Genomic DNA, 57671 nt, shown 5'->3' on the forward strand with positions numbered 1-57671 from the left:
ATAATACTGTGATTTTTCACACTGTTTTGCTTTTCATCATCTTATCTGCGACAGGCAGCTTTTGTCATTATTTTGTGATAAAGGTGGAGTTTTACTCTGTGGTGATTGCATTTTGTTAAAATAATGTTTATTTTCTATTTTGTCATACTTCATGAATATCGCCTTGGGGTAATAGAATAAAATCTACAATTATCACTGTGTTGCATTAATTTTGTAAATTCATTGTACACAGGGGTAATGAGTAATATTAATGTTTTAATCAATTTATTATAAAAAACAGATAACAATTATTATGCAGGCAGAGGTTTTTAGTAGGTTAATGACCTTTGTTAACGTGATAAGTAAATTATTCGAGTTAGTAGATTAAAAACGATTTTATTTACTGTTTATAACTTGGAGTAAAGAATGAGGAAAAAACCATCAAAGTTAGGCCAGTTGATTTCGAGTATCGTTTTATTCTCTTTTCCTGCCGCACAGGGCATTGCTGCAACGGTTCCGGCAGGCGTTACGCTCGCTGAAAAACAAGAAGTCACCGTTAACAATGGTGTTGAAGTCACTTCGTTAGACCCTCATAAAGTTGAAGGTGGTCCAGAAACGATCATTATCCGCAATTTGCTGGAAGGGCTGGTTACCACCGGGCCAAATGGTGAAATTGTGCCCGGTGTGGCAGAAAGGTGGGAAAATGAAGGTTATAAAGTTTGGACATTCTATTTACGTCACAATGCCAAATGGCGCGATGGTAAGCCTGTTACTGCGCAGGATTTTGCCTATAGTTGGCGTCGTCTCGCTGATCCAGCTACGGGATCGCCTTATACCAGTTACTTGCAATATGCTTATATTCAGCATGCTGGCGATATACTGAAAGGAATAAAATCACCGGAACAATTGGGGGTTAAAGCGCTGGATGATCACCGCCTCCAGATCACCCTTAGTCAGCCAGTGCCTTATTTGGTCGATATGCTGAGTCATACAGCAATGAAACCTGTCAGGCAAGATGTGGTGGAGAAATGGGGAAATAAATGGACATTACCCGAAAATTATATTGGCAATGGCGCTTATAGATTGGAAGATTGGGTCGTCAATGAGCGAATTGTTTTAACGCGTAATCCTCAGTACTGGAATGATAAAGAATCCATCATTGGAAAAGGCACTTTTCTGCCCGTTGTCTCAGGCGTTAGTGGTGTTAATCGTTATCGTAGCGGGGAAATTGATATCACTGACAATGCCATTCCCCCGGATCTATACCAAAAAATAAAACGGGATATTCCTGACCAATTACGAATTTCACCTTACCTGTGCACGTTTTACTACGAAATTAACAACCATAAGCCACTGTTTAAAGATAAACGGGTGCGTGAAGCGATAAAACTGAGCCTTGACCGGGATATCATCACGGAAAGAATTATGGGGCAGGGGCAGATACCGGCATATGGATTTACGCCGACTTATATTGACGGGGGTTTGACCATTAACCCTGAATGGGCAAATTGGACACAGGATCAGCGTAATCAACGGGCAAGGGAATTGTTGAAAGAAGCGGGTTTTGATGCCAGCCATCCTCTCAAATTTACCTTGTTGTACAACACCTCCGAACAAAATAAACAACAGGCCATTGCTGCGGCTTCGATGTGGCAGAAAAATATTGGTGCCAGAGTCACCTTACAAAATCAGGAATGGAAAACCTCTCTCCAGAACCGCCATCAAGGAAATTATGATGTTGCGCGGGCAACATGGTGTGGCGATTATAACGAGCCTTCTGCTTTCTTGAATGTGTTGCAGTCAATGAGCAGTAACAATACCGGTTTCTATCAGAGCGCAGCCTTTGATCACTTTCTTAAGCAGGCTCTGATGGCTAAAGATGATGCAGCACGTAAGGCATTTTATCAGCAATCGGAGGCCCAACTGGATAAAGATTCGGGTCTGATACCTGTTTATTACCGGGTCAGCGTGCGTCTTATTCGCCCGACGGTTGGCGGAATGACAGGAAAAGATCCGCTGGATTACGTTGACTTAAAGAATCTGTATATAAAAAAAGTGAATAACTGATCACCGTCACAAAATATTGTCTTACCGTAAACAAAACAGTGATTTTTGGATACGGATAATAACCATCCTAATGTGTGAATATGACTTTAATGGGTTAAATGATATCAATTGGAGTAAGGATAAGATGATAAACACAACAAAGAAAAAACTGGCTACCGGTATTACGGTAGCATTAGGCATGATGATGGGGTGGCAGGCTTTTGCCGCGCAAGTGCCTGCTGGCGTACAACTGGCAGATGCAGCGAAACAAGTGTTGGTCCGCAATAATGCCTCTGAACCGCAATCATTGGACCCGCATAAAATCGAAGGCGTACCGGAATCTAATATCGCTCGTGAGCTGTTTGAAACGCTGGTGATTAATGACCCTGACGGTAACATTATTCCGGGAGTGGCAGAGAGTTGGGAGAATAAGGATTTTAACGTCTGGACATTCCATTTGCGTAAAGACGCAAAATGGTCCAATGGTGACCCTGTCACTGCGCAGGATTTTGTTTACAGTTGGCGTCGAGTGACAGATCCAAATACCGCATCTCCTTATGCCAGTTTTCTTCAATATGCCCATCTGCTTAATGTTGACGATATCATCAGAGGTAAACAAAAACCGGAAACATTGGGAGTTAAGGCATTAGATGATCATACGTTACAATTAACCCTCAGTGAACCAGTCCCTTATTTGGTCAGGTTATTCGTTCACCCGACGACATCACCCGTCCATCGTGCAACGGTAGAAAAATATGGCGAGAGATGGACGCAACCACAGAATTTTGTCGGTAATGGCGCTTATAAACTGAAAAGTTGGGTGATCAATGAACGTCTGGTTTTCGAACGTAGCCCGACCTATTGGGATAATAAAAACACCATTATTAACCAAGTGACTTTCCTGCCTATTTCATCTGAGGTCACGGATGTCAATCGCTATCGCGCTGGCGAAATTGAGATGTCCTATACCAACTTACCCGTCGAACTCTTCCAAAAACTGAAAAAAGAAATTCCCGATCAGTTACGTGTAAATCCGTATTTATGTACTTATTATTATGAAATAAACAACCAGAAACCCCCATTTAATGATCCCCGTGTACGTACCGCACTGAAGTTAGGCATGGATCGCGATATCATAACTTACAAGGTTAAAAATCAGGGAGACTCATCAGCTTATGGTTATACTCCACCCTATATCGCTGATTTTAAAGATGTAAAACCTGATTGGTATGTCAAGCTGAATCAGCAGCAGCGCAATGAAGAAGCGAAAAAGTTATTGGCAGAAGCTGGGTTTACCAAAGATCATCCATTGAAAATTAAGCTATTGTACAACACGTCTGATCTGCATAAAAAGCTAGCCATTGCCGCTGCTTCCCTTTGGAAAAAGAATATCGGTGTTGACGTTTCCCTCGAAAATCAGGAGTGGAAAACGTTCCTTGATTCCCGCCATCAAGGCAATTATGACGTTGCCCGTGCCGGATGGTGTGCTGATTATAACGAAGCTTCTACCTTCTTGAATCCCATGTTATCCAACAGCAGTAATAATACAGCTCACTATAAGAGCAAAGAATTTGATGCTTTGATGAAACAATCCCTGCAAGTGAAAACGGATGAAGAACGCGCTGAAATTTATGCCAAAGCCAATGCGCAATTGGATAAAGACTCAGCAATAGTTCCTCTCTTTTATTATGCGAGTACCCGTTTAGTAAAACCTTATGTAGGGGGCTATACCGGCAAAGATCCATTGGAAAATCTCCATACCAAAGATCTATACATTATAAAACACTAGGAATGTGTGGGTGATCCGATGGGTCACCCGCTTGTCAGATAATTAAAAGCCACGGTTTGGCTAAACAGTAGGAACGGGCAATGCTAAAATTTATTTTACGCCGCTGCTTAGAGGCGATCCCGACACTCTTTATCCTGATTACGATTTCGTTTTTTATGATGCGGCTTGCGCCGGGTAGCCCATTTACCGGGGAAAGGAAGCTACCGCCGGAAGTGATGGCAAATATTGAAGCGAAATATCACCTGAATGATCCTATCTATAAACAATATTTCAATTACTTAATCCAACTCTCCAAAGGGGACTTTGGTCCTTCATTCAAATACAAAGACTACAGCGTCAATGATTTGGTTGCAGAAGCGCTGCCGGTGTCGGCTAAATTGGGATTTGCCGCTTTTATCATGGCGGTAATATTTGGTGTCAGTGCCGGAGTGATTGCCGCATTGAACCAGAACACGAAATGGGATTACACGGTGATGGGGTTTGCCATGACCGGGGTTGTCATCCCCAGTTTCGTGGTCGCCCCCTTATTAGTGTTGATATTTGCCATTACACTAAAATGGTTGCCGGGAGGAGGCTGGAATGGCGGGGCACCTAAATACATGCTTTTGCCAATGGTGGCACTTTCCCTCTCTTATATCGCCAGTATCTCCCGTATCACCCGTGGTTCCATGATAGAAATCTTGCATTCCAACTTTATTCGTACCGCACGGGCCAAGGGTTTGCCATTGCGAGCGATTATTTTCCGTCATGCGTTAAAACCCGCCTTATTACCGGTTATCTCTTATATGGGGCCGGCTTTCGTCGGCATTATTACGGGTTCAATGGTGATCGAAACGATTTTCGGTTTACCGGGTTTGGGGCAATTGTTTGTGAATGGCGCATTAAACCGGGATTACTCACTGGTACTGAGCCTGACGATCCTAGTGGGCAGCTTGACCATTATGTTTAATGCTATCGTTGATGTGCTGTATGCCGTCATTGATCCGAAAATTCGTTATTAAGACTTGGAGCACGCAATGTTACTGAATAAAAAAAATAGCGAAGCTCTGGAAAATTTTTCTGAGCAACTGGAAATTGAAGGCCGCAGTTTGTGGCAAGATGCACGCCGCCGTTTTATCCATAACAAGGCAGCGATTACAAGCTTATGTATTCTTTTCCTGATCACACTATTTGTTATCTTAGCGCCGATGCTGTCCCAATTTACTTACGATGATACCGACTGGAATATGATGACAATGCCGCCGGATTTTGAATCCAAACACTATTTCGGCACCGATTCATCTGGGCGTGACCTGCTGGTACGTGTTGCGATTGGTGGGCGTATTTCATTAATGGTCGGGATTGCCGCAGCCTTGATTGCCGTGCTGTTTGGCACGTTGTACGGTGCGATGTCAGGCTATCTTGGCGGCAAAGCGGACATGTTCATGATGCGTTTGCTGGAAATCCTTAACTCTTTCCCATTCATGTTCTTCGTTATCCTTCTGGTGACGTTCTTCGGTCAAAATATCCTGTTGATTTTCGTTGCGATAGGCATGGTGTCATGGCTGGACATGGCACGTATTGTCCGTGGCCAGACATTGAGTTTAAAACGCAAGGAGTTTATTGAAGCCGCGTTGGTTTGTGGTGTTTCCACCCGCCATATTGTGTTGCGCCATATCGTGCCAAATGTATTGGGCGTTGTGGTGGTTTATGCCTCGTTACTTGTACCGAGTATGATCCTGTTTGAATCCTTCTTGAGCTTCCTTGGTCTGGGGACTCAGGAACCCCTGAGTAGTTGGGGCGCCTTGTTAAGTGATGGCGCCAACTCAATGGAAGTGGCGGCGTGGTTACTGTTATTTCCGGCAGGCTTTCTGGTAATGACCCTGTTTTGTTTTAATTTTATTGGTGACGGCCTGCGAGATGCCCTCGACCCGAAAGACCGTTAAGGAGAGCCTATGAACAACGTAGAAACTTCAAAAAATGTTGAATCACTCTTATCGGTAAAAGACCTGAATGTGGTGTTCAGCACGCCTGACGGCAATGTGACTGCCGTGAATAAATTGAATTTTGACTTACAAGCCGGAGAGACACTGGGGATAGTGGGAGAATCTGGTTCAGGTAAATCGCAGACAGCGTTTGCGTTAATGGGATTATTAGCCAGTAATGGTTCTGTCAGCGGTTCTGCCACGTTTAACGGACGAGAAATCCTCAACCTGCGAGAGAAAGAGTTAAACCGGATGCGGGCAGAAGAAATCTCGATGATATTTCAAGATCCCATGACGTCCCTTAACCCTTATATGCGAGTGGGTGATCAATTAACGGAAGTGTTGATGCTGCATAAGCGTATCAGCAAAAGCGAAGCTTTTGAAGGCTCCATCCGCATGCTGGATGCGGTTAAGATGCCAGAGGCGCGTAAGCGCATGAAGATGTACCCACACGAATTCTCTGGTGGTATGCGTCAACGGGTGATGATTGCCATGGCGCTGTTGTGCCAGCCGAGGTTATTGATTGCCGATGAACCGACAACGGCCTTGGACGTCACTGTTCAGGCACAGATCATGATGTTACTTAATGAGCTAAAAAAAGAGTTTAACACCGCTATTATCATGATTACCCATGACTTGGGGGTGGTTGCGGGTATTTGTGACAAAGTATTAGTGATGTATGCGGGAAGGACGATGGAATATGGTACAGCGCGAGACGTATTTTATCATCCTACTCACCCATACTCGATTGGATTATTGAATGCGGTTCCTCGTCTGGATGGTGAGGCGGAAGCATTGGAAACGATTCAAGGCAATCCTCCCAACTTATTGCGTTTGCCCAAGGGATGCCCATTCCAGCCACGTTGTCAATTTGCCACTGAGCATTGTGTTCGTGAGGAACCCCAGTTGGAAAAATTTGGGCTTGGGCGTTTGCGCGCCTGCTTTAGACGTCAGGAGGAATTGGTATGAACACGATGGCTGAAAAGCGTGTCTTATTGGAAGTTGACGATCTCAAAGTCTATTTTGATATTAAAGATGGAAAACAGTGGTTCTGGCAACCGGCAAAGACCTTAAAAGCGGTTGATGGCGTGACCTTAAGGCTCTATGAAGGTGAAACACTGGGCGTTGTGGGAGAATCTGGCTGTGGGAAGTCAACGCTTGCCAGGGCCGTGATTGGATTGGTGAAAGCGTCTGGCGGTACAGTGACCTGGCTTGGCCAAAACCTGTTGGAGATCAATGACAAACAATGGCGGGATATTCGCAATGATATCCAGATGATTTTCCAAGATCCTTTGGCATCACTGAATCCGCGTATGACCATTGGCGATATTATCGCAGAGCCATTGAAAACTTATCATCCCAAAATGAAAGATGGGGAAATAAAAGAAAAAGTCAAAAAGATGATGATGAAGGTAGGGTTATTACCGAACTTGATCAACCGTTATCCTCATGAATTCTCTGGAGGTCAGTGCCAGCGTATCGGTATTGCCCGCGCCTTGATCCTCGAACCTAAATTAGTTATTTGTGATGAACCTGTTTCAGCACTGGATGTTTCTATTCAGGCACAAGTTGTTAATTTATTGCAAAAATTACAGCGGGAAATGGGGCTTTCCCTGATATTTATTGCGCATGATTTGTCGATAGTAAAACATATATCAGACCGCGTATTGGTCATGTATTTAGGCAATGCGGTAGAACTGGGTACTTACGACGAGGTCTATCATAATCCGTTGCATCCCTATACCAGAGCACTCATGTCGGCGGTGCCGATCCCTGATCCAGACAAAGAGCGCAACAAGCATATTGAATTGTTGGAAGGAGAACTGCCTTCACCGATTGATCCCCCGTCTGGATGTGTATTCCGTACGCGCTGCCCGATGGCGGATGCCGAATGTGCCAAGACCCGGCCACTGCTTGAGGGGAGTTTTAAACATGCGGTGTCTTGTCTTAAGGTTGATCCACTCTAATCAATCAGTGACAGGTGGATAATGTGACGCTGTCACGAATTTAAATTCAATGCCCTCACAATGAGGGCATTTTTAGCGTTCAGGGAGATATAAGAGATATTCCAGACGGAACCGGATGGTTATTTTTTCCACAGAATTCGGCAAATAGGGTGAGATTTTTCCCGGCAGATCAAAATACGGGCAAAGATATCATCAATTTCGGCATCGTCTGATTCTGCTAAACCAATAATAACTTCCGAAAAAAAGTCTGGGTCTAAATCAAAATCTACATGTTCAAGCCAGACGCCTGAAGGTTCCCACAATTCAGCGCCGCCCCGTTCTTCAAATTGTAAGTTAAATAATAAGCTATCAGCCGGATCGAGATGAGAGAGTGCTTGTTCTAAAAAGATATCGTAAGCCTTTTCAAGCGCTTCATCTTCAGTCATTCGGTTGTTTAAGTCCAATTGCATAGGATGTGTCGGTTGATTTTCCATGGTAGCAATATCCAAAATTAATCACTAGGTGAAATTAAAACATGTTCTGTATTGAATGAATACTTTTATTACGGGTCAATTTGCATTCTGCCTTTTTTCTGCCATGAATTATAAAAGCGGGCTGAAAAAATAACAGACGCGTTCAAGGATACGGTGCCACACAGGCCGTTTTTCCCATTGATTATTTGCCAGCAATGTTGAACGCATAATATAGTCTTGTTGAACCAGAGTTAAATCTTGGCCGAAGTGTTCATCATCAATCACAACCGTAATTTCAAAATTCAGCCACAAGCTGCGCATATCCAAATTGACAGAACCGACCATACTCAGTTGCCCATCAACCAAAACACTTTTGGCGTGTAACAAGCCATCTTCAAATTGATAAATCTTTACCCCCGCTTCCAGCAATTCTGTAAAAAATGCACGGCTGGCCCAGCGAACAAGAAATGAGTTGTTTTGACTTGGCACGATGATACTGACATCCACACCGCGCATCGCCGCAGTGCAGATCGCGTGCATTAGATCATCACTGGGAACAAAATAGGGGGTGGTAAGAATAAGCTGGTTGCGGGCAGCAAAAATAGCGGTCATTAAGGACTGTTGGATCAATTCATCCGGGAACCCCGGCCCGGAAGCGATAACCTGAGCGGTATGGCCACTGGCTTGCTCGAAGGGAATGATAACACTGTCAGGCGGAGGAGGAAGGTGACGTTGCCCGGTTTCCATTTCCCAGTCAAAGGCGTAAATAATCCCCAGTGTTGTCGTCACCGGGCCTTCCATTCTGACCATGATGTCGACCCATTGACCGATACCGGCGTCTTGTTTAAAAAAACGCGGGTCAACCATATTCATGCTGCCGGTGTATGAAATATGGTTATCGATCAGAATAATTTTTCTATGCTGGCGTAAATCCATGCGCCGCAAGAATAAACGGAAGATGTTGACTTTTAATGATTCGACAAATTCAATTCCTGCTTTTCGCATAATATCAGGATAAGGGCTGCGGAAAAATTGCCAGCTTCCGGCCGAATCCACCATGATGCGACATTTAACACCGCGTTTGGCAGCACACATCAGGGCATCCGTGACCTGATCAACCAACCCACCGGATTGCCAGATATAAAACACCATTTCGATATTGTACTTGGCGTTTTCAATATCATGAACAATCGCTTTCAGCGAGTTGTCATAAGATGTCATTAATTGCATTTTATTGCCTCTGACACCTTTGATCTTTTGCCGCCGTTCACACAATTGAAACAGTGGGGTAGCCACTTCACTATTTTCATCGGCAAAAATTTGCGGGGATTTTTTTAACTCTGCTAACCATTTGGTTACTGATGAGCGCATTTGTCTGGCTTGTTCACCCCGGCGTTTACCCAGATGCAATTCACCGAATGACAAATAAGCAGCGATACCGACTAAGGGAAAAATATAAATGATGAGTAACCAAGTCATTGCTGATGTCACAGGACGGCGTTTCATCAAAACTCGAATGGTGATACCGGCAATAATCAGCCAGTAAAAAAAAATCGCCAGCCAGCTCAGTACAGAGTAGAAAGTTGTCATACGTGGCAATCAATCCTGTTTATTTAAGTATTTTATGCAGTCATTACCGCAAGTTTCTAGAAATTTGGGTAAATTATCAACTAAATATTATTAATTGAATAGAGAACAAGTTTAGCAAGGTTGCAAGCCGGATGGGCAATGGGTTGACATCGCGAATCGTGGCGATTAAGAATAATGTTATTCATTCAATGAGAAAGTCAGCTTGGAATATCTAATGAAACACAGCCGAAGAGAAGTAGGGCGCTGGAGAATGCTCCATCAAAGTGTCCGCCGCCGCCGTTGGTTTGAAGGACAGTCACGGCGTAACCTGCGCATCTATGCTCTGCGTAAGGCCGATGCTTATCAGCGCCGTAGCTCGATTCTATTCGCCCAGCATGCAGAATGGAGTTAACTTGATGTTCGGCATGATATGTCTCTGGCAGGTTGCAGTACAGCCAATAAAGCAGCAACTTGAAAGATGAAAAGAGAGATGTTTTCGAATCTTTATTGAATATGATAGTCATTTGCATTTAAACTAATATCTATCTGAAAACTGACTATCATGCTGTTAAGCAAGAATTCTCTTATGCGTTGGATACATTGGCCGATATTATTTTCCGTTTGTTTACATGTTTCTATTGCTACGGCGCTCCTCCATGCCATTAAACCTGAAAAACAGGTGCAAGCCGTACCTATGTCTGTTGCCATGATCCAGTTGGCGGCTGAAGAGGCACCAGTCTCTAAACCTGCCATGTCTGAATCACTTCCTGAACCTGAACCAGAGCCAGAACCTATTGCGGAAGTTGCTCTGCCTAAACCTGAAAAGAAAAAAATTGTTAAAAAAGAACGTAAGCCAAAAGAGAAAAGAGCAGAAAAAGTTTCAGAACAACCGCTGAAATCTATTTCTGATCAGGAACCTCAGATGGCAAAGAACTTGGATGATCAAAAATCAGTGCAGCCTGTCATTAGTGAAAAAGGCAGCGTAAGAAATGGCCCTAAAGCACTGAACAGGCCAGAACCCACCTACCCATCCAGAGCACTGCAATTGGGAACAGAAGGGACGGTAAAGGTGAAATTTGATATTGATGAAAATGGCCGTGTTAAGAATATTGAAATTGTCTCGGCAACACCCAGAAATATCTTTGAGCGTGAAGTGAGAAATGCCATGAGAAAATGGCGTTATGAAAAGATCCCCGCCACGGGACATATTACAACTATTGAGTTTCGGACGACGGGGATTTCACAGTCCTAACGGACTACAATATAAAACGCCTGATGAAATGTATCATCAGGCGTTAGTTATGACTAATCCATTTTCTTGTGTGGTGATCGCTATTGTAGTAGAAACCAAAGTCCGATAACCGGACTTTGGATTTTTGAGCTGACCAATTTTGGGGAGCTAAGACCTTCTTTTTTATCTTGTACTTTTATATCAACGATGAGTTCAATGCCAACAGGTTAGTTACCAACGTACAAATCAATGGTTATGTGCGGTATTGAGTACGTTTTCTGTTTGTGCATGAATGTGTGCATTTTCTGATTAATTAAAGTAATTTTTCATATAATTTTTTGTTTAAAATAAATATGTTAAGTTTCACTGCTCTCCAACTTAAAATGTCTTTTACCTTCAGGCAAAGGACGGGAAGCATTATTTTCATTCACGGCAACATAGGTGAAAACAGCCTCTGTTGCACGGTAACGCTGGCCGACTGGCTCAGACGCGACTTTTTTCACCCAAACTTCAATATGGATAGTGATCGATGAATTTCCCGTTTTGAGACAACGGGCATAACAGCATACGACGTCACCCACCGCAACCGGTTTCAGGAAACTGATGCCATTCACGCTAACAGTGACTACGCGCCCCAGAGCAATCTCTTTTGCTAAAATTGCGCCGCCAATATCCATTTGAGACATCAGCCAGCCACCGAAAATATCCCCATTAGCATTAGTATCAGCAGGCATGGCCAGTGTACGGAGAACCAATTCTCCGTTTGGTAAGCATTGTTGTTGTGTCATTAGAAAACTTGCTTTATTTGGTGAATACAACAATACCTGCCGCTGCATCGGCAGGTATCCATATGAAGGTCATGATATTATTATTGTTCGCGAGGCAGATGACGGTAGATATATACCACACTCAATACAGTAAAGACCAGAGTCAATGCCGTTAACCCGAACACTTTAAAGTTTACCCAAACATCCTGAGGTAGCCAGAAAGCGACATAAATATTCGCCAATGCGCAGGCAATAAAGAAGATTGCCCAAGCCATGTTCAGTTTGTTCCAGACGAAACCAGGTAACGTTAATTCTTTGCCTAGCATCCGTTGAATCAGTGGTTTTTTCATCACCCATTGGCTGATAAGGAGAACCAGAGCAAAAATGGCATAAATTACCGTGACTTTCCATTTAATGAATAAATCACTGTGGAAGGCTAGCGTCAGAGTGCCGAAAACAGCAACCATGACAAAGGTAATTAAGGAGGATTTCTCAACTTTACGATAAATGAGGTAAGTAATGACAACAGCTAACCCGGTTGCTGCAATCAAAGCGCCAGACGCATAGAAAATGTCATACATTTTGTAGACGATAAAGAAAATGACCAGCGGCAAAAAGTCTAAAAGTTGTTTCATAAGTTGAACCCATTGTGAAGTCAATGATGGCATGTTTCTGAATTTGTGCCAGAGTGTATCAGATCTTAATGAAATGGTTTATTTATCAGGTAAAAACATTTTCACAAAAGGATATAAAAGCCATGTTGTGGGAAAGATTACATCGCTGGATGCCGGGCTTGGGCAATATCTGTCATTATCGTCGAGATTATTTTAGCCATGATATGCGGGCGGGGCTTTCAGTTGCCGCGGTCGCACTGCCTGTTGCGATTGCTTATGCTGAGTTAATGGGAATTAGCGCCATTATTGGCTTATATGCTTGTATTTTACCCATGTTCGCGTATGCGCTGTTCGGCACTTCCCGGCAGTTGATTGTTGGGCCAGATGCCGCAACCTGTGCTGTGATTGCTGCGGTTGTGACACCGCTGGCATTGGGAAATGAGCATGTTCGTTGGCAGCTTGCCATCATTATGACCCTGATGACCGGAGTTTGGTGCGTCTTGGCCAGCCATTTTCGACTGGGCGCTTTTGCTGATTTTTTATCCCGCCCCATTTTAAAAGGCTTTATTAATGGTGTTGCGATTACCATCATGGCGGATCAGCTGGCTAAAGTGTTTGGGCTGTCTGGTTTGCCAGCGGAATTGATTGAACGATTGATTGCACTTCCCCATAAATTATTGGGATCTCACTGGCCGACTGTGGGGATGTCAGTGATAACATTATTGGTGCTGCTCAGCGGACATCTCCTCCGCCCAAGTTGGCCTGCGCCACTGGTGGCAATGATCGTATCGACATATATCAGTTGGCAATTTGAACTCAGCCAATATGGTATCCAGATAGTGGGGAGTATGGGGAGCGGTTTGCCCATTGTTCCAATGCCAGAATTCGAATTTGGTATCATCCGTGATTTGGTTGTTCCTTCCATTAACTTAGCGGTGATCAGCTTCGTCAGCTTTATGATGACCGCCCGTAGTTTTGCCAGTAAAAATGGCTATCAGGTTGATGCAGATTTAGAACTCAGGGCGCTGGGGATCGCCAATATTGCTGCATCATTATCACAAGGTTTTGCGGTCAGTGCTGCCGGTAGCCGTACCGCAGTCAATGATGCACTTGGTGGTAAAACGCAAATGGTGTCCGTAATTGCGGCTTGCACCATTTTGCTGGTATTGCTGTTTATGACAGAATTGCTGGTTTATATCCCGCTGTCATCACTGGGTATTGTCTTAATCTTTTCCGCATGGTCTTTATTGAGTTTAAAGAACATTTGGGCTTATCGAAAACGTAACAGCCAGGCTTTTATACTGTCAATTTTCACGTTAGTTGCCGTCTTGCTGGTGGGCGTGATCGATGGTATCGGTTTTGCCGTTTTGTTGGGGCTATTGCAATTTTTGCGGGTGGTTTTCCGGCCTTCGGATCAATTGTTGGGTGTGAATGATCAAGGTATGGTGCGTTCCATCCATCAACATAATGATATCAAACCTGCGGATGGCATTATGATGTACCGCTTTAACTCTCCGCTTACTTATTTTAATGCCGGGTATTTCAAAAAGCGGGTCTTACAGCATGTGAACAATGCTGCCATTAGCCCTGTATGGTTAGTCGTCGATGCGACAGTCAGTTTTACTTACGATGATGTCAGTGTTTTTGCCGTGCTGGATGAGTTAATCACAGAATTAAAAAAGAGAGGCGTGACATTAGTCTTGGCGGGGCGCAGAACAGAGCTGAATCGCTGGATTAAACAAAACAAACTGAGTCGCAGTGATGAAGATCTGATCGTTGTGCCGGATCTCTATTTTGCCATTCGTTTAATTCAAAGTAAGCAGCAAGTTGAGGAAAAACAGGAAGGGTAATCGCAGTTCATCTCGCCACATTTGCAGCGAGGTGAACGATTGGCTGATGATTGCTTAAGTGTTTACTGCATCCCGTTTGTGGTTTTATTTTGTGGTCTGGCCAACATATACAAGCGGAATAGATAAATCAGCAATAAGGATGACAGCAGGTTATCCAGCACGGACAGCAAAATAACCGGCATTTTTGCCAGCACAAGAACCAGTATGAGCTTGGCGGCCAGCCATAACAGCATCGCTGGGATCAACAAACGCATATTATTGAATGCCAATTTCCAACTACTCTGCATGGCGGCGAAAATGCTTTTGCCTTTTTCAAACAAAAAAATAGGAGCCAGTGCAAACGCAATAGAAAAGAGTATTCCTGGCAAGACCATTAAGGCGTAACCAATCTGAACCAACAGGGTACAGAGAGACATTAACAAAAACATTTTAGGCAGGAGTGTTACGGATGAGGTGCAGGCATGAATCGCATTTGTCTGCTGGCCGCCAGAGATGGCATTGATGAGTGCCAATATACTGGCCGCCAACAAGCTATTGCCAAATACGTTGATAAAGAAAATCCCAAACACTGAGTGTATTAACATTGACATCTCATCTGGCGTTAATTGCATCACAAAACGTTGGATCTCGGTATTGCCCGACTCTCTGACGATATTTTGCATCTCGGCCAATAAATTGAGTTGTTCATCATTCGGCATGAATACATGCCCTAGCAGGGTTGTTACCAACGCGGCCAAAACAGAGAGGATGACAATATTCAACAGTTGATGCTTTAAAAAGCTGATGCTGTCACGATACAGGGTATTTGCCGTGATGGGCATGAAAGTGGCTCCTATCAAATAAAACAACACAAATAACACAACAATAGTATGCAATTGTACCTTGTCCGACGGATTGTTGGATACCTAAGATTTACGCCCGTACCTGATCCTGTCTCTTGAAGCCGGCAGGAGGAAAAATTTCTTACTGAAAGCCCTGAGGGGGAATTTTATAAAAATGAATAATTCATTAATTTTGTGTTAATAAATTGCTGGGGGATGTAAATATTAAATAAAGGCTCTTAGTATAGGGCTTCTATTATTATTTATTGTTAGTCACTCAAAAGCTGATATCACGATATAAATCATGGATGGCAGTAAAATTAATACGCAGCGAATTTTGACTTGGATCAATTTAAAATATCCAGCAAATGAAATAATAAAACAGTAAATACCTTACTTTGCCAAAAATCTTTAAAAGATGTGATCTGTCTTAGATCACAACAGTAAACAAACGGGTATATTTCGGATTATTTTAAAACCACACAAATGGGATGGATAATGAAAAAAATTTCTGCGCTTGTATTGGCTGCTGCGACGTTAGCTCCGTCATTGACTTTTGCTCATGAAGCCGGTGATTTCCTGTTGCGGGCTGGTACAGCAACGGTAAGACCCCATGCCGGTTCTGATAATGTAATGGAATTGGGATCTTTTGATGTCAATAATAATACCCAACTGGGTTTAACTTTTGGTTACATGATCACCGACAATATTGGTGTTGAGTTATTGGCGGCGACCCCATTCCAACATAAAGTCAGTTTACCGGGTGCGGGTGAAGTCGCTGAAGTTAAACAGTTACCACCAACGCTAATGGCACAATATTATTTTGGCACGACAGAAAATAATTTACGTCCTTATGTTGGAATTGGTGTTAACTACACGACATTCTTTAGTGAAAAATTTAATAATAATACAACGGTAAAAACGGCTGATTTAAATAGTCTGGATCTGAAAGATTCTTGGGGAATAGCCGGTCAGGTTGGCCTGGATTATAAACTGGACAAAAACTGGATGCTGAATACTTCACTTTGGTGGATGAATATTGAAACGGATGTGAAATTCAAGGCCGGTGATGTCAATAAAGAATATAAAACCCGCCTTGATCCATGGGTCTTTATGTTTGGTGTTGGTTATAGTTTCTAATAGAAAGCGACGTGTGTGTTTGACTTTGACATAAGAGAACCAATGGGGCGTGACTGCCCCATTTTTGTTTTTTGTATAAGGCTACAGTGGGATCATCATTGCGTGGCGCTTTTCATGGCACGTACAAAATCGATTAATCTTTCCAACATGATTTTCGGTTGATGCAGGTTATCTTCAATGATTTTGACGATGGCTGAACCTGAAATCGCACCGGCCGCGCCGCTATTGAGGGCGGTCGTGACCTGTTCGGGTTCGGAAATACCAAAGCCTTGCAGGGCTGGGGCTGCATGATACTCTTTGAGTTTATTGACGAGATGATTTAATGGCTGTTTGGCGCGATTTTCACTACCGGTGACGCCCGCCCTTGATAGCAGGTACGTATATCCACGCCCAAATGAAGCAATTTCGCGCAGTAAATTGTCATCTGCATTGGGAGGACAAATAAAGATCGGGGCAATATCATGCTTTATGGCGGCGGAACGGAAAGGTGATGACTCGGATAACGGCACATCAGCGATAAGCACGGAGTCAACACCGGCCTCTTGGCTGCGACGGTAAAACTCATCAATGCCATTGTGAAAGACCAGATTGGCGTAAACTAACAGGCCAATCGGTGTATCGGGGTGTTTAGCCCGAACTTTAGCCAGCAGGTCAAAACATAATGCGGGAGTCACCTTTGATGATAAAGCACGCAGATTGGCATTCTGGATGGTTGGGCCATCGGCAAGGGGATCTGAGAATGGAATACCCAATTCAAGCGCATCGGCACCCCCTGCAATTAAGGTATCAATAATTTCCAACGACAGTTCAGGATGCGGATCGCCGAGAGTAACAAAAGGAACAAAAGCGCCTTGATGTTGGTTTTGCAGCTTTGTAAACAGTTGTTCGTAACGTTCCATCAGATTTCTCCCCTTGATTTTAAAATATCGTGAACGGTAAAGATGTCTTTGTCACCACGGCCAGATAAGTTGACGATTAATAATTGCTCTTTGTCTGGAGACTGACGGATCATTTTTAACGCGTAAGCCAACGCATGAGAGGATTCCAATGCAGGAATAATGCCTTCATTGCGGGAAAGTTCTTGAAAGGCTCCGAGTGCTTCATCGTCAGTGATTGAAACATAATCGGCTCTGCCGGTACTGTTTAAATAGGCGTGCTGGGGGCCAACAGAAGGAAAATCCAAACCAGCCGAAATAGAATATGATTCTTCAATCTGTCCGTCTTCTGTCTGCATAATTGGCGATTTCATGCCAAAGTAAATGCCTAATTTTCCGTGTTTCAATGGTGCACCGTGCTCTCCTGTTTCAATGCCATGCCCCGCAGGTTCAACACCGATCAGACGAACACGCTCTTCTGGAATGAATTCAGCAAACAAACCGATGGCATTTGAGCCACCACCAATACAGGCAATGACTGCATCGGGGAGACGACCTTCTTTTTCCAGAATTTGCGCTTTGGCTTCTTCGCCAATCATACGCTGGAATTCCCGCACCATTGTCGGATAGGGATGAGGGCCGGCAGCGGTTCCCAATAAATAGTGTGCCTTTTCATAACACCCAGACCAGTCGCGCATGGCTTCGTTACACGCATCTTTCAAGGTTGCTGAACCGCTGTGGACAGGGATCACTTCAGCCCCCATCAAACGCATGCGGAAGACATTGGGTGATTGGCGTTCAATATCTTTCGCCCCCATGTAAATGCGGCATTTCAGCCCCAGCAGGGCACATGCCAGCGCGGTTGCCACACCGTGTTGACCCGCACCGGTTTCAGCAATGATCTCGTGCTTTCCCATGCGTTTTGCCAACAAGGCTTGCCCTAAAACCTGATTGGTTTTATGGGCGCCACCGTGGAGCAAATCTTCCCGCTTCAGGTACAGGCGTGTTTTTGTCCCTTTAGTCAGGTTTTGGCACAGCGTTAAGGCAGTCGGCCTGCCGGCATAATTTTTCAGGAGATCCTGAAAAGTACGCTGAAATTCAGGATCTCTTTGTGCATCAATAAAGGCGTCTTCTAACTGGTTAAGTGCCGGAACTAAAATTTGTGGAACGAATTGCCCACCAAAATCGCCAAAATAAGGATTCAATTTACTCATGATTCTACTCATCCATTTTGTCTGAAAAATTTATCTGGAAAATTAGTGATAACAGCGTAATTGTTGAAATACCTGCCTGAGTTTTTGATTGCTTTTAATGCCGGGAGACACTTCCACGCCTGAATTAAAATCCAGCCCATGACAACCAAACGTTGCCGCTTGTTGGCAATTTTCAGCATTCAGGCCACCAGCCAAAAGGCTATTTTGTTGAATCTGTGGGTTGATTAACTGCCAGTCAAACGGTTTTCCCGTTCCTCCCGACCCGTTATCCAGCAATAAGTGATCAACCTTAGGAAGATCGGAAAATTCCGTGGCCTTGGACATATCAATTGCTTTCCAAATTTCACAATGTTCAGGTAATACGGAACGCAGGGCATTAATGTAGTTTTCATCTTCATGCCCATGCAGTTGAACTGCGCTGAGTGAAAGTACTTGGGCGGTATCCCGGACAAAATCGATGGGTTGATTTTGAAATACACCAACGTATTGCAGGGAAGCTTCATTGATGATCTGTTGGGCTTTTTGCAGACTGATTCTGCGTGGTGATTTTTCAGCGAAAATTAACCCGCCGTAAACAGCGCCCATCTGCAACGCTGCTTTGGCATCTTGTGGGCGAGTCAGTCCGCAAACTTTATTGTCCCCCAAAATCAGACGGCGTAAAGCAAGGTCTAAATTTTGTTGTGCCATCAAAGAACTGCCAATCAGAAAACCATCGGCAAATTGGCTTAATTCCCGCACTTGGCGATGCTGCTGAATGCCAGATTCACTGATAACGATAGTCCCTTCCGGCAAACCCACAGACAGTTTGCGTGTGCGCGCTAAATCAATGGACAAATCACGTAAATCCCGATTATTGATACCGATAACCTTTGCCCCCAATGCTATTGCCCGTTGTCGTTCATCTTCATTGCTGACTTCGGTCAGGATACCCATATCAAGACTATGTGCCAGTGATGACAGTTCGCGATACGCATCATCATCAAGGACGGAAAGCATCAATAAAATGGCATCGGCCTGATAATAACGCGCGAGATAAACCTGATAGGCATCAATAATAAAATCTTTGCACAGAACAGGCTGATGAACGGCAGAACTGACCATCGGGAGAAAATCATAACTGCCCTGAAAATATTTTTCATCGGTCAGGACAGAGATTGCGGCAGCATAAGGCTGATAAGTTTTAGCAATGCGAACAGGATCGAAATTTTCACGAATTACCCCTTTTGAAGGGGACGCTTTTTTGCATTCTAAAATAAAAACCGTTTGCTTGTGGGTCAACGCCTGATAAAAACGGCGGTGACTGGGAACGATAGCGTCAATAAAACTCGCCAGCGGTTGCTCTGCCTTACGAGTTAACAGATACGCCGCTTTATCATCAACAATTTTTTGTAATACGCTGGATTTCATGATTTAGTCCTTGCCGCCAAAGCGGTGACTTTTTCATAAGCCTGACCGCTGTAAATAGTATTGAGAGCCAACTGCGTATTTTCCCGTAGATCTTCCCGCCCATGAATTTTCATCAACAGGGCTACATTGGCGGCTACGGCATGGGCATGCGCTTTGTTACCGTGACCTTGTAATAACATAGCCAACATATTGCGATTTTCTTCCGGTGTTCCGCCTTTCAGGGAAGAGATGGGATGGCTCGGCAAACCAAAATCGGTTGCCGTTAACTGATATTGGGTAATTTCACCCTGATTAAGTTCTGCAACCTGAGTGGGGGCATGTAAGGCAACTTCGTCCATGCCTCCGCAGTGTACAACAGCAGCACGCTGATAACCCAAGGCCTGTAAAGTATGGGCGATAGGTTCAACTAACTCAGGGACATAGACTCCGATGAGCGACACCGAGGGCCGGGCTGGATTGATCAACGGGCCAAGCACATTAAATAATGTTCGCGTTTTTAATTGCTGACGAACTTGCACTGCATGCCGGAATCCACTGTGATATTGAGGGGCAAACAGGAAACAGACACCAATATCATCAAGGGCACTGCGTGATTCTTCTGCTCGGGAATCCAAGGCAATGCCGAATGCAGCTAATAAATCAGATGATCCCGATCGGCTGGAGATACTGCGGTTTCCATGCTTTGCCACCTTAAGGCCGCAGGCAGCAGCAACAAAGGCGCTGGCCGTTGAAATATTGATACTATTTGTGCCATCTCCACCGGTGCCGACGATATCACAAAATGGGTAATCAGGACGAGGGAAGGGAGCGGCGTTTGCCAAGAACGCTTGGGCTGCGCCGGCAATTTCTTGTGGCTGTTCACCACGCAGTTTCAGGCTAATTAATACCGCAGCCAATTGTGCATCGCTCAATTCCCCCCGGATCACGGCGGTGAATAGTTGTTGGCTTTCTTGTTGAGTCAGTGTCTGAGCACTGAATAATTTGTCGAAAATCAACTGCATGTTCCCATTCCTTTATGTTTAACGCCTTTAATTTGATACTTTTAAACTCACGACCTTTAAATCCAAATGATTAGTTCAAGGCCCATGTCAGAGTTTGTTCAAGCAGTTTGGCTCCCCGTGCGGTCAAAATAGATTCGGGGTGGAACTGAAATCCACAGACTTTGTGCTTATCATGGCGTACCGCCATCACGGTATCACCACATGATGCAGAGACAGTCAGCGTGGCAGGAACCTCCATCGCCGTAAGAGAGTGATAACGAGCGACAGGCAAAGGATTTGGCAGGCCGGAAAACATCCCTTTACCATCATGGGTCGCCGGCGTCGCTTTGCCATGCAGGATCTCCTGGGCGGCAGAGATTTTTCCCCCATAAGATTCAATAATCGCCTGATGTCCAAGACAAATGCCGATGATCGGGATCCGGCCTGTGACTTGCCTGATTAATGCAGGCATGCAGCCCGCGTCTGAAGGTTTCCCCGGACCAGGGGATAACATTAAAAGAGGGGATTCCATTTCGCTAAGTTTGGCAATAATGATGTTTATCGGCACCGTATTACGGTAAATAACGACATGGTGACCATGGGTGCGCAATTGATCCACGAGGTTATAAGCGAACGAATCGATGTTATCGAGCAGGAGAATATTAGCCATTAGAATGTCACCTCTACATGATGGGCTTGGGCTATCGCATGAATCACGGCCCTGGCTTTGCTGTGAGTTTCATCGACTTCTGACTGGGGAACGGAATCCAAGACTACGCCAGCGCCAACCTGAACTATAGCTTGGCCGTCTTTCACATAGGCTGAACGGATCACAATACAGGTATCAAAATCCCCCTTGCCAGTGAAGTAACCGACGGCCCCGCCGTAGCTGTCTCGCCGTTCACCTTCATATTCTGCAATGAGCTGCATGGCCCGGATCTTAGGTGCTCCCGTCAGGGTGCCCATATTCATGCAGGCTTGATAGGCGTGAAAAATATCCAAGTCATGGCGGAGTGTCCCGACAACACGGGAAACCAGATGCATAACAAATGAATAGCGATCGACTTTGGTTAAATCGGCAACATATCGACTGCCCGGTTCACAGATACGGGCTAAATCGTTGCGGGCCAGATCAACCAGCATCACATGTTCAGACATTTCCTTGGCATCTGTACGCATTTCCAACTCAATTCGGCTATCGAGATCGGCGTCCAGTTCCCCGTTGTCATTTCGCCCACGTGGCCGAGTACCCGCGATTGGATAGATTTCAATCTGGCGGTTACTGGCATCGTATTTAAGCGCGCTTTCCGGTGAAGCACCAAACAGACAAAAATCCTGATCTTGCATAAAAAACATATAGGGGCTTGGATTTTGTTTCTTTAAAGCATGGTAAGCGTTCAGTGGAGAAGGGCATGGCAAGATGAAGCGACGTGATGGCACCACCTGAAAAATATCGCCCTGACGGATAAATTGCTGTAATTTCCGCACGATATTCGCGTATTGCTCATCACTTTGATTATCATCAATCGTAATGTCGGGCAATGTGACAGGTGAGAGCGGCGGAAGTGATCCTGAAATGGTTGCGGCTAGCGTGGTCAGGCGTTCGTTAAGGCGTTCTCTTTCTGCATCGGATGTGCCAAATAGGGTAGTTTGCAGGCGTGAATACTCACTCCGATGGTCGATCACCAATAACGTTTCGGCGAGATAAAAACAAAAATCAGGGCAGCGTTGGTGATTTTTGACCGTGGGTAATCGTTCAAATCCTGCGACTAAATCATAAGCAAACAATCCACCAACGAAAATGGCGTCGGGCGATGCCGAGAAGGTGGCCAATGCTGCCAGAGCACGCAAGGCGTCAAAAATGGAACCGGATTTTAGCCGGCTGTCTTCGTCCAGATTGTGCTCAACAGCAGGAAATTCTGCTCGCATAAGCTGAGGCTCTATAGCTAATTGGGCTTTGCCTGAAAGTAAATCAGCGAGTACAGGGATCAGGTTTTGGCCATTTTCGCTGAGGGCTTCGAAAGTCACTTGACGCCCGTTGGCGGTAATGCGCATGGCACTATCGATGATCAAGATGCTTTTGATATTATTTTTACTGCGAATTTCAGCCGATTCCAGCAATAATGTTGACGGACGATCACGGCAAAGTTGATGAAAAAGTAGTGTTGGATCTGTCTGATAGTGAGTATCTATCTGATTTATGGAAATATTAAATTCTTTGTCAGTCATTTTTATATCCCGTCTTTGATTTTATCCGTAAAACATATGTTATAAAAAACGTTATAAAAAACCCGCCTCTTTGGGCGGGTTTTGGCACTTGCGTATCTGCATTTATGTGCGTGAGCCAACCGCCCTGAATGGGAAGTTGTGCCACCAACGACTGACTTGTATGGTTTGCATAAATAAGCTCATTTTCGAGTGCCCTATCTGTTCAATGTTTTTTTGGTGAAGCGTGTTTTAGTTAACTATTGTACTAGTAAATTGGATCACCATTCACTTGTCAATGATTTTTTATGTCTTATGTCTGTAGAAATGAGATAAGGTGAAGGTTATTATCCCCTCCCACCCAATAAGACAGGTAAAAAAACAATGATTGAAGCCGCCAGTGAAATGACAAAACGCTATGACCTTCATAGCCATACGACTGCTTCAGATGGCGTTTTATCACCTGAGCAGCTCGTGGATAGAGCCATTTCTATGGGTGTTGATGTATTAGCCATTACCGACCATGATACGACGGCAGGTATTCCGTCGGCTTTAAATCATATCCAGCAAAATAATTTGCCATTAACGTTGGTATCCGGCGTTGAAATTTCGACATTATGGCAAAATCTGGAAATTCACATCGTTGGTTTAGATATTGATGTCAACGAGATTTCCTTAAGAAATCTTTTGGCTAATCAGGTTGATTTAAGAAAACAGCGCGGTGTTGAAATTGGGCGTCGATTAGCCAAAGCAGGTATTCCTGACGCTTGGGAAGGTGCATCTCAATTAGCGAATGGCGGGCAAGTCACCCGTGGCCATTTTGCCCGTTATTTGATTGAAGCCGGCATTGAACCCACGATCCAGAAAGTGTTCAAAAAATATCTGGCAAAGGGAAAAATCGGTTATGTCCCTCCGCAATGGTGTACAATTGAGCAGACTATTGAAACCATTCACCAAGCCGGTGGACAGGCTGTCATTGCCCATCCGGGCAGATATGATTTATCAATGAAATGGCTGAAACGATTAATAGCTTGGTTTAAACAACATGGCGGTGATGCAATGGAAGTTGCACAGTGCCAGCAAGCCCCTAATGAAAGGCAGCAACTTGGTCGATTGGCAAGAGAATATGGACTGAAAGTATCATTAGGATCGGATTTTCACCAACCTTGTTCATGGATAGAACTTGGGCGCAATTTGTGGTTACCCGGTGATGTTGTACCGATATGGCACGATTGGTCACGGATTGGGACTGCATAGAAGTATAGAGGTTATGTTATGAGCCAGTTTTTTTATATCCACCCTGACAATCCACAAGCCCGTCTTATCGACCAGAGTGTGGAGGTACTGAAAAAGGGCGGAATTGTCATCTATCCTACGGATTCGGGTTATGCCATTGGTTGTTGCCTTGAAAATAAGGATGCTATGACTCGTATATGCCGTATTCGCCAATTGGAAGGACGTCATAATTTTACCTTGATGTGTCGTGATTTGTCTGAAATTGCCACTTATGCCCATGTGGATAATCAGGCGTTCAGGTTGATTAAAAATAATACGCCAGGCAATTACACCTTTATTCTACAGGCGACAAAAGAAGTTCCGCGTCGCTTAATGAATGAAAAACGCAAAACTATTGGTCTGCGTGTTCCTTCCAATCCTATCGCGTTGGCATTATTGGAAAAGATGAGTGAACCACTGATGTCATGTAGCTTGATTCTGCCCGGAAATGATTTTGCTGAGTCTGATCCTGAAGAGATTAAGGATACTTTGGGTAAACAAGTTGATTTAATTATTAACGGTGGTTATCTTGGGCAGCAACCGACGACGGTAGTGGATTTAACTGGGGATTCCCCCGCCATTCTTCGCGAAGGCGAAGGTGATATAATCCCTTTTTTATAAAGTATACAATTTAATTTTTATTTAATATTACGACGCCTGTGAAGGCGACAGTAGAGGTTGCTCAATGAGCGATAAAACAGAAAAGTTACAAAAAATTCTCGCGCGTTCTGGTCATGGTTCCCGTCGCGAAATCGAAGGGTATATCCAACAAGGACGTATTAGCGTTGATGGTAAGCTCGCAACGTTGGGTGATCGAATCGAAGTTAAGCCCTCAATCAAAGTTCGTCTGGATGGACGGATCTTAAATATCAAGGAACCACAGAAAACAGTTTGTCGTGTTCTGGCTTATTATAAACCGGAAGGTGAACTGTGTACCCGCCACGATCCTGAAGGTCGTCCGACTGTGTTTGATCGTCTGCCCAAAATGCAAGGCGCACGCTGGATTGCGGTAGGGCGTCTGGATATCAATACCAGCGGGTTGTTGCTGTTTACGACCGATGGGGAATTGGCTAACCGCTTGATGCACCCAAGCCAGGAAGTTGAGCGTGAGTATGCAGTTCGCGTGTTTGGTGAAGTGGATAATGCAAAACTCCGTCAATTAACGCAAGGTGTACAACTGGAAGATGGTCCGGCGTCATTTAAAACTGTCGCGTTTAAAGGCGGAGAAGGGATCAACCAATGGTACAACGTCACGTTGACAGAAGGTCGTAATCGCGAAGTCAGACGTTTGTGGGAAGCCGTTGGTGTGCAGGTTAGCCGTCTGATCCGTGTGCGTTATGGCGATATTGATCTGCCGAAAGGGTTGCCGCGTGGTGGCTGGACTGAATTGGGATTGGAACAGACTAACTATTTACGTCAGTTGGTGGGTTTGGGCGAAGAGATGGTGACCAAAGTTGCTGTTGGGCGTGATCAACGTCGCGTCAAGGCTAATCAGATCCGTCGTGCAGTAAGACGACATGCTCAGGTTGCATCCCGCCCGGCGGGGAAACGTCCTGCAAGCAGCTCTCGTCAGAATGCAGGGAAGAAGACGACATCTAAAGGTCGTTAACACCCTTAAGCCGCTGTTTCAGTCTGTATCAGCATTTATGCTAATCAATATTGAAACAGCGGGTTCATTTACCAATCAACGCCTTTTTGTGCCTTGATTCCGGCATTAAACGCGTGTTTTACCGGACGCATTTCTGTTATCGTATCAGCATATTCCAGTAGTTCTCGGTGGCATCCTCTGCCGGTAATAATCACACTTTGATGGGCAGGGCGCTGTTTGAGGGCGGCCAGAACATCGGTAAGCGCTAAGTAACCGTAACTGACCATATAGGTCAATTCATCCAGTACAACAAGGTGCAATGAGGGATCAGATAACATTGCCACCGCGTGTTTCCATGCCGTTTGGCAGGCAGCCGTATCAGATTCACGATTTTGCGTCTCCCAAGTGAAACCGGTTGCCATTACATGAAATTCAACCCCATGCTGTGCCAGTAAGTTCCTTTCGCCGCTTTCCCATGTCCCTTTAATGAATTGGATAACTCCGGCACGCTGCCCATGCCCGATTGCACGCGTTACTGTACCCAATGCCGCCGTGGTTTTTCCTTTACCGTTTCCGGTGAATATCATGACAATCCCCCGCTCTTGTTGTGCTGCTTCAATGCGGGCATCGACTTTTTCTTTCAGGCGTTGCTGCCTTTTCTGGTACTGGCTGTTATCTCTGATCATTATTCGGCAGGCCCTGCTTTGCGACCGGGTTGGGCATCAAAACTGATGCCGGAATCATTTCGGCTGTCATCTCCCATGACATAAAGATAGACAGGCATAATATCCGCGGGTGTCTTTAACTTAGCGGTGTTTTCATCAGGAAAAGCACTGGCTCGCATATTGGTGCGTGTTCCACCCGGATTGATGCAGTTAATGCGCAGGGAAGTATTCCGATATTCTTGTGCCAAAACCTGCATTAGTCCTTCGGTGGCAAATTTAGAAACAGCGTAAACTCCCCAACCACTTCTGCCTTCGCGACCGACACTGGAGCTGGTAAATACCAAAGAGCCACGGGGGGATTTCAATAATAAAGGGAGCAATGCCTGAGTCAGCATAAAAGTGGCATTGACATTCACTTGCATCACTTCATGCCAGAGTTGAACAGGTTGTTCTGCAATGGGGGCAACAATGCCCAGAAGCCCGGCGTTATGCAAAACACCATCCAGATGTGAATAACGCAGCGCCAGATCGTTAACGAAAGTTTGACACTCTTCTGCGGTGACCATCAGCAGATCCATCGTATAAATATCAGCAGGTAAACCGCCATCACTTTCAATTTTCTGCCTGACGGCGTCCAGTTTTGCGGTAGTACGTCCCAGTAAAATAACCTGTGCACCGTAGCGGGCATAAGTCAGTGCGGCTTCACGGCCAATGCCATCACCGGCACCGGTCACGAGAATAATTTTCTGTTTCAGCAGATTGCTGTTGGGTTGGTAATCAAACATCGGACAATCTTCCTGTATTGCTTGTGGATCTATGACTTGCCATTTTAATAAAAAAACAGCAAAAGAGTAGCACTCCAATTGAAGCGGGGTTAAGTAAACTGTTAGAGCAAGGCCCCGGGTTTTTAGTTAGAATGAAAAATATTGTTCATCATAAATTAATCAAGGTGGATCTGTGGAATATTTATCTCTATACGGATTGTTCTTAGCCAAAGTGCTCACGGTAGTCTTGGCAATAGTCGTTCTGGCAGTCGTTTGTATCGGATTAGGTGTACGTAAAACAATGCAAAAAGGGGAGTTAAAGCTGACTAATCTTGGTGAGTCATACAAAGAAAAGCAGCGTCAGATGCAGCAAGCGCGAATGAGCGAAGCAGAACAAAAAATCTGGCAAAAGGCATTAAAAAAGCAGCAAAAACAGGATGCCAAACAGAAAAAAACGCAAGCCAAAGCAGGGCAGAAAGGTTTACAGAAACCGAACCTTTATGTTTTGGATTTTAAAGGCAGTATGGATGCTCATGAGGTGGAATCTCTCCGCGAAGAGATCAGCGCAGTACTCGCGGTGGCAGACAAAAAAGATGAAGTTTTACTGCGTCTGGAAAGTCCTGGTGGTGTGGTTCATGGGTATGGGCTGGCAGCCTCTCAATTGGTGCGTTTGCGGCAGAAAGGGATACGCCTGACAATTGCGGTGGATAAAGTCGCAGCAAGTGGTGGTTATATGATGGCTTGCGTGGCGGATCGCATTATTGCTGCACCGTTTGCGATTATTGGTTCTATTGGTGTGGTAGCTCAATTACCCAATATTCATAAGTTATTGAAGAAAAATGATATTGATGTGGAACTGCATACGGCTGGTGAGTACAAACGCACTTTGACTGTTCTGGGCGAAAATACTGAACAGGGACGCAAAAAATTTCAGGAAGATCTGAACGAAACGCATAAGTTATTCAAATCATTTATCCATCAACATCGTTCCTCTTTGGATGTGGAAAAAGTTGCTACGGGTGAATATTGGTATGGCACACAGGCAAAAGAGAATGGATTGATTGATGACGTGGGTGTCAGTGATGATTTTCTGATTGAAAAAATTGAACACTGTGACGTGATTGGCGTCAATTATTCTCGCCGTAAACGTGTTATGGAACGTTTTATGGGAAGCGCGATGGAGAACGTTGACAAATTGTTTATGCGTTGGTGGCAAAGGGGAGAAAAACCTTTGCTGTAACGGAAACATCCGTTATTACCGCCATCGTAGCATAATATACGTGTAACAAATAATATGCGGGTAATAAATAGAGGTGATTTTGTCATATCCTTTATTATTGCCCGCTTATTTATTGATGATTTACCCATCAGTCAAGAAGGGCGTTTTTTAATCGACCAAATGATATTTTTCGGATAATATATGCGCTAAATGTTTAAACATATTAAACACAGCGGTACTTTTTGTCGTAGGTAATCCTGCTTCATCCAGAAAAAACTCTCCCCGAAATACGAATACTCCACCTTTTTGTTCTACACTTTCTGCGTACATTCCCGGTATAAAATCTTCATGTGCCTTAATGATTTCATTTGCTTTTTTTAGTAACTGATCTTGCTTAATAGGCATGGTTCCAGTTTTCATTTATTGTGCTCCTTCAAAAAATAAGTTGTTGCGCATCGTTTTTTATCAGGTAGAGTGTGGGCTTTTCGTCATGCAGATGGAAGATTTTGTTTACAACTGTTAAATCATACAATTGCATGGCCTGTGTAGGTATATAAAATACCCTAAATATTTCAAAGGGTTTTGCGCTTAAGCAAAAGCACAAGATAAAAATTAGTTGATATCTTGCAAATCTATCGCAATATAAAAAGAGGTTTTATTTTATATATCGCAACATAACGCCGTGATTTTCGCCATCTGAAAAGAAGATAATTAGGTAAAGGTAACTATGGCTAAAGCTCTTGTTATAGTGGAGTCCCCGGCAAAAGCCAAAACAATCAATAAATATCTGGGGAATGACTACGTTGTAAAGTCTAGTGTAGGTCATATCCGTGATTTGCCGACGAGTGGAACAGCGAGTCAAAAGAGTTCAAGCTCATCTACCGATAAGAATAAAAAGAAAGTCAAAAAAGATGAGAAAACGGCGCTGATAAGTCGTATGGGCATCGATCCCTATGACGGTTGGGAAGCAAACTATCAAATTTTGCCCGGCAAAGAGAAAGTTGTTTCAGAACTACAAACGCTGGCTGAAAAAGCCAATCACATTTATCTTGCAACGGACCTTGACCGCGAGGGAGAGGCTATTGCATGGCACCTGCGGGAAGTGATTGGTGGGGATAATTCCCGTTTCAGTCGGGTTGTATTCAATGAAATTACCAAAAATGCCATCACACAGGCTTTTGATAATCCCGGTGAATTAAATATTGATCGGGTTAATGCTCAACAAGCGCGCCGTTTTATGGATCGCGTGGTGGGCTATATGGTGTCACCGTTACTGTGGAAAAAAGTGGCCAGAGGGTTATCCGCAGGGCGGGTTCAATCTGTCGCCGTTCGTCTTGTGGTTGAACGGGAACGTGAAATCAAGGCATTTGTGCCGGAGGAGTATTGGCAACTGCATGCGGATTTAATGGCGAAGGGTGATATTGCTCTCCATATGGAGGTCACCCATGAGAAAGGAAAGCCATTTAAACCCGTCAGCGCGCAACAAACACACACAGCACTATCTCTGCTTGAAAAAGCGAGATACAACGTGATTGAGCGTGAAGATCGCCCGACATCCAGTAAACCGAGTGCCCCGTTCATTACCTCGACCTTACAGCAAGCCGCTAGTACACGGCTCGGGTTTGGGGTCAAAAAAACCATGATGATGGCGCAACGTCTATACGAAGCCGGGCATATCACTTATATGCGTACTGACTCGACTAATTTAAGTCAGGATGCGTTGGAAATGGTGCGCGGTTACATCAGCCACCATTTTGGTGATAACTACTTGCCGAAAAGTGCCAATGTATACAGCAGCAAGGAAAATTCTCAGGAAGCCCATGAGGCGATCCGGCCTTCTGATGTTGATGTCATGGCAGAAGCGCTGAAAGATATGGAAGCGGATGCGCAAAAATTGTATCAGCTTATCTGGCGTCAGTTTATCGCTTGTCAAATGACACCGGCCAAATATGATTCCACGACACTGACTGTTCAAGCCGGTGATTTTGAATTACGTGCCAAAGGCCGTATTCTGCGTTTTGACGGTTGGACAAAAGTGATGCCGGTTTTGCGCAAAGGAGATGAAGATCATACTCTGCCGGCCATTGAAGTGGGAACCGAGCTTGATTTGCAACAGTTGCTGCCAAGCCAGCACTTTACCAAACCGCCAGCGCGTTTCAGTGAAGCATCCTTGGTCAGGGAGCTGGAAAAACGCGGAATTGGCCGTCCATCGACCTATGCATCAATTATCTCAACCATTCAGGAACGAGGGTATGTTCGTGTTGAAAACCGTCGGTTCTATGCGGAGAAAATGGGTGAAATCGTCAATGATCGTTTGGAAGAAAATTTCAATGAATTGATGAGTTACAATTTTACGGCAAGAATGGAAGACCAACTCGATCATGTCGCCAATAATGAAGCGAATTGGAAAGGGATCTTGGACGAATTTTTCTCCAATTTCAGCGGGCAGCTTGATATTGCCAGTAAAGACCCAGATGAAGGTGGAATGCGCCCTAATCCGATGGTGATTACATCGATTGCATGTCCGACTTGTAGCCGTCCGATGGGCATTCGTACGGCAACAACAGGCGTATTTCTGGGCTGCTCTGGTTACGCGTTGTCACCTAAAGAGCGATGCAAGCAGACGATTAACCTTATCCCGGAAAATGAAATTTTAAATATTCTGGAAGGGGAGGATGCTGAAACCAATGCATTGCGCGCTCGTTGTCGCTGTAAAAAGTGTGGTACAGCGATGGACAGTTATTTGATTGATAACCAGCGTAAATTGCATGTGTGCGGTAATAACCCAGAGTGTGATGGTTATGAAGTTGAAGAAGGTGAATTCCGTATTAAGGGCTATGATGGCCCAATCGTTGAGTGTGATAAGTGCGGTTCAGAAATGCACCTGAAAATGGGGCGTTTTGGTAAATACATGGGCTGTACAAACGAAGAGTGCAAGAATACCCGTAAGATCTTGCGTAATGGAGAAGTGGCGCCACCGAAAGAAGATCCAGTCCCGTTACCTGAACTGGCCTGTGAAAAATCGGATGCCTACTTTGTCTTGCGTGATGGTGCAGCAGGGGTATTTTTAGCGGCCAACACTTTTCCTAAGTCTCGCGAAACTCGTGCACCATTGGTTGAGGAGCTTGTTCGGTTTAAAGAACGCTTGCCGGAAAAATTGCGTTACTTAGCACAAGCACCGGTTGCTGATCCTGAAGGAAATAAAACGGTAGTCCGTTTTAGCCGTAAAACTAAACAGCAATACGTTTCTTCGGAGAAAAATGGCAAGGCGACCGGATGGAGTGCATTTTTTGTTGAAGGGGCTTGGGTTGTGAAAGAGAAGTAATCTATCTGATAATGAATTTGTGCATTATACCCGCATTTATGGGGTATATTCATAGAAATATATTTAGAGAGATATTTCTTTTTTAGTGAGAAATGTAACTTTTCTTTCTAAAAAGCCGGCCCTGTGGGCTGGCTTTTTTTGTATTTTAATAAAATTAAAACACAATATATCTATAACAGGCGCTTGATAGTAGTTACTCAACCTAATTATTTGTTATATAAATATATAGCAAGTGTTATAGTGGTTATATACTGACAAAAATATATTCTATATAGTTATAAGTGAGTCACCATTAGCAATATAGAAATTAATTAAACTACAAGACATTCATACAGTTGATTATTAGGGACAGTGTTGACATGAAACTACAGCAATTGCGTTATATTGTAGAGGTGGTTAATCACAATCTAAATGTATCTTCTACAGCAGAAGGGTTGTATACCTCTCAACCGGGGATCAGCAAACAGGTCAGGATGCTCGAAGATGAATTGGGGATTCAGATATTTGCCCGCAGTGGTAAACATTTGACGCACGTGACTCCGGCTGGTGAAGAAATTGTCCGTATTTCACGTGAAGTGCTGTCAAAAATTGATTCAATTCGTTCTGTTGCCAGTGAACACACCTATCCCGATCGCGGTTCTTTATATATAGCGACCACCCATACGCAAGCCAGATATGCTTTACCTCCGGTTATTAAAGGTTTTATTGCACGTTATCCCAATGTATCACTGCACATGCACCAAGGCTCTCCAACTCAGATTGCGGAAGAGGTATGCAAAGGGAACAGTGACTTTGCGATAGCAACAGAAGCGCTTCATCTTTATAGCGATCTGATTATGTTGCCTTGTTATCACTGGAACCGTTCTGTTGTGGTGACAAAAGATCACCCGCTTGCGAATAGACAGAACGTAACGATTGAAGAATTGGCCGAATACCCGATTGTCACCTATACCTTTGGTTTTACCGGACGCTCAGAGCTGGATGTGGCTTTTGATCGGGCTGGTTTGAAACCTAAAATCGTTTTCACGGCAACAGATGCTGATGTGATTAAGACTTATGTGCGGTTAGGGCTAGGGGTTGGTGTGATTGCCAGTATGGCGATAGAACCTGTGCAGGACAGCGATCTCGTGCGTATTGATATGCGGGATAAATTCAGTTACAGCACAACCAAGATCGGCTTTCGGCGCAGTAGTTTCCTGCGTAGTTATATGTATGATTTTATTTGGCGCTTTGCGCCGCATTTGACGCGTGATGTTGTGGATAAAGCCATTGCATTACGCTCCAATGAAGAAATCGAAGAAATGTTCAAAGATATTGATTTACCGATAGTATAAGAAACAGTTTAAAGCATGGCTTAAATATGAAACCACCTCCTGAGAAATAAGGAGGTGGTTGCCCTTCATCTTCGCCCTGAATCCATAGAGTCACTTTTCTGTACCTATATTGTGTATTTTCATATAGTTAGCTAATTCTTTATCGCCAGCCCTTTTACTTTCGCACAAGGCGGTATAAACGCCACATTGATCACCAAGGCTTCTAAGGCCAGTTTAGTTTCATCATTGGTTAAAATTTTGTGACACCGTAACAATGAACAGCCGTATAATTCCAGATAGGTACGGCATTTTCATTTTACGTGGGATATACATAGGTTTATTGCTCCGAGTTAAGGTTAGGATCACTGATGAAGCTATCTTTAATATGATGAAGTTGAAACGACAATTATTTCATGCTCCTTTGGGAAGCAGCGTCTTGAATTCACCATTGAAAAAACCATCCGCATCTTTTATTGAAATTTTTTGGTTTTTAAGGATGAAATTATTTAAGGCTGCTTTGATATCCTGATTCTCCAGCGCGTGATAATTAAATAATGAAACACAAGAAGAGTAAGTGAATCCAACATTAATATTTTCCTTAGAGGCACAGTTCGATGTCATTTCCGCGTTGGTTCTGTCAAAATCTATTTTATACAGTTTCATTTTGGGCACATACATAACCTGATCTTCAATGCCAACAGCCTCAATGACACTGGCTAATGTGAGTGTGGAGTAATGATCTCCATTTCGTTTTAACCCTAACCTGATGGCATCCCCTTGTTTTTGCAGAAAATCAGAAAAACTTTTCAAGCTGGGGGAGTTGGCATTCAAAATAATATCCATGATGAGTTGGAGTAAATTTGTTGCAATCGAAATGCCTTTCATTTCATGTTGATAAGTTTGACTTTCAATATTCATGACGCTCATCAATGGCAGTTTTGCCATGATATCTCCCCAGAATTGAATATCAGTCTTATATTCTTTGCCGTGAATCTGGGTATATTGGGCGATGTAGCCAGCCGCTATTGAAGAAAGCGCTATCTGTATTTTCTTGATTTCATCCAGTTTCCGTATGACATTGGCTTTGTCGACAATATTTGAGGTAATAATAAATTGAACAAGGCCGTCGGTATCGCTAAGTTGATAGTCCGACAAAGAAAATTTAGGGTTAATACCCGCCGAAAAGAACCGATCGGCTTGTTGTATATGGCTTAGATAATGTTGGTATTCTTTTTTTCCTGTATCCATCACTTAATCTCCAATAAATTCATTATAGTGATACACCCAACGTACAGAACTTCCTGATTTCTCGCGTGAATAAAACATATCTGCTTTAGGTGTGTCATCATTAAAATTTATCAACAAATGAGAATTTACAACCAGTTAACAAAATGCGTGACAATGGAATAACAAATATTTGCTTATATGTTATGTTTAATGATGTAGCTGACCATAAATAATAAGAAAGGAGGAGTTATGTCGTTGAGATTGAAAACAGACTGTGCTTCAACACTCTTGATTGGAAGCAAAACGAGTGACAATGAATCTATTGGTAGTAAGCCCTCTGGCAGTAAAACCTATCACTATTACAGTTTACCTCTGTTATCTGAACAATTGGGCGAGATATCCCGCTTGCCGAAATCCCTGAAAGTCCTGCTGGAAAATCTCCTGCGCAACATGGATGGTGAATCTGTTGTGGAAGATGATTTGAAAGCGTTGGTGGCATGGCAAAAAACCGGTCATGCAAACCGAGAAATTGCGTATCGTCCCGCCCGTGTACTGATGCAGGATTTTACGGGTGTACCGGCGGTCGTGGATCTTGCGGCGATGCGGGAAGCAGTGTTGAAACTCGGTGGAAATGTCGAACAGGTCAATCCGTTATCCCCGGTTGATTTGGTGATTGATCACTCGGTAATGGTTGATAAATTTGGCACTGAGCAGGCATTTTCAGAAAACGTTCAGATAGAGATGGCACGCAACTATGAACGTTATCTGTTCTTACGCTGGGGGCAGCAGGCTTTCAATCGTTTCCGCGTTGTCCCTCCTGGAACGGGGATTTGCCATCAGGTTAACCTTGAATATCTGGGGAAAGCCGTCTGGCATGAAAATCAGGATGGTAAAAATTTTGCCTATCCTGATACGCTGGTCGGAACGGATTCTCATACCACCATGATTAATGGATTAGGTGTTCTGGGCTGGGGCGTTGGAGGCATTGAAGCCGAAGCCGCCATGCTGGGGCAACCCGTTTCTATGCTGATCCCAGATGTTGTTGGCTTTAAACTGACCGGAAAATTGCAGGAAGGGATCACAGCAACCGACCTTGTACTGACTGTGACACAGATGCTGCGCAAGCACGGTGTGGTGGGCAAATTTGTTGAATTTTATGGTGATGGATTATCTGATTTGCCGCTGGCAGACAGGGCAACCATTGCCAACATGTCTCCTGAATATGGGGCAACTTGCGGTTTCTTTCCGGTCGATGACATTACATTAGATTACATGCGCTTAACCGGGCGTCATGAAGAAGAAATCGCGTTGGTTGAAGCCTATTGCAAAATTCAGGGCTTATGGCGTAACGCGGGTGATGAGCCGGTTTTTACAAGTACGCTTGCGTTGGATATGTCAATCGTTGAAGCCAGTCTGGCCGGACCGAAACGTCCTCAGGACAGAGTTGCATTGGGAGATGTACCACAGGCTTTTCAGTCTGCTACAGAGTTGGATCTCCATAAAACGCAAACGCATTTATCAGCAGTATCGGTGACCTTAGATAACCAAACCTTTTCACTGCAAGAAGGGGCTGTAGTGATTGCCGCTATTACTTCTTGTACCAATACCTCTAATCCCAGCGTATTGATGACGGCGGGCTTACTCGCTAAAAAAGCGGTTGAAAAAGGTTTGCAGCGTCAACCGTGGGTTAAAACTTCACTGGCTCCCGGTTCGAAAGTCGTCACAAGTTATCTGGAACTGGCCGGTTTCATGCCCTATCTGGAACAACTGGGTTTTAATTTGGTCGGGTATGGTTGTACTACCTGTATTGGTAATTCTGGGCCATTGCCTGATCCGATTGAAGCCGCAATCAAGCAATCTGATCTCACCGTTGGGGCGGTGCTTTCCGGTAACCGCAATTTTGAAGGACGTATTCATCCGCTGGTGAAAACAAACTGGTTGGCATCACCGCCGCTGGTGGTGGCTTATGCGCTTTCCGGCAGTATGAAAAAGGATTTGACGCGGGAGCCTATCGGGACAGATCAACAAGGCAATGATGTTTATTTGAAAGATATCTGGCCTAATAGTGCAGAAGTTGCGGAAGCGGTTGGAAAAGTCAGAACTGAAATGTTCCATAAAGAATACCATTCTGTGTTTGATGGTGACGAAAGTTGGCAATCCCTGAGTGCCGAAAGTTCTGCAACTTATGTCTGGCAGCCGGATTCCACCTATATACGGCATCCTCCTTTCTTCAGTGACATGACGGCTGAACCTAAACCCGTTACAGATATTCATCAAGCCCACATCTTGGCGATCTTAGGCGATTCAGTCACGACGGATCACATTTCTCCGGCGGGAAATATCAAGGCTGACAGTCCTGCCGGACGTTACTTGCAACAGCACGGCGTTGCACCAAAAGATTTTAACTCTTATGGCTCAAGGCGTGGTAATCATGAAGTGATGATGCGAGGAACGTTTGCCAATATTCGTATCCGCAATGAGATGGTATCAGGGGTTGAAGGAGGATATACCCGTCATATTCCCTCACAATCCCAACTCGCCATTTATGATGCTGCCATGCGTTATCAAGAGGAAAAAATCCCCTTAGCCGTTATTGCGGGTAAAGAATATGGTTCAGGATCAAGCCGTGACTGGGCTGCAAAAGGGACAAGATTACTGGGAGTTAGCGTTGTGATTGCAGAATCTTTTGAACGTATTCATCGTTCTAACTTGATTGGTATGGGGGTCTTGCCATTGGAATTTCCTCAAGGTGTTAGTCGCAAGACATTAAACCTGACAGGAGAAGAGAGAATTGATATTACAGGCTTAGCTCATATTCAGCCGGGGCAGACCATTGCGGTGAAGATAACTTATGCCAATGGACAGGAAATTGTGATTGATGCCCGTTGCCGTATTGATACGGGAACAGAACTGGCCTATTTCTATCATGATGGTATTTTACATTATGTTATTCGTAATATGCTGAAATGACAAAAAACTGAAATAAGTGTCCATCAGAAAAAATAAAAACTGCGTCCACACCGACGCAGTTTTTTTGCAGATCTGACGAAAAGCAATGAGAAAATGTTTAGTTTGATTTTGGCAGCAGGTGACCCATTCGGCTGGCTTTGGTATCTAAATAGTACGCATTTTGGGGATTACGCCCCACAATCAGCGGGACACGTTCGACAATATTGATACCCGCTTCTATCATGATCTCAACTTTTTTAGGGTTGTTGGTAAGAAGGCGAACGGCATTAATATCCAATAACTTATACATATCTGAACACAGGGTAAAATCCCTTTCATCCGCAGCGAAACCTAACTGATGGTTGGCCTCAACGGTATCAATACCTTGATCCTGCAAAGCATAGGCACGAATTTTATTCAGCAGGCCAATATTGCGACCCTCTTGGCGGTGATAAAGTAAAATACCACGACCTTCCTGACTAATTTGCGCAAGCGCGGCTTCTAATTGAAAACCACAGTCGCATCTCAGGCTGAATAAAGCATCTCCAGTAAGGCATTCTGAGTGAATACGCGACAAGACAGGTTTATCGCCAGAAATATCGCCGAAAACAAGGGCAACATGATCGCGGCCCGTTTTGATTTCTTCAAATCCAATCATTAAAAACTCGCCCCAGGGCGTAGGTAATTTTGCTTCAGCTACTCGTTTTAGCTGTATTTTTGTATTCATATGTTGATTTGACTCGTTATAAATATTGTGTACTCAGAACAATACCGGTTGAGAAATCAGCTAAAACTACGCAGAAAAATTTCTCTGATTACAACGCATGCACGCTGACGCATTGTAACAGAAATTATTAATATGCATGAATATAAAGCGTCAGGTTGTTTAATGGGAAACCCATTAACATGCTAAACTATAGGCAGATTTTTGCAGATGTACTCCTCATAATAAGAGGAAAATAGAGGGAAATCTGCGTTTGTTGCAATAAATTGCTTCCTTTACGTAGACGTGCGTAGACGAGAAATGCTAATTTAACACGCCACTATGTCTGTTATTTGGCATAACCCATCAGCAACGATAGATAACAGGAAGAAATGTGAAATATTTTCTGATCTTATTACTGGCACTGGCCGTTTTTGTTATCTCAGTGACACTGGGAGCGAATAATAATCAGATTGTGACGTTTAATTATTTGATTGCCAAAGGTGATTATTCTGTATCTACATTGCTGGCTGCGTTGTTTGCAGTTGGCTTTATCCTCGGTTGGGGCATTTGTGGGGCTTTTTACCTGCGCACGTGTGTTGCTTTGCGGCAGGCGAAACGCAAAATCAAGCGACTGGAAACCCAAGTGGGGAAGCCATCTGAATCATCCACAAAGGCCGTATCTACCGTAGCATTAACCAAGGAATAATTCTCCATGTTAGAGCTGTTGTTTCTGTTGCTTCCCATTGCTGCGGCTTATGGCTGGTATATGGGGCGCAGAAGTGCTCAACAAGACAAACAGCAATCGGCTGATCGCCTTTCACGTGAATATGTTGATGGTGTTAATTTTTTACTCTCTAATCAGCAGGATAAGGCAGTAGATCTATTTCTTGACATGCTGAAAGAGGACAGTTCTGCATTCGAGGCCCACCTGACACTGGGAAATCTGTTCCGTTCCCGTGGTGAAGTTGAAAGAGCCATCCGTATTCACCAATCCCTGATGGAAAGCGCTTCCCTGACATTTGAACAGCGTTTACTTGCGATCCGGCAACTTGGGCAAGATTATATGGCCGCCGGAGTCTATGACCGCGCTGAGAACATGTTTGTTCAGCTCATTGACGAAACAGATTTCCGTGAAAGCGCCTTCAATTCCTTGCTAACCATCTACCAGTCAACCAGTGACTGGAATAAAGCCATTGATATCGCTGAAAAACTCGTAAAACTGGGCAAACACCATTTTCGGGAAGAAATTGCGCATTTCTATTGTGAATTGGCCCTGCAATGTATGGGAAGTGACGATTTTACTGATGCGATCGGTTATTTGAACAAAGCGTCCCAAGCAGACAAAAATTGTGCCCGTACTTCTATTATGCTTGGCCGTATCTATATGGCCCAAGGGGAATATCTTAAAGCAACCCATGCGCTGAAACGTATTCTCGATCAGGATAAACAACTGGTCAGTGAATCTTTGCCAATGTTGCAAGAATGTTACCATCAGCTCTCCCTGCCGGATGAGTGGCAATCTTTTGTCCAGCGCTGTGTAGACGAAAAGTGTGGTGCGATCGCTGAACTTCATCTGGCTGAGATCCTTGAGAAAAAAGAAGGGCGTGAAGTTGCTCAAATATACATTAACCGTCAGTTGGAACGCCATCCAACAATGAGACTATTTTATCGTTTGATGGATTACCATCTGGCAGAGGCAGAAGAAGGGCGTGCGAAAGAAAGCCTGATCCTTTTGCGTAATATGGTAGGTGAGCAAATCTGCACGAAACCTGATTATCGATGCCATAAATGTGGCTTCACTTCCCGCTCGTTATATTGGCATTGTCCATCATGCCGTTCTTGGGATTCGATTAAACCGATCCGAGGATTGGATGGTCAGTGACACTGTCACGATTAATTAATAAATCAAAGGGCCTGAAAATGACTTCCCATACAATTCAAACTTTAGATAAACAGATTGACTCGCCTGTTATTGTTGCACTGGATTATGATAATCAGGAAGCCGCGCTGGCATTTGTCGATAAAATCGATCCACAATCCTGTCGTCTGAAAGTGGGTAAAGAAATGTTTACCCTGTATGGCCCGCAATTTGTTCAGACGCTGCATCAGCGTGGTTTTGATGTGTTTTTGGATCTTAAGTTCCACGATATTCCCAATACAACGGCAAGAGCCGTTGCGGCTGCGGCTGAATTAGGCGTCTGGATGGTTAATGTTCATGCGAGTGGTGGTGCGAGGATGATGACCGCCGCTAAAGAAGCATTGTTGCCTTATGGTAAGGATGCACCCCTGTTAATTGCTGTTACCGTGCTGACCAGTATGGAACACGCTGATCTAGCAGGCACCGGAATTAATGTGGCACCGGCTCAACAGGCTGAACGTCTGGCATTATTGGCTAAGCAGTGTGGCTTAGAGGGTGTCGTCTGTTCAGCACATGAAGCACAGCAGTTGAAAACAGTATGTGGCCAAGCATTCCAACTTGTTACACCGGGTATTCGTCCTGAAGGCACAGAAGCGGGCGATCAACGTCGGATTATGACCCCCCCTCAGGCGGTTCAGGCAGGGGTGGACTATATGGTGATCGGGCGGCCAATTACCAGAGCTGAAAATCCCGCACTGGCATTAGCGCAGATTAATCAATCGATTGGAGTCATTCATGGATAATAACTCCCGCTTGGTTTATTCGACGGAGAGTGGCCGCATTCAGGAAGAAAAAATAACTCCTGCTCGTCCGAAAGGTGATGGGGTTGTGCGTATTCAGCGCCAAACCAGTGGCCGTAAAGGGAAAGGGGTTTGTGTGATCAGGGGCATCGATGCCGATGACCAAACGTTGGCTGACTTGGCAGCCGAATTGAAGAAAAAATGCGGCTGTGGCGGTTCTGTCAAAGAGGGTGAAATTGAAATCCAAGGTGATAAGCGTGATTTGCTGAAACAATTGCTGGAAGCAAAAGGAATGAAAGTCAAATTGGCCGGAGGCTAAATCCAATTTGTTATAAGCAAGCTATGCAGTTTATTGGCTGTATAGCTTGTTAGTCAGACTAAAAAATTTGAGTCATAATATGTGCGGCGGCAGCTAATACGTCAGGGCGGGCACGGGCTTGTTTATCATCTGGCTGAGTGAAGTAAGTGACCAAAACTAATGGTGCACGTTCGGGCACCGGCCAAATTACCGCAATATCATTGGTTGTACCGTAATCGCAGCGGCCTGTTTTATCTCCCACAATCCAACCCTTGGGGACTCCTGCTTGAATGCTGGCTCTACCGGTTGTATTTCCTTTTAACCATTCAGCTAATTGTTCACGTTGCGCTGTCGCCAAAGCATTTCCCAACACTAAATGAGATAAACTTTTTGCCATGGCTTGCGGGGTGGAAGTATCGCGTTCATCGCCTGGCACGACGTTGTTTAATTCAGGTTCTTGGCGATCGAGACGAAAATAATGGTCACCGATAGTACGGGCAAATTTCGTGACACCATCTGGGCCATTCAATTGATTAACAAGCAGATTCATCGCGGTATTATCACTATATTGTAGTGTTGCGGCGCTCAATTCTGCCAACGTCATACCCTCTTTGAGATGTTTTTCTGTCACTGGGCTGTATTCAACAAGATCTGCTGATTGATAGTGAACTCGCTGGTTTAATAAGTGAGCATCTGTTTCGCTTTTTTTCAGAATTGCTGATACCGCCATCAACTTACTGGTGCTGCATAGAGGAAAACGCTCGTTTGCACGGTAAGTGAGGGTAGAGTGATCAGATGTGTCTATCAATACTGCCCCAAGCCGGCCATTAGCTTTCTTCTCCAACATGGCAAGCTGGTGGATGATCTCATTTGTCTTTTTTGAAGGTGATGTTTCATTCTGGTGAATAATTTGATTTTTATGAGCAGTTGCACTGACTGGGAGAGTGAATAATCCTCCCAGTAAGGAAGCAAGGACGGTCGTAAAACCAATCCGGTTCAATGAAGAAAACAGCATGTGGGAGTCCTTATAAAACTGCCGCCATAAATGGCGGCAGAGATATTTTATGGAAATGACATGTGGAATTAGCCTACACAGGGCGTGCCACAATATTGCGGGTTTCCATTCTGACATCTTCAATGCGGACATCGATGATGTCATTTAAACGGTGAACAGTTTCGCCTTTAATGAGTACGGAACCGGTTTCCTGACTGCATTGAATTTCATCACGAACGGCATGCAGGAAAGGTCCGGGAACGAAAGCGACGGCACCGTTATCTACCAGCCGAACTCGCAGGCCACCACGGGTGATATCGATAATTTCTGCCGGGAATGTTTTATCTGTGCCGGCATGAGGTTGCAAGAAACGGGCATAGAGCCAATCACCAACATCACGCTCTGCCATGCGGTTAGCCCGACGGCGGTCTGTCAGTTGCAGGCAAAGATCTTCAGTGGGTCTGTCTGACTCAGCTTGCTGAATAATTGCTTTCAACAAACGATGGTTGGTGATATCGCTGTATTTACGGATAGGGGATGTCCAAGTCGCGTAAGCATCAAATCCTAAACCAAAGTGCGGGCCTGGTTCTGTTTTGATTTCAGCAAACGTTTGGAAACGGCGGATACGGCTGTCCAGGAACTGGGTCGGTTGTTTATCCAGTTCACGACGCAATTCACAGAACCCTTCCAGTTTCAGTAATGCTTCAGCCTCAACTTCAATGCCGTGCTCTTTAAGGACTTCAACGGCTTGATCAATCTGGGCAGGTTCAAAGCCAGTATGGACGTTATAAATACCAAAGCCCAACTTATCACGCAGAATTTTAGCAGCACATAAATTCGCTGTGATCATGGCTTCTTCAACAATGCGGTTGGCTGAACGGCGTTGTTCCGTAACGATATCAACAACATTGCCGCCTTCATCAAGGATAAACCGGTAATCTGGGCGCTCCTTGAAAACCAGCGCGTTTTGCAGGCGCCAGCTATTGCGACGTTCACACATCTCTTTCAGGAGGGTGATTTGGCTTGTAACGGCGTCTGACTCTGGTTCCCAACCTTCTTGGCCTTCTAACCAGTCAGAAACTTCGTCATAAACCAGCTTAAATTTAGACTCAACCCATGCCGAAAAGAATTGAATATCATCGGCCAATTGGCCATCTTCCAGAATGGAAACCTGACAAACCAGAGCCGGGCGGCGCACATTAGGGCGCAGGGAGCATAGATCATCAGATAGCTCACGCGGGAGCATTGGAATATTGAAACCCGGCAGATAATTGGTGAAACTGCGTTGATAGGCAATTTTGTCCAGTTCACTACCCGCTTTGATATAAGCCGTGGGATCTGCAATGGCAATAGACAGTTTCAGGCTGCCATCATCATTTTTGGTGATGTGCAGGGCATCATCCATATCTTCGGTGGTTGCGCTGTCAATCGTGACAAAATCAAAGGCGGTCAGATCGATGCGTTCGGCACTCTCGTCCAGTTGGCAATCTGTCATTACAGGTGCATTACGTTCCAGATTGTGGCGAGCTAATGTTACCCACCATGGCGCGTAGTGGTTATCACCTTGCGTAATATAGCCAGTGATTTCAGCGTGAAAACCGCGATCGCCTTTCAGGGGATGCCGGCGCATTTCAGCCACGGCCCAATCACCCTGTTCAAATGCATGGTCAACTTGGTTTGCTGGACGGCAAGGGATCGTGTCCCTTAATAAGGGATGATCAGGAATAATCCATAATCGATTGTCGTTTTCTTTCTTCTGGACTCTGCCGACAAAACGGGTCAGGAAGGGTTCAACCAGAGATTCAGGCTCGGCAATTTCTTTGTCTTTGTCTGTGTGGATTGCAGCGGTAATTCGATCACCGTGCATGACTTTTTTCATGTAGGGAGGTGGAATGAAATAACTTTTTTGACCGTCGACTTCTAAAAATCCAAAGCCTTTCTCAGTTCCTTTGACTAAACCTTCTACGCGCGGGGTCTGGGCGTAAAGTTGCTGTTTTAGCTGCGCAAGCAGCGGATTATTTTGAAACATAATATCTGGAGAATGTGGAGTTATTATCGATAATTTTGGATAACAGTTTTACGCGAATCGGGAGTGTGGAGCAAGTAACATCTTATCAAAACAGGAAAAATTGTGGTGTAAGCCCAAAAAATGAGACGTTCGTAGGAGAAAACAGGCTATATAAATTAGCAATGGTATTTAGTTACAACATGCTTATTTAGTTTCACACTATCAACACATCCATCAACGCCAAAACACAAAAAGCCATGCAGGAGATTAATTCATCTCAATTTAGTTATAGGAGAATACAACGATAATGGTTTATATAGCCTGTCGCCTGTCATAATGATTAAACAGGGGACAGACTGATGGAGAGTTAAAAGGGGAAGGTTTTATGGTTTTTGACTATTCGGTTTTATCCGTATATTCACAAAGATCCTCAATAATACAAGAGCCACAGCGCGGTTTACGGGCAATGCAGGTATAACGACCGTGTAAAATCAGCCAGTGGTGGCAATCAACCTTGAATGCGGATGGCACAACTTTTAATAAGTTCTTTTCAACTTCATCAACGTTTTTCCCGGATGCAAATTGAGTCCGATTGCTGACGCGAAAAATATGGGTGTCAACGGCAATGGTCGGCCAACCAAAAGCCGTATTTAAAACAACATTAGCCGTTTTCCGGCCGACACCCGGCAATGCTTCCAGCGCTGCGCGATCTTCCGGCACTTCTCCTTGATGCTTTTCCAGTAATATCCGGCAGGTTTTGATCACATTTTCGGCTTTGGTGTTATATAACCCAATGGTCTTTATATACGCCTTTAAACCCTCAACGCCCAAACCAAGGATCGCCAGCGGGGTATTGGCAATGGGATACAGTTTTGCCGTCGCCTTATTCACGCTGACATCGGTAGCCTGCGCAGACAACAAAACAGAAATGAGCAACTCAAATGGAGAGTTGAACACCAGTTCAGTCGTTGGGTGTGGATTGTTATCCCGTAAGCGGGTAAGTATTTCAACCCGTTTTTGTTGATTCATGTCTGGCTACACCTTTAGCTTCTTGTAATATGACTTCCACAGCCTTTTTCTACGTTATACCGGCGCTCTTCATTTTTTGCCCGATCCTTGATGCGTTCATCAATGAGATATTTTCCTGCCAGCAGCAAACCTAACCCAATAAAAGCACCGGGTGGGAGGATAGCGAGCAGGAAAGGGGAGTCCATATGAATGATTTCAATACGCAGTGATTTGGCCCAACTACCCAGTAATAAATCTGCACCATCAAAAAGAGTCCCGTTTCCCAGAATTTCTCGCATGGCACCTAAAACAAATAAGGCAAACGTTGCTCCCAGCCCCATGGAAAGACCATCAATCGTCGAATGATAGATTGAGTTCTTTGAGGCGTAGGCTTCAGCGCGGCCGATGACAATACAGTTCGTCACAATCAAGGGAATAAAAATACCTAATGACTCATAAAGCCCGAAAGCAAAGGCATTGATTAACATCTGGACAGCACTGACGACAGACGCAATGATTATCACATAAATGGGAATACGAATTTCATGGGGCACCCAACGTCGTAAGGCTGACACTGCAATGTTGGTACACATTAAGACTAATGTGGTCGCCAAGCCTAATCCCAAGGCATTGGTCGCCGTGGAGGAAACGGCCAATAAAGGGCAAAGCCCTAAAAGCTGTACCAACGCGGAGTTGTTTTTCCAGATCCCCTGAATAAATAGGTTTTTCGTTTCATTCATGATTATTTCTCTCCACAAGCGGGTAGCGAAGACAGTTGTTCCGGTACGGTTTCCAGATAAAGCGTTGTTCGTTTAACGGCATTGACGACAGCACGGGGGGTAATGGTTGCTCCGGTAAATTGGTCAAATTCTCCACCGTCTTTTTTAACCGCCCAGAGATGATCATCTTTTGACATCACTTTTTTGCCAGAGAAAGCATAGATCCAACCGGAAATTCGAGCCTCAATTTTGTCGCCCAAACCCGGTGTTTCATGCTGTTCAGTGACACGAACACCTAGCACATTGCCAGAAAAATCCGCGCCCACCAGTAATTGAATCGCCCCTGAATAGCCATCAGGCGCTGTGCTTTCTAACGCAGCGGCAATTGGAGCGCCTTTTTTACGAGCGAGGTAAAGCCGGTGAGGTTGCTCGTTGCCTAAGGCAATGTTTGTCACTAAATAACATTCATTCTGCATATCATTATCGTATAGAGCAGGGGGAACAACTTGATCCAGCAGTACCTTATGCTGTAAGGCTGCCTGTTCGGCGATCCGGTCTTTTGTCAACGAATAAACCAGTGCGGTTAGCCCTGTGGTGCAGGCCGCGAAAATGGCAAGGGTAATACCGTGACGACGCATAGTTTCTAACATAGTATATTCTCCCTTTCCTATTTGTGGCCGTAAGCACGGGGCTGAGTGTAATGGTCAATAAGTGGTACACATATATTGGCCAGTAATACTGCAAATGCCACTGCATCCGGATAACCACCACACACACGAATTATCCAGATAAGTCCACCTATCATGGCTCCATAAATCAGGCGACCTTTTGGTGTTGTTGAGGCACTCACTGGATCGGTCGCAATAAAAAATGCGCCCAACATGGTTGCACCGGAAAAGAGTTGCAATAAAGGTGGTGAATAGCGAGTGGGATCAAGGAACCAGCTAATCGCGGCACAAATACCCAGCGACAAAATAAATGCAGTTGGGATTTGCCAGCTAATGACTTTTCGGTTGAGCATTATCAGGCCGCCAGCCAAATAGGCAATATTGACCCACTGCCAGCCGATACCAGCCAAAACGCCTTGTAGTATAGGTTGTTGTAATACCTCATCAATATTGTGGGTTAGTCTGCCCGTTTTAAAACTGTCCAGTGGTGTGGCTTGACTCATTCCATCAATACTTTGCTGCAATTGCAATAAAGTGGAACCCTCTGGCGTATGTCCTGTGAAAATAACCATCAGGCTATCCCATGGCGTTAACGTGTATGCCTGTAAAGATTCCGGTGGCATCCAACTGGTCATTTGGATAGGAAATGAGATCAGCAGAACGACATAGCCAACCATGGCAGGATTAAATGGGTTTTGCCCAAGTCCGCCATACAGGTGTTTAGCGATAATGACGGCAAAAAATGTCCCGAGCACGATTAGCCACCATGGTGCCAATGGCGGCAGGCTAATACCTAAAAGCAATCCTGTGACTAAGGCCGAATTATCTTTGAGATAGGGAAGTATTAATTGTTTTTTCAGGGCAATAGCCGCGGATTCCGCTAACAATGCCGTAATGACAGCCAACAAGATCTGGAATAATGTTCCATAACCAAAGAAATAGGTCTGTATCACAATACCGGGTATAGCAGCTAAAACCACCCAAAACATGATCCGGCTGGTGCTTTTTTGATTGTGTGTAAAAGGCGAACTTGCGACTTTTAATGGGGTGTTGTCAGTTTTTACTGGCCTAAATTTCATCGATAAATTTCACTATTCTGTTGTAATCCGTTGTTCTTCTTGATCTTGTGCGGCCTTTTTCGCTTTGGCACGGGCGATGGCCGCAGCAACAGCAGCTTTACGCGGATCAATCTCTTCCGGCTCTTCGGAAACCACCGGTGGTGGCGTTGATTCAGATTGGTTTTGTGCGGCTTTTTTTGCCTTGGCACGGGCGATGGCCGCAGCGACGGCAGCTTTACGCGGATCAATCTCTTCCGGCTCTTCGGAAACCACCGGTGGTGGCGTTGATTCAGATTGGTTTTGTGCGGCTTTTTTGGCTTTTGCTCTGGCTATCGCAGCGGCGAGAGCGGCTTTACGCGGATCGCTGTCCTCAGCCGCCGGTGTTGATATCTCTATATCTGGGCTTGTGGTAATTTGTTTCTCTGCCTGACGAGCACGTAACTGTTCTTTTCTGGCCTTGCGTGCTGCAATGGCTGCTGCATTGTCAGGTAATTGGCCTGCTTGCACAGTGATAGATTCACCCGTATTCTCCTGTTTCTCCTTCACACGGGCAAGAGCTGCTTGTACTGCATTTTTATCACTGCTATCTACTTGAATCAACGCTTGTTTATGGCGTTCTTCGCGCGCCAGTTTTTCCCGTTCCAAACGTGCCTGTTTGGCTTCAAAACGTATTTTAGCTTCAGCAGAGCGGCGTGCCTCTGCGTCTATAGCCTGTATTTCGGCTTTTTCTTGTCGATAGTATTGAACTAAAGGAATATTACTTGGGCACACATAGGCACAGGCACCACATTCGATACAGTCAAATAAATGGTGATCTTTGGCTTTTTCATGTTCTTGCCCTCGACTGAACCAATACAGTTGTTGAGGCAATAATCCGGCAGGACAGGCTTCAACACATAAACCGCAGCGGATGCACGCCTCCTCAATGGCTTTAGGTTCCATCTCTTGTACCGAAGGTGCAAGAATGCAGTTACTGATTTTGACGATGGGAACATTCAAGTCAGGCAGGGTGAAACCCATTAATGGCCCGCCCATAATGACCATTTGTTCCGATCCTGAGTGAAATCCAGCCTGTTGTAACAGGAACTGAACCGGCGTGCCAAGACGAGCCCAGAAATTACCGGGAGAAGTAACAGCTTCACCTGTCAGCGTGACGACACGTTCAATTAATGGTTCACCATCAATAATAGCTCGCTTTATCGCCACGACGGTACCCACGTTTTGCATGAGAACGCCGATGCCAGAAGAACGGCCGCCAGAAGGAACTTCTTTCCCGGTCAGGATCTTGGTCAGTTGTTTGGCACCACCAGAGGGATATTTGGTTGGAATGACCCGTACAATAATGGATTTATCACCATTGAGAGCGGTGTTTAGGGCACTAATGGCATCAGGTTTGTTATCTTCAATACCGATCAGCACCTGCTTGGGATTGAGCAGGTGTATTAAAATGCGGACACCCTCAATAATTTCTTGCGCATGTTCCTGCATTAAACGGTCATCAGCGGTGATATAGGGTTCACACTCAGCCGCATTGATGATCAGCGTCTTGAGATTGCGCCGTCCACCTTTGAGTTTTGTTTCAGTGGGGAAACCTGCACCGCCTAAGCCGGCAATACCCGCTTGCTGAATGCGTTTCAATATTTCATCGGCATCCAGTGTTGTGTAATCAGCGACTTGGGTACGTTCCCCCCATTGGTCTTTGCCATCAGGCCGCAACCGGACACACAATTCTTTCAGTCCAGAAGGATGTGCTGTAACGCAAGGTTCAATAGCGATAATTGTCCCTGATGTGGACGCATGAACAGGGACTGTTCTGCCCACACCAACCGTTAACGCCTGGCCTTTTAAGACCTTATCACCCGTTTTAACCAACAATTCACCTTCTGGTCCCAAATGTTGCTGGAGGGGAATGATTAGTTCATCCGGCAATGGAGCATGGCGCAATGGGGTGCAGCTAGATTGCAGTTTCATTTCTGGCGGGTGGATGCCACCATCAAAATCCCAGATTTTATGCTTATTAAGCAAGTTAAGCAGATTAAACATTGGTTTTAACCTCAACATGCTTCGCTGGAGAGAACAAAGCTGGGTCTGGGGTGGCAGGAATGTTTTTTACTGGGATGGTGTTTAAATCCCATTTCCAATTTGAGGTCGTCGTAGCAACGGGGATCATCGTAATGCAATCTGTTGGGCAAGGTGAGACACACAGGTCACAACCTGTGCAGAGATCTTCAACAACGGTGTGCATGGCACGGTTTGCGCCAATAATGGCATCCACAGGACAAGCCTGAATGCATTTTGTGCAGCCTATGCAATTTTCTTCATCAATGAAAGCCACTTTCCTGGCTGGATTCTGAACATTTTCGTCGCCATCCAGCGGTTGTGGATCAACACTTAATAACTCAGAAATTTTGAGCATAACCGGCTCGCCACCGGGAGCACATTTGTTGATCATCTCGCCATTGTTGGCGACAGCTTCCGCGTAAGGGCGGCAACCAGGGTAGCCGCACTGCCCACATTGACTCTGGGGTAACAAATTATCGATGTTTTCAACAATGGGATCTTCTTCTACTTTAAAACGACGGGCAGCAAAACCAAGAATTAAGCCAAAGGCTAATCCGAGTACACTTAACACGCCGATAGCTATCCATAATGACATCATCAGAATTTCACCAAACCACTAAAGCCCATAAATGCGAGGGACATTAACCCCGCAGTAATAAGCCCTATCGATGAACCACGAAAAGGAGTCGGAATATTGGCAACGGCCAGACGTTCTCGAATAGCGGCAAACAACACCATGACGAGAGAAAAACCCGCGGCAGCGCTGAAACCATAGACAGCAGATTGTAAAAAGCCGTGGGATTGATTGGCATTGAGTAACGCGACACCCAGTACTGCGCAGTTGGTGGTAATCAATGGCAGGAAAATCCCCAAGAGACGATAAAGTGCCGGACTGGTCTTGCGGATGACGAGTTCAGTAAACTGAACGACGACTGCCGTAACGAGGATAAAGCTCAGGGTGCGTAAATAAACTAAATCAAGCGGGATAAGAATAAACGAGTTTATCAGCCATGAGCTGATAGAAGCCAGAGTGAGCACAAAAGTTGTTGCCAGCCCCATGCCGATGGCGGTTTCGAGTTTTTTGGAAACCCCCATAAATGGGCATAGACCCAAGAACTTTACTAAAACAAAATTATTGACCAAAACTGTGCCAATAAATAACAGAAGGTATTCAGTCATTGCTATACCTGAAAATAATAGATTGGAAAATGGAACACTGCTTACATCGTTTGAATAGAAATTACCCCACTTGAATGTGGGGCAAGTGGGGGCATGATAACAATCAATTGTGGGGTATGTTATCGATCTTGTGTGAAAGTCATTTTCACCCGATGGGAGCGTTTAATATAAGGAGCGAAAACAGCGGCGGCCAGTAATGGCCATAATAGGGAGCGTATTGCCATTTCATCAGAAATGGGCGAAAAGGCGAAGGTTTTTATTGCTATCAGAACGGAAAGCATCAGCCAAATAATAAAAATACGCGGGAATCGTTTCGAACGAATAAAAAGTAGCTTTAATACCCAGGCAGTCAAACACCACATTATTGCCGTGGTTAATACCGAAATATACCACAGCGTAGTAAAGCTGCCGCTGATTTGATGAATAGCTTCATTTTTATGGATAAACGTCATCGTATATAACAGCAGCATCAAACTGGCCGCAATTAGTGTCATGATGAGATAGGCGGCAGGCGCTAATAACCAGCCGTTAATACGATAATAATCATTGGATTGATACATAAGAATTTTTCACTCCAACATACGTGTTTTTGACATAGGGAAATGATTATAGGAAAAAGAGAGTCGTAGTGGAATTAGCAAAAGTTAAGGCGGGCCTGTCTCTGTCAGAATGGATTCATGCACGCCAGTAGAGGAAGAGGATCTGTGGCTCATCATGACAGAAGCATCAATGCCGCGTTTATTTGCTAACGTGTGATAGGTAGTGGTACTTTCTGATGCTTTGTTACCTGCTTACAGTATTTGCATGTAGTATTTGCATATAGTATTTACGTGTAGCATTGACGGGATATTACGATCATTTTTTAGGGGCAATTATGAGTGATTTCTTAAAAGTCGGTTTGGTCGGCTATGGTTATGCAAGTCAAACGTTCCACGCACCATTGATTATGGGGACACCCAATGTTGAATTGGTTGCTATTTCCAGTAGTGATGCAGATAAAGTTAAAAAAGATTGGTCAAAAATATCCGTTGTTTCTTCGCCGGAAGCTCTCTTCAATGATCCCAATATTGACCTTATTGTGATCCCGACACCCAATGATACGCACTACCCATTGACTCAAAAAGCGTTGGCTGCGGGTAAACATGTTGTCGTCGATAAGCCTTTTACCATTACCGTAGAACAGGCTAATTCACTGAAAAAACAAGCCGAAGAGGCGAAATTATTGCTGTCTGTATTCCATAATCGTCGTTGGGATTCGGGCTTTCTGACCGTAAAATCAATTATTCAAGAAAATAAATTGGGCGCACTGAAATATTATGAATCCCACTTTGATCGTTATCGTCCCGCAGTTCGCCAGCGTTGGCGTGAAGCTGCCGGAGCTGGCAGCGGGATTTGGTATGATTTAGCCCCGCATTTACTGGATCAGGCAGTTCAACTCTTTGGCAAACCCCACGCCATCACAACAGATTTAGGCATGATACGTCCAGATGCAGAGACTGCGGATTATTTTCATGCCCAGCTCACTTATCCTGATTTGAAAGTGGTATTACATGCAACCATGCTCTCAGCGGTAGAATCACCTATTTATACTTTGCATGGACTGGCTGGCAGTTATACCAAGTATGGTCTTGATCCTCAGGAAGAGCGGCTGAAAGCAGGAGAAAGACCGCCACGGGCAGACTGGGGATATGATGCACGGGATGGTTATGTGACGTTGTCACAAGATAATGATTTGGTGACCAAAGTTATTCCAACTGTGCCGGGTAATTATGGTGCTTACTATGCGGCTATTCGTGATGCGATTTTGTTTGGGAAACCTAATCCAGTGACTGCCAGTGAAGCTATTTTGATTATGAAACTGATTGAGGCAGGTGAGAAATCGGCAAAGGAACAACGCACGATTTTAATTGATTGATTAAACAGCGGCAGGTAGGGCAAGGGGAGTTATATTGATGAACATATTGCAAAAATTAAGAATTGATCCTTTTTTAATGATACTGATTACGGTAGTCATCATTGCATCGTTCTTTCCTTGTGAAGGTGAAGCTAAAACGTGGTTTCAATACTTAACCACCGCGGCTATTGCGCTGTTATTTTTTATGCATGGCGCGAAGTTATCCCGTGATGCTATTTGGGCAGGGATAGGGCACTGGCGGTTGCATTTGGTGATTTTCACCAGCACCTTTATTTTGTTTCCCATACTGGGAATGGGATTAAGTTTCATCGTGCCGGAATGGATGTCACCAACGGTTTATATGGGGTTTCTCTATCTTTGTGCTTTACCTGCCACCGTGCAATCGGCTATCGCTTTTACTTCCGTGGCCGGGGGAAATGTTGCGGCGGCAATATGCAGTGCTTCCGCTTCAAGTTTATTAGGGGTGTTCCTGTCTCCTTTATTAGTGGGTTTTTTGATCCAGACTCATGAAGGTGGTGCGCATACCGATACGTGGCAAGCGATAAAAGATATTATCTTACAGCTGATGGTGCCTTTTATTGTTGGCCACTTCTCGCGCCCCCTGATTGCCGGTTGGGTAGAAAAGCATAAGAAATGGGTCAACATGACGGATCGTTCGTCTATCTTGCTGGTGGTTTATGTCGCATTTAGTGAAGCGGTGGTGGAAGGCATTTGGCATAAAATCGATGCCTATTCACTGCTGATGATTGGCGTTGTCTGCTGCGTTTTATTGGCTATGGTTTTAATCATTAATGTCTATAGCGCGCGTTTACTGGGTTTTAGCAAAGATGACGAAATTACCATTGTGTTTTGTGGTTCGAAGAAAAGTTTGGCGAATGGTGTACCAATGGCTAATGTGTTATTTCCTGCGCCAATAGTCGGTGTGATGTTATTACCGTTGATGATTTTCCACCAGATCCAATTGATGGTTTGTGCTGTACTTGCTCACCGTTATGCGCAACGCCTGAGAACAAAATAAAAACAAAAAAGGCAGAGACGTTTTCTGCCTTTGGAATACTGTTTCTGAAATACCATCTTTGAAATATCGTCCTTGGAATGATTATCCCTGAAATAAATCGCGTTTCTTAACGGTTGGCGACTTTATCTTTGAGTACCTGTTTTTCCGTTTCGCTGAGGAATGCGGTTGCCAACCCATTAATCTGCGCTTGCCGGATCAGTGCTGGAGACAGCCCCGCCGCCGGCGCAGCAACATGATACTCATGACGAATTTCAATGCCTTCTACTGCGGGATCATCCGTATTGATTGATGCCAAAATACCGTGCTCAAGGAATTGCTTCAACGGGTGGGTTTGTAAGGAATTGACGGTGCTGGTTTGCAGGTTTGATGTCAGGCAAGATTCAATCCCGATGCCGTGTTCAGCTAAATAATCCATCAGGGCCGGATCGGTGATGGCTTTCACGCCGTGTCCAATACGGGTGGCACCCAATTCACGAATAGCATGCCAAATGCTTTCAGCTCCCGCGGCTTCGCCGGCGTGTACGCTGATATTCCAGCCCGCATCACGCGCTTGGTTGAAATGTTGTTCAAAGAGATGACCTGGGAACCCTAATTCATCACCGGCCAGATCTAATGCGGTGATGTGTTGCTTATGGGCCAACAGTCCCGCGAGTTCCTGACTACAGGCTTTTTCACCAAATGTTCGGCTCAGGATACCAATTAAACGGATCTGAATATCATGTTGCAGGCTTGCTGAGTGAATACCATCGATGATGGCTTCCACGACACCTTCGACGGGAAGCTGGTGCTTCATCGCCATGTAATAAGGGGAGAAACGCAGTTCAGCGTAATCAAGACCTGCATTGACCGCATCTTCAACATTCTCAATGGCGACTCTGCGGCAAGCCTCTAAATCGGCAAGTACAGTTACTCCCCAGTCTAACTTTTGCAGGAAGCTGACGAGGTTAGGTTCATTTTCAATGATTTGGACATGGGGACGTAATGCTTCCAGCTCATAAGCCGGGAGTGGGATATTATGTTGACGGGCGAGATCCAAAATGGTTTCGGGACGGATATTACCGTCAAGGTGGCGGTGTAAATCGGTCAGTGGAAGCTGTATGTCAATCATTTTCTTATCCTTCTTATCAAATTTTATATATACAAAAAAGCCAGTCAACATGTTGACTGGCAAGAAAGCGAAAGCACTGTCGATTTAATTATCAACTTAATCTTAGTGATTAACTATGTGCTTATTTAACTTCACTTTTAACGGCAGGGAGTTCAGCATCAGACTCATCATCATGCTGATTTTGTTCACCATCATAGGTTCCGGCAAGGCCATTATCAAGCAGGAATTGATGTAAGCTGGATTCTTTGTTATTTAATTTGACTTTGTCATTGGCGTAGTGGAAGTCAAGGCCAATGATCCCATTTTCATCAGTCAGGATTTTGTGTTTAACCCCTTCCTGCGCCACCATTTGAACCTGTAGTTTTGCTTTAGCTTCTGCGGCATCTTTATCTTTACCGTCCAGCATTTCTGACTGTACGATAGATTCTATCAGCATGGCCTTAGAGATGTTAACGTTCAGCGATAACCCTTGAACCAGAGTACGAACCATTTCTTCCGGCTCCATTTGGTTCAGCGCTTTTTTATCTTCCGGAATGTTTTGCAGGGAAAGTTTGAAATCGATTAAACTTTCACCTTTGCTGTTTTTCCAGTTAAAAGGAGAAATGCTGAATTGTGGATCGTTATTCAGAAGAAGATGTAAGTTACTGAGAACAGCTAAAGCGGCCGTATCATAAGATGATCCATCTGTCGTCAAGGCGGCTTCTGTCGCGTCATTATAGGCTTGGGTAAATTTACGCACAGACTGGCCATCTAATTTCTCCATGCCCAACGCTAACTGACCGGAACCAAACTCGATATCCTTAATTTTTACACCATTAACGCCATAAGCGACTTTGATATTCAGATCGTCTTTATCCTCGCCCAAATTGGAGGTCACTTTTATACCCTTAAGGGACATATTGGGTTCATTAGGAATGCCGTTCATGCTGAACTCGCCAACATTGTAGCTTTGATCCCCGATATAGATATCGAACTTACCTTTTTTATTATCCCCTTTGAAATCAATGCCCTTAAGTGCGATGCTTTCTTGTTTAGTCGGATCACTGAAAGACAGTTCATCACTTTTGACTGCAAATGAAAATGCGCTTAAATCACGATTCGTTTCGGCGCTGATTTTGGCGCCTGAGAATGACAGAACTCGCTGCTCACCATTTTTTTTGGTTTCTGTATGATTGATAGGAATCAAATCAACGTGGGTAGAAATTGCACCGCCATAACCGACTTTGGCATCCAGGCTAAACAGTGATTTTCCATTGGTGAAGTCAAATAGCGCCTTCAGGGCATCGCTTTGTTCAAGTTCTGAATGGATAGAAGCCATTTTGGGTATCAGGCTGAAGGTCTTCAGGCTGGCAAGGGGAAATGGCCCATGATCAATCGTCGATTTAAAAATGATCTCTTCATTGGGTGAGATGTCGGCATTTTTTACACCATTTTTGATGGTTAGGATGAAACGGACATCGGAGCTAAAAATACCGCGTTTGAAATCTTTTGCCTGCCATTCTATGCCACTTTCAGGCAATGATTTTGCCAACTCTGTGTTGGCTTTCTTTATGAAGCTATCCAGACGACTTTCAAGTGCCTTGCCTGTATACCATGATGCCCCTGTCCATACCGCACCCAGAGCAACAACAACGCTTACTGCAACTAACGATTTTTTCATGTGGAAATTCCATCCTTTTAACGCGTGTGATGCGTTTTGTATTTATGTCAAAAATGGTTGTTAAGTGTATAGTCTAGCTAAAATATTTTTAATCTGTTTTCACTGGAAATGTGATTAACAACCAAGAGCTATAATTATAACTTTATGAATCTAATCTCATTAATTAGATACTTTAGCGATTTTCCCGTTACCACAAACAGTTACGATTTTTTCTATAGCAGATAAGAAGATTGATTCACCTGAGAACAATCGCAATTGCTGCTTATCCGTGCTGATAACGGCATGTCCTCCAACACAAAATAGAATTGATGCTGAATCATTCGCCAGTGAAATGGGTTGTTCTGAAACAGAATAAACAGAAAAACTAAAATCATTGACAGGAACAGGGTAATTCAGCGCATTTTTTTCCTGTTTTGGCACAGTCAGCAAAGTATCGGCAGCTTTTGGAATAAAATCCAGATTCGCCATTAATTCAGGTACATCAATATGTTTACTGGTTAGGCCGGCACGCAACACATTGTCAGAATTGGCCATGACCTCCAGGGCGACGCCATCAAGATAGGCATGGGGCGTGCGGGCATACAAAAACATCGCCTGACCGGGTTCGAGTTCAACCACATTGAGCAGGAGTGGTGCAAACAGCCCATTGTCATCGGGATAGAACGAGGTCATTTTTTTGATGGTATTCCACGGCTCGCCCTGCTGACTGTTTAATGCTGATTTTAACACCGCAATCGCCAGGTGTTTTTGTTCTCCCTGCATATTCAATAATTGTGAAAAGAGAAACGACAAATGTTGTTCAGTCGGCTGCTGGAGGAATGTTTGAATATCGGGATGCGCAGCGGAAACATAACCCAATAATTGCGCGATCTCCGATAAGGGCCTGAAAGCATTTATGGCCTTGAAGGGGGTCAGGGCATAGACCAGTTCAGGCTTATGGTTATCATCCTTATAGTTGCGTTGTGCTGAATCTAACGGGAGCCCCTGCGCATTTTCTTTGGCAAAGCCCAGTTCAGCCGAAGTTTTATCAGGGTGCACTTGAATAGACAGGGGTTGCGCGGCACACAATACTTTAAACAAGAAAGGCAAACGCTGGAATTGCCGGGCGACCTTTTCCCCAAGGTATTTTTCGGGTTCTTTGTCGATCAAGGTATTTAAGGCAATCGGTTCGCCTGTTTGAGGATCGGTGACCAGTGAACTGCATTTCGGATGTGCGCCCATCCACAGTTCTGCCATTGGCTGATTGTCCGGGTTTTCGATACCATAAATATCCGTCAGGGCGGTTTTACTTCCCCAGTCATAATGTTGGATTTTGTTGGTCATTTTCAGCATGGCGGAATTTCCTATAATAAAAAAGTCACTTATTCATATGACAACAATACAATAAACACGATTAGGTCGCATTATCGATAATAAAT

The 57671-nt window shown here is 44.5% G+C and carries 52 protein-coding genes and 1 other annotated feature; of the genes, 23 read left to right on the forward strand and 29 right to left on the reverse strand.

From position 1 onward, the window contains the following. Positions 1-405: 405 nt before the first annotated feature. The 6 genes from PSI17_RS01775 to oppF all read left to right on the forward strand — a co-directional run bounded on the left by PSI17_RS01775 (position 406) and on the right by oppF (position 7745). Positions 406-2046: an ABC transporter substrate-binding protein gene (locus PSI17_RS01775; RefSeq protein ID WP_273550305.1), complete on the forward strand. Its 1641-nt coding sequence runs from the start codon at positions 406-408 to the stop codon at positions 2044-2046. A gap of 124 nt (positions 2047-2170) precedes the next feature. Further along, positions 2171-3814 carry an oligopeptide ABC transporter substrate-binding protein OppA gene (gene oppA / locus PSI17_RS01780; protein ID WP_273550306.1) on the forward strand — a complete coding sequence of 548 codons (1644 nt, stop codon included), beginning with the start codon at positions 2171-2173 and terminating at the stop codon, positions 3812-3814. Between the two features lie 80 nt (positions 3815-3894). Further along, positions 3895-4815 (forward strand): oligopeptide ABC transporter permease OppB, encoded by a 921-nt coding sequence (gene oppB / locus PSI17_RS01785; protein WP_273550307.1) that lies wholly within the window; start codon positions 3895-3897, stop codon positions 4813-4815. A 15-nt stretch (positions 4816-4830) separates the two neighbouring features. Then, complete coding sequence (gene oppC / locus PSI17_RS01790; RefSeq protein WP_273550308.1) at positions 4831-5739, forward strand: oligopeptide ABC transporter permease OppC; 909 nt, start codon at positions 4831-4833, stop codon at positions 5737-5739. Between the two features lie 9 nt (positions 5740-5748). Then, positions 5749-6747: an ABC transporter ATP-binding protein gene (locus PSI17_RS01795; RefSeq protein WP_273550309.1), complete on the forward strand. Its 999-nt coding sequence runs from the start codon at positions 5749-5751 to the stop codon at positions 6745-6747. Continuing rightward, complete coding sequence (oppF, locus tag PSI17_RS01800; protein WP_273550310.1) at positions 6744-7745, forward strand: murein tripeptide/oligopeptide ABC transporter ATP binding protein OppF; 1002 nt, start codon at positions 6744-6746, stop codon at positions 7743-7745. Before PSI17_RS01795 ends, oppF begins: the two co-directional genes overlap by 4 nt. A gap of 119 nt (positions 7746-7864) precedes the next feature. Here oppF and PSI17_RS01805 read toward each other — a convergent pair whose 3' ends face one another. Beyond that, positions 7865-8194, reverse strand: coding sequence for an HI1450 family dsDNA-mimic protein (locus PSI17_RS01805; protein WP_273550385.1), 330 nt, complete (start codon positions 8192-8194; stop codon positions 7865-7867). A gap of 132 nt (positions 8195-8326) precedes the next feature. Further along, the gene (gene cls, locus PSI17_RS01810) at positions 8327-9787 is read right to left on the reverse strand and encodes a cardiolipin synthase (protein WP_273550311.1); all 1461 of its coding nucleotides are present in this window, start codon (positions 9785-9787) and stop codon (positions 8327-8329) included. A gap of 214 nt (positions 9788-10001) precedes the next feature. Here cls and PSI17_RS01815 point away from each other — a divergent pair, with 214 nt between their 5' ends. After that, entirely contained in the window at positions 10002-10178 is a 177-nt protein-coding gene (locus PSI17_RS01815; protein ID WP_273550312.1) for a YciY family protein, read from the forward strand. Positions 10179-10328: 150 nt separating this feature from the next. Further along, positions 10329-11018, forward strand: coding sequence for a TonB system transport protein TonB (tonB, locus tag PSI17_RS01820; RefSeq protein WP_273550313.1), 690 nt, complete (start codon positions 10329-10331; stop codon positions 11016-11018). Between the two features lie 335 nt (positions 11019-11353). Here tonB and yciA read toward each other — a convergent pair whose 3' ends face one another. Next, positions 11354-11785: an acyl-CoA thioester hydrolase YciA gene (gene yciA, locus PSI17_RS01825; protein ID WP_273550314.1), complete on the reverse strand. Its 432-nt coding sequence runs from the start codon at positions 11783-11785 to the stop codon at positions 11354-11356. Between the two features lie 80 nt (positions 11786-11865). Next, positions 11866-12399, reverse strand: a complete 534-nt coding sequence (locus tag PSI17_RS01830) for a septation protein A (protein ID WP_273550315.1) — start codon at positions 12397-12399, stop codon at positions 11866-11868. 122 nt (positions 12400-12521) lie between these two features. Between PSI17_RS01830 and PSI17_RS01835 the strand changes: the two genes are divergently transcribed. Continuing rightward, positions 12522-14228 (forward strand): SulP family inorganic anion transporter, encoded by a 1707-nt coding sequence (locus tag PSI17_RS01835; RefSeq protein ID WP_273550386.1) that lies wholly within the window; start codon positions 12522-12524, stop codon positions 14226-14228. 62 nt (positions 14229-14290) lie between these two features. Here the strand turns inward: PSI17_RS01835 and PSI17_RS01840 are convergent, their stop codons facing one another. Beyond that, positions 14291-15049: a YciC family protein gene (locus tag PSI17_RS01840; RefSeq protein ID WP_273550316.1), complete on the reverse strand. Its 759-nt coding sequence runs from the start codon at positions 15047-15049 to the stop codon at positions 14291-14293. 498 nt (positions 15050-15547) lie between these two features. Here PSI17_RS01840 and ompW point away from each other — a divergent pair, with 498 nt between their 5' ends. Beyond that, positions 15548-16189, forward strand: a complete 642-nt coding sequence (ompW, locus tag PSI17_RS01845) for an outer membrane protein OmpW (RefSeq protein ID WP_273550317.1) — start codon at positions 15548-15550, stop codon at positions 16187-16189. Between the two features lie 95 nt (positions 16190-16284). Here the strand turns inward: ompW and trpA are convergent, their stop codons facing one another. From trpA to PSI17_RS01875, 6 genes are all read right to left on the reverse strand, one after another. After that, entirely contained in the window at positions 16285-17088 is an 804-nt protein-coding gene (gene trpA, locus PSI17_RS01850) for a tryptophan synthase subunit alpha (protein WP_273550318.1), read from the reverse strand. Further along, positions 17088-18278: a tryptophan synthase subunit beta gene (gene trpB / locus PSI17_RS01855; RefSeq protein WP_273550319.1), complete on the reverse strand. Its 1191-nt coding sequence runs from the start codon at positions 18276-18278 to the stop codon at positions 17088-17090. The genes trpA and trpB overlap by 1 nt, the downstream gene beginning before the upstream one ends. 42 nt (positions 18279-18320) lie before the next feature. Continuing rightward, positions 18321-19685 (reverse strand): bifunctional indole-3-glycerol-phosphate synthase TrpC/phosphoribosylanthranilate isomerase TrpF, encoded by a 1365-nt coding sequence (trpCF, locus tag PSI17_RS01860; RefSeq protein ID WP_273550320.1) that lies wholly within the window; start codon positions 19683-19685, stop codon positions 18321-18323. Beyond that, positions 19682-20686, reverse strand: a complete 1005-nt coding sequence (gene trpD / locus PSI17_RS01865; protein WP_273550321.1) for an anthranilate phosphoribosyltransferase — start codon at positions 20684-20686, stop codon at positions 19682-19684. Before trpD ends, trpCF begins: the two co-directional genes overlap by 4 nt. Positions 20687-20756: 70 nt before the next feature. Continuing rightward, positions 20757-21335 carry a glutamine amidotransferase-related protein gene (locus PSI17_RS01870; protein ID WP_273550322.1) on the reverse strand — a complete coding sequence of 193 codons (579 nt, stop codon included), beginning with the start codon at positions 21333-21335 and terminating at the stop codon, positions 20757-20759. After that, entirely contained in the window at positions 21335-22894 is a 1560-nt protein-coding gene (locus tag PSI17_RS01875; RefSeq protein ID WP_273550323.1) for an anthranilate synthase component 1, read from the reverse strand. The genes PSI17_RS01870 and PSI17_RS01875 overlap by 1 nt, the downstream gene beginning before the upstream one ends. 52 nt (positions 22895-22946) lie before the next feature. After that, positions 22947-23047 (reverse strand) — a sequence feature (Trp leader region). A gap of 207 nt (positions 23048-23254) precedes the next feature. Between PSI17_RS01875 and rnm the strand changes: the two genes are divergently transcribed. The 3 genes from rnm (at position 23255) to rluB (ending at position 25754) form a co-directional block, all read left to right on the forward strand. After that, positions 23255-24127 (forward strand): RNase RNM, encoded by an 873-nt coding sequence (gene rnm, locus PSI17_RS01880; RefSeq protein ID WP_273550324.1) that lies wholly within the window; start codon positions 23255-23257, stop codon positions 24125-24127. A gap of 18 nt (positions 24128-24145) precedes the next feature. Then, a complete protein-coding gene (locus PSI17_RS01885) occupies positions 24146-24766 on the forward strand; it encodes an L-threonylcarbamoyladenylate synthase (protein ID WP_273550325.1) in 621 nt (206 codons plus the stop codon). A 64-nt stretch (positions 24767-24830) separates the two neighbouring features. Then, positions 24831-25754, forward strand: a complete 924-nt coding sequence (gene rluB, locus PSI17_RS01890; RefSeq protein WP_273550326.1) for a 23S rRNA pseudouridine(2605) synthase RluB — start codon at positions 24831-24833, stop codon at positions 25752-25754. Positions 25755-25822: 68 nt separating this feature from the next. Here the strand turns inward: rluB and cobO are convergent, their stop codons facing one another. Then, the gene (gene cobO / locus PSI17_RS01895) at positions 25823-26419 is read right to left on the reverse strand and encodes a cob(I)yrinic acid a,c-diamide adenosyltransferase (RefSeq protein WP_273550327.1); all 597 of its coding nucleotides are present in this window, start codon (positions 26417-26419) and stop codon (positions 25823-25825) included. After that, positions 26419-27183 carry a YciK family oxidoreductase gene (locus PSI17_RS01900; RefSeq protein ID WP_273550328.1) on the reverse strand — a complete coding sequence of 255 codons (765 nt, stop codon included), beginning with the start codon at positions 27181-27183 and terminating at the stop codon, positions 26419-26421. The genes cobO and PSI17_RS01900 overlap by 1 nt, the downstream gene beginning before the upstream one ends. 172 nt (positions 27184-27355) lie before the next feature. Between PSI17_RS01900 and sohB the strand changes: the two genes are divergently transcribed. Then, complete coding sequence (gene sohB / locus PSI17_RS01905; protein WP_273550329.1) at positions 27356-28402, forward strand: protease SohB; 1047 nt, start codon at positions 27356-27358, stop codon at positions 28400-28402. Between the two features lie 147 nt (positions 28403-28549). Here sohB and PSI17_RS01910 read toward each other — a convergent pair whose 3' ends face one another. After that, positions 28550-28801 (reverse strand): YciN family protein, encoded by a 252-nt coding sequence (locus tag PSI17_RS01910; protein WP_273550330.1) that lies wholly within the window; start codon positions 28799-28801, stop codon positions 28550-28552. 307 nt (positions 28802-29108) lie between these two features. On the opposite strand from PSI17_RS01910, the gene topA reads away from it, so the two are divergent. Both topA and cysB read left to right on the forward strand, forming a co-directional pair. Beyond that, positions 29109-31706 (forward strand): type I DNA topoisomerase, encoded by a 2598-nt coding sequence (topA, locus tag PSI17_RS01915; RefSeq protein WP_273550331.1) that lies wholly within the window; start codon positions 29109-29111, stop codon positions 31704-31706. Positions 31707-32065: 359 nt separating this feature from the next. Continuing rightward, a complete protein-coding gene (gene cysB, locus PSI17_RS01920; protein WP_273550332.1) occupies positions 32066-33040 on the forward strand; it encodes an HTH-type transcriptional regulator CysB in 975 nt (324 codons plus the stop codon). 390 nt (positions 33041-33430) lie between these two features. Here cysB and PSI17_RS01925 read toward each other — a convergent pair whose 3' ends face one another. Then, positions 33431-34267: a hypothetical protein gene (locus tag PSI17_RS01925; protein ID WP_273550333.1), complete on the reverse strand. Its 837-nt coding sequence runs from the start codon at positions 34265-34267 to the stop codon at positions 33431-33433. A 228-nt stretch (positions 34268-34495) separates the two neighbouring features. Between PSI17_RS01925 and acnA the strand changes: the two genes are divergently transcribed. Continuing rightward, entirely contained in the window at positions 34496-37216 is a 2721-nt protein-coding gene (gene acnA / locus PSI17_RS01930) for an aconitate hydratase AcnA (protein ID WP_273550334.1), read from the forward strand. Positions 37217-37313: 97 nt separating this feature from the next. Here the strand turns inward: acnA and ribA are convergent, their stop codons facing one another. Then, the gene (gene ribA / locus PSI17_RS01935) at positions 37314-37922 is read right to left on the reverse strand and encodes a GTP cyclohydrolase II (RefSeq protein ID WP_273550335.1); all 609 of its coding nucleotides are present in this window, start codon (positions 37920-37922) and stop codon (positions 37314-37316) included. A gap of 370 nt (positions 37923-38292) precedes the next feature. Between ribA and PSI17_RS01940 the strand changes: the two genes are divergently transcribed. Genes PSI17_RS01940 through yciH form a run of 4 tightly spaced genes read left to right on the forward strand, consistent with a single transcriptional unit; the run spans position 38293 to position 40878 of the window. After that, on the forward strand, positions 38293-38607 hold the full coding sequence (locus PSI17_RS01940) for a LapA family protein (RefSeq protein WP_273550336.1): 315 nt from the start codon (positions 38293-38295) through the stop codon (positions 38605-38607). 6 nt (positions 38608-38613) lie between these two features. Continuing rightward, positions 38614-39783, forward strand: coding sequence for a lipopolysaccharide assembly protein LapB (gene lapB / locus PSI17_RS01945; RefSeq protein WP_273550337.1), 1170 nt, complete (start codon positions 38614-38616; stop codon positions 39781-39783). A gap of 38 nt (positions 39784-39821) precedes the next feature. Beyond that, positions 39822-40562: an orotidine-5'-phosphate decarboxylase gene (gene pyrF, locus PSI17_RS01950; RefSeq protein ID WP_273550338.1), complete on the forward strand. Its 741-nt coding sequence runs from the start codon at positions 39822-39824 to the stop codon at positions 40560-40562. Further along, positions 40555-40878: a stress response translation initiation inhibitor YciH gene (gene yciH, locus PSI17_RS01955; protein ID WP_273550339.1), complete on the forward strand. Its 324-nt coding sequence runs from the start codon at positions 40555-40557 to the stop codon at positions 40876-40878. Before pyrF ends, yciH begins: the two co-directional genes overlap by 8 nt. 58 nt (positions 40879-40936) lie before the next feature. Here the strand turns inward: yciH and bla are convergent, their stop codons facing one another. The 10 genes from bla to PSI17_RS02005 all read right to left on the reverse strand — a co-directional run bounded on the left by bla (position 40937) and on the right by PSI17_RS02005 (position 51112). Continuing rightward, positions 40937-41872, reverse strand: a complete 936-nt coding sequence (gene bla / locus PSI17_RS01960; protein ID WP_273550340.1) for a class A beta-lactamase — start codon at positions 41870-41872, stop codon at positions 40937-40939. Positions 41873-41945: 73 nt separating this feature from the next. Continuing rightward, positions 41946-43880 (reverse strand): exoribonuclease II, encoded by a 1935-nt coding sequence (locus PSI17_RS01965; protein ID WP_273550341.1) that lies wholly within the window; start codon positions 43878-43880, stop codon positions 41946-41948. Positions 43881-44255: 375 nt separating this feature from the next. Beyond that, positions 44256-44888 carry an endonuclease III gene (gene nth / locus PSI17_RS01970; protein WP_273550342.1) on the reverse strand — a complete coding sequence of 211 codons (633 nt, stop codon included), beginning with the start codon at positions 44886-44888 and terminating at the stop codon, positions 44256-44258. Between the two features lie 14 nt (positions 44889-44902). Next, positions 44903-45607: an electron transport complex subunit E gene (locus PSI17_RS01975; protein WP_273550343.1), complete on the reverse strand. Its 705-nt coding sequence runs from the start codon at positions 45605-45607 to the stop codon at positions 44903-44905. 2 nt (positions 45608-45609) lie between these two features. Then, positions 45610-46236 (reverse strand): electron transport complex subunit RsxG, encoded by a 627-nt coding sequence (rsxG, locus tag PSI17_RS01980; RefSeq protein ID WP_273550344.1) that lies wholly within the window; start codon positions 46234-46236, stop codon positions 45610-45612. A 17-nt stretch (positions 46237-46253) separates the two neighbouring features. Next, positions 46254-47333, reverse strand: coding sequence for an electron transport complex subunit RsxD (gene rsxD / locus PSI17_RS01985; RefSeq protein ID WP_273550345.1), 1080 nt, complete (start codon positions 47331-47333; stop codon positions 46254-46256). Positions 47334-47345: 12 nt separating this feature from the next. Then, entirely contained in the window at positions 47346-49355 is a 2010-nt protein-coding gene (gene rsxC / locus PSI17_RS01990; protein WP_273550346.1) for an electron transport complex subunit RsxC, read from the reverse strand. After that, complete coding sequence (gene rsxB, locus PSI17_RS01995) at positions 49348-49971, reverse strand: electron transport complex subunit RsxB (RefSeq protein ID WP_273550347.1); 624 nt, start codon at positions 49969-49971, stop codon at positions 49348-49350. The genes rsxC and rsxB overlap by 8 nt, the downstream gene beginning before the upstream one ends. Then, entirely contained in the window at positions 49971-50552 is a 582-nt protein-coding gene (gene rsxA, locus PSI17_RS02000; protein WP_273550348.1) for an electron transport complex subunit RsxA, read from the reverse strand. Before rsxA ends, rsxB begins: the two co-directional genes overlap by 1 nt. Before the next feature lie 119 nt (positions 50553-50671). Then, entirely contained in the window at positions 50672-51112 is a 441-nt protein-coding gene (locus PSI17_RS02005) for a DUF2569 domain-containing protein (protein ID WP_273550349.1), read from the reverse strand. Between the two features lie 314 nt (positions 51113-51426). On the opposite strand from PSI17_RS02005, the gene PSI17_RS02010 reads away from it, so the two are divergent. Next, positions 51427-52467 (forward strand): oxidoreductase, encoded by a 1041-nt coding sequence (locus tag PSI17_RS02010; protein ID WP_273550350.1) that lies wholly within the window; start codon positions 51427-51429, stop codon positions 52465-52467. A gap of 37 nt (positions 52468-52504) precedes the next feature. Continuing rightward, complete coding sequence (locus PSI17_RS02015) at positions 52505-53485, forward strand: bile acid:sodium symporter family protein (protein ID WP_273550351.1); 981 nt, start codon at positions 52505-52507, stop codon at positions 53483-53485. 106 nt (positions 53486-53591) lie between these two features. Here the strand turns inward: PSI17_RS02015 and add are convergent, their stop codons facing one another. The 3 genes from add to manA form a co-directional block, all read right to left on the reverse strand. After that, the gene (gene add / locus PSI17_RS02020) at positions 53592-54593 is read right to left on the reverse strand and encodes an adenosine deaminase (RefSeq protein WP_273550352.1); all 1002 of its coding nucleotides are present in this window, start codon (positions 54591-54593) and stop codon (positions 53592-53594) included. Between the two features lie 121 nt (positions 54594-54714). Then, positions 54715-56253, reverse strand: a complete 1539-nt coding sequence (locus PSI17_RS02025; protein WP_273550353.1) for a YdgA family protein — start codon at positions 56251-56253, stop codon at positions 54715-54717. A 159-nt stretch (positions 56254-56412) separates the two neighbouring features. Then, positions 56413-57585, reverse strand: coding sequence for a mannose-6-phosphate isomerase (manA, locus tag PSI17_RS02030; RefSeq protein WP_273550354.1), 1173 nt, complete (start codon positions 57583-57585; stop codon positions 56413-56415). Positions 57586-57671 lie beyond the last annotated feature (86 nt).

Source organism: Xenorhabdus sp. IM139775 (genome assembly GCF_028598745.1).
Taxonomy (GTDB): Bacteria; Pseudomonadota; Gammaproteobacteria; order Enterobacterales; family Enterobacteriaceae; genus Xenorhabdus.

What these genes read in the sequence shown, in the direction of transcription:
- PSI17_RS01775 (WP_273550305.1), top strand. Translation starts at nt 406, where the DNA reads ATGAGGAAAAAACCATCAAAGTTAGGCCAGTTGATTTCGAGTATCGTT.
- oppA (WP_273550306.1), top strand. Translation starts at nt 2,171, where the DNA reads ATGATAAACACAACAAAGAAAAAACTGGCTACCGGTATTACGGTAGCA.
- oppB (WP_273550307.1), top strand. Translation starts at nt 3,895, where the DNA reads ATGCTAAAATTTATTTTACGCCGCTGCTTAGAGGCGATCCCGACACTC.
- oppC (WP_273550308.1), top strand. Translation starts at nt 4,831, where the DNA reads ATGTTACTGAATAAAAAAAATAGCGAAGCTCTGGAAAATTTTTCTGAG.
- PSI17_RS01795 (WP_273550309.1), top strand. Translation starts at nt 5,749, where the DNA reads ATGAACAACGTAGAAACTTCAAAAAATGTTGAATCACTCTTATCGGTA.
- oppF (WP_273550310.1), top strand. Translation starts at nt 6,744, where the DNA reads ATGAACACGATGGCTGAAAAGCGTGTCTTATTGGAAGTTGACGATCTC.
- PSI17_RS01805 (WP_273550385.1), bottom strand. Translation starts at nt 8,194, where the DNA reads ATGCAATTGGACTTAAACAACCGAATGACTGAAGATGAAGCGCTTGAA.
- cls (WP_273550311.1), bottom strand. Translation starts at nt 9,787, where the DNA reads ATGACAACTTTCTACTCTGTACTGAGCTGGCTGGCGATTTTTTTTTAC.
- PSI17_RS01815 (WP_273550312.1), top strand. Translation starts at nt 10,002, where the DNA reads ATGAAACACAGCCGAAGAGAAGTAGGGCGCTGGAGAATGCTCCATCAA.
- tonB (WP_273550313.1), top strand. Translation starts at nt 10,329, where the DNA reads ATGCTGTTAAGCAAGAATTCTCTTATGCGTTGGATACATTGGCCGATA.
- yciA (WP_273550314.1), bottom strand. Translation starts at nt 11,785, where the DNA reads ATGACACAACAACAATGCTTACCAAACGGAGAATTGGTTCTCCGTACA.
- PSI17_RS01830 (WP_273550315.1), bottom strand. Translation starts at nt 12,399, where the DNA reads ATGAAACAACTTTTAGACTTTTTGCCGCTGGTCATTTTCTTTATCGTC.
- PSI17_RS01835 (WP_273550386.1), top strand. Translation starts at nt 12,522, where the DNA reads ATGTTGTGGGAAAGATTACATCGCTGGATGCCGGGCTTGGGCAATATC.
- PSI17_RS01840 (WP_273550316.1), bottom strand. Translation starts at nt 15,049, where the DNA reads ATGCCCATCACGGCAAATACCCTGTATCGTGACAGCATCAGCTTTTTA.
- ompW (WP_273550317.1), top strand. Translation starts at nt 15,548, where the DNA reads ATGAAAAAAATTTCTGCGCTTGTATTGGCTGCTGCGACGTTAGCTCCG.
- trpA (WP_273550318.1), bottom strand. Translation starts at nt 17,088, where the DNA reads ATGGAACGTTACGAACAACTGTTTACAAAGCTGCAAAACCAACATCAA.
- trpB (WP_273550319.1), bottom strand. Translation starts at nt 18,278, where the DNA reads ATGAGTAAATTGAATCCTTATTTTGGCGATTTTGGTGGGCAATTCGTT.
- trpCF (WP_273550320.1), bottom strand. Translation starts at nt 19,685, where the DNA reads ATGAAATCCAGCGTATTACAAAAAATTGTTGATGATAAAGCGGCGTAT.
- trpD (WP_273550321.1), bottom strand. Translation starts at nt 20,686, where the DNA reads ATGCAGTTGATTTTCGACAAATTATTCAGTGCTCAGACACTGACTCAA.
- PSI17_RS01870 (WP_273550322.1), bottom strand. Translation starts at nt 21,335, where the DNA reads ATGGCTAATATTCTCCTGCTCGATAACATCGATTCGTTCGCTTATAAC.
- PSI17_RS01875 (WP_273550323.1), bottom strand. Translation starts at nt 22,894, where the DNA reads ATGACTGACAAAGAATTTAATATTTCCATAAATCAGATAGATACTCAC.
- rnm (WP_273550324.1), top strand. Translation starts at nt 23,255, where the DNA reads ATGATTGAAGCCGCCAGTGAAATGACAAAACGCTATGACCTTCATAGC.
- PSI17_RS01885 (WP_273550325.1), top strand. Translation starts at nt 24,146, where the DNA reads ATGAGCCAGTTTTTTTATATCCACCCTGACAATCCACAAGCCCGTCTT.
- rluB (WP_273550326.1), top strand. Translation starts at nt 24,831, where the DNA reads ATGAGCGATAAAACAGAAAAGTTACAAAAAATTCTCGCGCGTTCTGGT.
- cobO (WP_273550327.1), bottom strand. Translation starts at nt 26,419, where the DNA reads ATGATCAGAGATAACAGCCAGTACCAGAAAAGGCAGCAACGCCTGAAA.
- PSI17_RS01900 (WP_273550328.1), bottom strand. Translation starts at nt 27,183, where the DNA reads ATGTTTGATTACCAACCCAACAGCAATCTGCTGAAACAGAAAATTATT.
- PSI17_RS01910 (WP_273550330.1), bottom strand. Translation starts at nt 28,801, where the DNA reads ATGAAAACTGGAACCATGCCTATTAAGCAAGATCAGTTACTAAAAAAA.
- topA (WP_273550331.1), top strand. Translation starts at nt 29,109, where the DNA reads ATGGCTAAAGCTCTTGTTATAGTGGAGTCCCCGGCAAAAGCCAAAACA.
- cysB (WP_273550332.1), top strand. Translation starts at nt 32,066, where the DNA reads ATGAAACTACAGCAATTGCGTTATATTGTAGAGGTGGTTAATCACAAT.
- PSI17_RS01925 (WP_273550333.1), bottom strand. Translation starts at nt 34,267, where the DNA reads ATGGATACAGGAAAAAAAGAATACCAACATTATCTAAGCCATATACAA.
- acnA (WP_273550334.1), top strand. Translation starts at nt 34,496, where the DNA reads ATGTCGTTGAGATTGAAAACAGACTGTGCTTCAACACTCTTGATTGGA.
- ribA (WP_273550335.1), bottom strand. Translation starts at nt 37,922, where the DNA reads ATGAATACAAAAATACAGCTAAAACGAGTAGCTGAAGCAAAATTACCT.
- lapB (WP_273550337.1), top strand. Translation starts at nt 38,614, where the DNA reads ATGTTAGAGCTGTTGTTTCTGTTGCTTCCCATTGCTGCGGCTTATGGC.
- pyrF (WP_273550338.1), top strand. Translation starts at nt 39,822, where the DNA reads ATGACTTCCCATACAATTCAAACTTTAGATAAACAGATTGACTCGCCT.
- yciH (WP_273550339.1), top strand. Translation starts at nt 40,555, where the DNA reads ATGGATAATAACTCCCGCTTGGTTTATTCGACGGAGAGTGGCCGCATT.
- bla (WP_273550340.1), bottom strand. Translation starts at nt 41,872, where the DNA reads ATGCTGTTTTCTTCATTGAACCGGATTGGTTTTACGACCGTCCTTGCT.
- PSI17_RS01965 (WP_273550341.1), bottom strand. Translation starts at nt 43,880, where the DNA reads ATGTTTCAAAATAATCCGCTGCTTGCGCAGCTAAAACAGCAACTTTAC.
- nth (WP_273550342.1), bottom strand. Translation starts at nt 44,888, where the DNA reads ATGAATCAACAAAAACGGGTTGAAATACTTACCCGCTTACGGGATAAC.
- PSI17_RS01975 (WP_273550343.1), bottom strand. Translation starts at nt 45,607, where the DNA reads ATGAATGAAACGAAAAACCTATTTATTCAGGGGATCTGGAAAAACAAC.
- rsxG (WP_273550344.1), bottom strand. Translation starts at nt 46,236, where the DNA reads ATGTTAGAAACTATGCGTCGTCACGGTATTACCCTTGCCATTTTCGCG.
- rsxD (WP_273550345.1), bottom strand. Translation starts at nt 47,333, where the DNA reads ATGAAATTTAGGCCAGTAAAAACTGACAACACCCCATTAAAAGTCGCA.
- rsxC (WP_273550346.1), bottom strand. Translation starts at nt 49,355, where the DNA reads ATGTTTAATCTGCTTAACTTGCTTAATAAGCATAAAATCTGGGATTTT.
- rsxB (WP_273550347.1), bottom strand. Translation starts at nt 49,971, where the DNA reads ATGATGTCATTATGGATAGCTATCGGCGTGTTAAGTGTACTCGGATTA.
- rsxA (WP_273550348.1), bottom strand. Translation starts at nt 50,552, where the DNA reads ATGACTGAATACCTTCTGTTATTTATTGGCACAGTTTTGGTCAATAAT.
- PSI17_RS02005 (WP_273550349.1), bottom strand. Translation starts at nt 51,112, where the DNA reads ATGTATCAATCCAATGATTATTATCGTATTAACGGCTGGTTATTAGCG.
- PSI17_RS02010 (WP_273550350.1), top strand. Translation starts at nt 51,427, where the DNA reads ATGAGTGATTTCTTAAAAGTCGGTTTGGTCGGCTATGGTTATGCAAGT.
- PSI17_RS02015 (WP_273550351.1), top strand. Translation starts at nt 52,505, where the DNA reads ATGAACATATTGCAAAAATTAAGAATTGATCCTTTTTTAATGATACTG.
- add (WP_273550352.1), bottom strand. Translation starts at nt 54,593, where the DNA reads ATGATTGACATACAGCTTCCACTGACCGATTTACACCGCCACCTTGAC.
- PSI17_RS02025 (WP_273550353.1), bottom strand. Translation starts at nt 56,253, where the DNA reads ATGAAAAAATCGTTAGTTGCAGTAAGCGTTGTTGTTGCTCTGGGTGCG.
- manA (WP_273550354.1), bottom strand. Translation starts at nt 57,585, where the DNA reads ATGCTGAAAATGACCAACAAAATCCAACATTATGACTGGGGAAGTAAA.